This window comes from Pseudomonas sp. (genome assembly GCF_049301935.1).
Classification (GTDB): domain Bacteria; phylum Pseudomonadota; class Gammaproteobacteria; order Pseudomonadales; family Pseudomonadaceae; genus Aquipseudomonas.
In genome coordinates this window covers 55,356-108,967 of record NZ_JBAQLP010000057.1, presented here as the reverse complement: position 1 = coordinate 108,967, position 53,612 = coordinate 55,356, and the positions used below count along the sequence as shown (strand labels likewise).

Sequence of the window (53,612 nt, the reverse complement as noted above, 5' to 3'; positions counted from 1 at the left end):
GCCTCGCGCCCGCTGATCGATGATGTACTGGCCATCAGCACGCGCCCGCTGCTGGTGTCCCACACAGGCGTCGAAGGCACCTGCACAGGCACGCGCAACCTCAGCGACCAACACCTGCAAGGCATCGCCGCCACAGGCGGGGTCATCGGTATCGGCTATTGGGAAACAGCGGTGTGCGCCACTTCGGTGGCGGCCATCGTCCAAGCGATTCGCTATACCGCCGATAAAGTCGGTGTGCAGCACGTGGCGCTGGGCTCGGATTTCAACGGCACCGTCCATACGCCATTTGACGTGACTGGCTTGCCGCAGCTGACCGAAGGCCTGCTCAAGGCCGGCTTCAGCCGCACTGACATTGCCGCCATCATGGGCGGTAACGTGCAACGCCTACTGCTTGCCAACCTGCCCGAAAAGTGAGTAAAAAACAGCCAATCGCCGCCATCGGGCGCGGCACTTCGCCGCGCCGGCTTCTTGCTTTACACTGGCGGCCGTTCACTCCTTAACCAATTGATGAGATGACCGTGCTCAAAGCACTCAAGAAACTATTCGGCAAAGCCGAGGGCGAGCAGCCCAGCCCAGCAACTACGTCCCTTGTAACGCCCAACGCACCACGCGTCCAGCCTGACGCCAGCGCTGACAAATCCAGCCGCAGCGCCTCACCGCGCACCACTGAAGCCGCTGAAAAACCGTTACAGAGCAAGGAAAAACCGGCCAAACCGCGGCGCGAGCGCCCTGCCAAACCCGTCGACACCTGGAAACTGGAAGACTTCGCCGTAGCACCGGCCGAGGGCAAGACCCGCTTTCATGACTTCAAGCTCTCTCCCGAGCTGATGCACGCTATCCATGACCTCGGTTTCCCCTACTGCACGCCGATCCAGGCGCAGGTGCTGGGTTACACCCTCAGTGGCCGCGACGCCATCGGCCGCGCCCAGACCGGCACGGGCAAAACTGCCGCCTTCCTGATTTCGATCATCACCCAGCTGCTGCAAACCCCACCGCCGAAAGAGCGCTATATGGGCGAGCCGCGCGCGCTGATCATCGCGCCAACCCGCGAGCTGGTGGTGCAGATCGCCAAGGACGCCGCCGACCTGACCAAATACACCGGTCTCAATGTGATGAGTTTTGTCGGTGGCATGGACTTCGATAAACAGCTCAAGCTGCTTGAATCGCGCTTCTGCGACATTCTGGTGGCCACCCCGGGCCGTTTGCTCGACTTCAACCAGCGCGGCGAAGTGCACCTGGACATGGTCGAAGTGATGGTGCTCGACGAAGCCGACCGTATGCTCGACATGGGCTTTATCCCCCAGGTACGGCAGATCATCCGCCAGACCCCGATGAAGGGCGAACGGCAGACCCTGCTGTTCTCCGCGACCTTCACCGAAGACGTGATGAACCTGGCCAAGCAGTGGACCACCGAGCCGGCGATCGTCGAGATCGAGCCGGAAAACGTCGCCAGCGATACCGTCGAGCAGCACGTCTATGCCGTAGCCGGCAGCGACAAGTACAAGCTGTTGTACAACCTGATCACCCAGAACGACTGGATCCGCGTGATGGTCTTCGCCAACCGCAAGGATGAAGTGCGGCGCATCGAAGAACGCCTGACCCGCGACGGCATCAGCGCCGTACAGATGTCTGGCGACGTGCCGCAGCACAAGCGTATCCGCGCCCTGGAAGGCTTCCGCGAGGGCAAGATCCGCGTGATGGTCGCTACCGACGTGGCCGGCCGCGGCATCCACGTCGACGCCATCAGCCATGTGATCAACTTCACCCTGCCGGAAACTCCGGACGACTACGTGCACCGCATCGGTCGTACCGGCCGCGCTGGCAGCAGCGGCACCTCGATCAGTTTTGCCGGCGAAGATGACGCCTACGCCCTGCCCGCTATCGAAGCCCTGCTGGGCCGCAAGATCGCCTGCGAAATGCCGCCGGACGAGCTGCTCAAGCCGGTACCGCGCAAGCACTGATCTGCACGCAACTAAAAAAGGCGAAGCCCTGTGGCTTCGCCTTTTTAGTTGCGGCGCTGTACACCCTCTGTGAGGACAGGCTGATTACAGCCGCACAGAGTCAGCCACGCGCCCTTTTGCGTCGAAGTCTTTCAGCCACTGCTTAAGCTCGGCGATCGGTTTGGGCTTGCACAGCCAAAAACCCTGCAACAAATCGCAGCCACCGGCCTTCAGGCGGCCCGCTATCTCGGCGGTCTCGATGCCTTCACCCACCACTCGGTAACCGAGACTGCGCGCCATCTGAATGGCGGTAGAGACAATCACGTCGGCGCTTTCACTGACGCAGATATCGTGAATCAGCGATCGATCCAGCTTCAACTCTGAGGCCGGCAACTGCTTGAGATAGGACAAAGAGGAATAGCCGCTACCAAAATCATCGATGGATATGTGGTGCCCTAGATCGGCCAAAACATTCAGCGCCTGCAAGCTGCGGACAGGGTCGAGCATGGCTGCCGTTTCGGTGATTTCGAGGGTTACGGAGCTGGCCTGGAGCCCATTCTGCTGAAGTGCCGAGGCCAATATGCCCTTGAGCTCAGCGGACTCTAAGTCGCGCGCAGAAACATTAATGGCGACGGTCAACTTCCGGTTGTACTTGTGCAAGTCCGCCAAATCTTTCGTGGCCTGCACGATGACCCAACGGGTCAGCTGGGTAATGACGCCCGTTTCTTCCGCCAGGGGAATGAAATCTGCCGGGTTTACCCAACCGCGCTCCTCATGGTGCCAACGAATCAAGGCCTCAACACCGACAATTTGCCCGGTCTGGATATCTTGTTTGGGTTGGTAGTAGAGCAAGGTCTGGTTCTGTTGCAAAGCCTTGCGCAGATCCGCCATCAACGTCAGCCGGCTCTCGCTGTAAATATCGTACTTGGGCGAATAAATGCCGGTTTCGTCGCGGCCGCGGGGGGTGATTTCCATGCCGACATGGGCGTTGCGAATCAGCTCGGCGGCAGATCGACCGTGCTCAGGGTAACTGGCTGCACCGAAGCGAGGTTGTAGTTCAATCGCTAGGTGGTCCAGCCTTATCGGTTCAGCCAACTGCCGTAGCGCAGTATTGAGCGTTGAGAAATCGTTTCTCGCTTTGTCCACATCAACCAGTAAGCAGAAGCAATCGCCCGACAGGTGATAAACCCGCTCTTCACGACCTTGATCGTCCCGAATGGCTTGGATAAAGGGTAGACCGGCCGCCAGTTCTACCATTTGCTCGGCCACGCGCTTGATGATCCATTCACTCCTGGCCAGGCCAAGCGTGCGGTTGATTTCATCCAGGCGCGTAATTCGGGCCAACCCCACCATATAACGGCGCTGAGGGGCTTGTTGCAGTTGCTGATCCACCATCCGCTCAAAACGGTTGCGATTGGGAAGCCCGCTAACAGGGTCGTGCGCCAGGGCTTCGGTGAGCAGTTTCTGCGCGATATTGCGTGACTGAGCCTCCTCCAGGCTAGCTTCCTGGGCGATGATTTTGTCCTCTCGCTCACGGTAGAGGCGGTCCGCAAGCGCCAGTGTCAGGATAAAGGCTTCGAGCCCAGAACCGATCTGCATGGCGTGCTCGGTAAAGAAATTCTCAGGAAAGACCCCGAGCGCCCTGCCGGCCGTTGCCAGTACCCCGACCGTCAGAGGCGTCCAGGCCAGGGTGAAGAATGCCCCTGCCCGCACACCGTCCATCCAGACCACGGGACCGGCAACCAGCAGTAGCGAAAAAAACAACAGCGCGGAAAACGATGCCAGCTGAATGCCCCTGTGATAATCGAGCAGGGGCGCCGAAAAGAGGAATAACAACTCGAAGACCATCATCCCGATCAGCACTTTATCCAGCCGCGGGCTGTTAATTCGGGTGTTTAGAAACTCCCGACAGAAAAGCAGTGAAAACAGCGCCAGGGCGGGTATCGAGACGAGCAGCGCCTTGGCATGCAGTAGCGGCGCATAGGGGTAGAGGTGTTGGAAACTAAAGCCCTTGATGGAGGCGAAAAACAACAGATAGCCGAACAATGCCAAGGCGTAGTAGAGATATAGCTTCTCGCGCAGGCTCAGGTATACGGCGAGATTGATCAGGATGATGACAAAAATGCAGCCATAGTAGAAAAAATGCAGCTTCAGCTCATAGGCAGCGGTTTCAAAAAATGCCTGCTCGCGCCAGATACGCAGCGGCACGACCATGGAACCGGCCGTCGCGACGCGAACATAGACGGTCTGCATTTCGTCAGGCGCCAGGGACACGCGCAACAACATGCTCGGGTGATCCACGTCACGTGGATAAAAATTCCGGCTGTCGCCCGTTTTCAGCTCTTTTATCCGGCGCCCCCCCGCATACAGGTAGAAGACCACGTCGTCCAACTGGGAATAGCCCAGTTCGGCAATCAGGTTCAGGTTCAGCTGCGTCTGATTTCTGATGGCAAAGCGTAGCCAGTGGGCAGACTGCGTGAGGCCGAAGGTGGCACTGCCATTGGGTACAGCCTTCCAGTGCTGATCGGGCAGGCTCACCACTTGATCAAGCAAGGCTTCGCCTGTGGCGTCTTCCCAGAACTGGAAATGGGCCTGGATGTTTGATGCTGAAGTGATCTCAATCGGCTCTGGTTGCGCCAAAGCCCTGAGACTCAGACAGGCAACTAAAACAGCGACCAGGATGCTTAACGCCCGGTTCAGAAGCACGGAATGATGTCTCCACTAGCGGCCAGTGGGATGGCACATTATTTTTTGTTATGCCTTGCAGTGTAGTCGCTGGGAGACTTAAGGAAAGCCATACAGACGGGCAGCTGTGTAGCGATTTGTATTGCGTTGAGCTCGCCGGATGGGACAAGGCGCGCAGCGCTCCTAGGACGAAACCACGGCGGAACCGCCCGCTTACAACTTGCGCGCGCTAATCCCGGCCGCCATAAACAGCGCGGCCAGTACTGCGAGCATCGGCAGCCAGCCGGCATGCTCCCAGATATACCCGGCGGCGTAGCCGATCACGCTGGAGCCCAGGTAATAGGCGCACAGGTACAACGCCGAAGCCTGCGCCTTGGCGCCATTCGCACGCTGCCCCACCTGGCCGCTGGCCACCGCATGGGCGGCAAAGAAGCCCAGGGTAAACAAGGCCAGGCCCGCCACTGCGGCGCTCAGCCAGGGCGTGGCACACAGCGCCACACCCAGCAGCATGATGGCGATACCGCCCAGCATCACCTGGCGCGCCCCCAGGCGTGGCACCAGGCGCCCGGCCCAGCCGGCGCTGACGATACCCAGCAGATACACGCTAAACAGCAGGCCGATCAGGCTGGACGACAGGTTGAACGGCGCCGCTGCCAGACGAAAGCCGACATAGTTGAACAAGGCGACGAAGCCGCCCATCAGTAGAAACGCCAGCAGAAACAGGCGGCGCAATGGGCCATTGCCCAGGTGCGCGGCAAAGTTGCGCAGCAGCCCGCGTAGCGACAACGACTGCGCGGTGAAATGCCGCGATGGCGGCAGCAGCCAGATAAACAGTCCCAGCGCCAGCAAGCCCATGCCGGCAATCCCGGCCAAGGCCAGCGGCCAACCACCGAGATCACTGAGCAAGCCAGCCAGCAGCCGCCCGAGCAGGCCGCCCAGCGCGGTGCCGCCGATATACAGGCCCATCGCCGCCGGCAGCGCCTCGGGGTCGAACTCTTCGCCGACATAGGCCATGGCCAACGCCGGCAATCCGCTGAGGGCCAGGCCGAGCAAGGCACGCAGCCAGAGCAGATGATCCCAGCTATCGACCAGCGCGCAGACGATCCCCAGCAGCGAGGCCAGCCCAAGGGCTGCGACCATCACCGGTTTACGCCCCCAGCTCTCGGCCAGCGCACCGGAGATCAGCAGGCAGACGGCCAGGCTTAGGGTGGTCAGCGATAACGCCAGGCTGCTGCCCGCCGCCGACACGGAAAAGTGCGCAGCCAGCAGCGGCAACAGTGGCTGCACGCAGTAGAGCAAGGCAAAGGTGGCAAACCCGGCACAGAACAGCGCCAGGGTCGCACGCCGGTAGGCGGCAGTGCCGCGCATCAGGTGCGCAGAGGAATCGGCAGCAGGCATCGGCAGGCTCACAAAAGGCTCTAAATCGGCCTTCCTAGCAGATTAGCACGCAGCCCGCCGACCCGGTTTTGCGCCTGGGGCATAGCCGTTGTGCTGAATGCGAACAAGACAAGTCTTGTGCCAATTGGCGAGTGCAGCGCAAAAAAAACGGGAGCCCAAACGGGCTCCCGTACTCATTCGCAGAGAAATGCCGGAACAAACCTCACGCCTGGGCCGGCTACAACCTCACCTGCGTCCCCGAAGAAACGCATGCCGCAGTCTCGCAAAAAAAACCGCGTAACTCCGTTTAGCTTTGTTGCCGCTTTGCAAAGAAATGTAAACACCTGCGCCGGCTGGCCGTTAAATCCGCCGCGCGGCAGAATAGGCCGATGAATACAGCCTACCTACCGCCCTGCTGCAGCCCGCTAAAAAACCACTGGCCACTGCCGCACCGGCTGCCGGCCGTGCAGTTGATCAGCACCACCTTTAAACCCGAGCTACTCGATGCTGCGGATTTTGGCCGCTGCGCCATCGAGCCGGTGCGCGGCGTGGCCAAACGCCAGGCCGAATACCTGGCCGGGCGCCTGTGTGCGCGTGAAGCCTTGAGGCGCGTGACCGGTACGGCGGCGGTTCCGGCCTGTGCTGAAGACCGCGCGCCGCAGTGGCCGTTAGGCACGCTCGGCTCGATCACCCACGGCAGCGGCTGGGCGGGCGCCGTGGTGGGCAACAGCGCCGATTGGCGCGGCCTGGGTCTGGATATCGAGCAGATCATGCCGGCCAGCCGCGCCGAACGCCTGGCCGGGGAAATTCTTACTCCTGCCGAGTTGTTGCGCCTGAAAAGCCTGCCGGCCGAACAACGTGCGCAGCGCATCAGCCTGACCTTCTCGCTCAAGGAAAGCCTGTTCAAGGCGCTCTACCCGCAGGTATTGCAGCACTTCTATTTTCAGGATGCCGAGCTGCTCAGCGTCGAAGCCGATAATAAAGTGCGCATGCGCCTGCTGATTGACCTGCATGCTGACTGGCCCGCCGGCAGCGAGCTGGAAGGTCAGTTCACCGAGTTCGACGGTTATCTGCTGAGTCTGATCAGCATCGCGCGCTGATCTGTCGAGCGCGGCTGCCCAAAGCGCGAGGCAAATCCGCTAAACTCGGCCGATTGCCGTCTGGAGTGCCCTATGCGCGAAGATTTGAATCAAGGCCTGATCGAGTTTCTCAAGGCCTCGCCCACCCCGTTCCACGCCACCGCCAGCCTGGCTCAGCGCCTTGAAGCGGCCGGTTTTCTGCATTTGGACGAGCGCGCCAGTTGGCACACCGAGGCCGGCGGCCGCTATTACGTCACCCGTAACGATTCCTCGATCATCGCCTTCAAACTGGGCAAGCGCGCGCCGCTGGAAGGCGGTATCCGCCTGGTGGGCGCGCACACCGACAGCCCATGCCTGCGCGTCAAACCGCAGCCGGAACTGCAGCAACAGGGCTTTTTCCAGCTCGGCGTGGAGGTGTACGGCGGTGCATTGCTGGCGCCCTGGTTCGACCGCGACCTGTCGCTGGCCGGCCGCGTCACCTACCGCCGCGATGGCAAGGTGGAAAGCCAGCTGATCGACTTTCAATGCCCGATTGCCGTGATTCCCAATCTGGCCATTCACCTCAACCGTGAAGCCAACCAGGGCTGGGCAATCAACCAGCAGCTCGAGCTGCCGCCGATCCTCGCGCAGCTATCGGGCGATGAACCGGCCGATTTCCGCGCCCTGATCACCGATCAACTGGCCCGTGAACATGACTTCAGCGCCGATGCGGTGCTCGATTACGAACTGAGCTTCTACGACACCCAGAGCGCTGCGGTGATTGGCCTGAATGGCGACTTTATCGCCGGTGCGCGGTTGGACAACCTGCTGTCGTGCTACGCCGGGTTGCAGGCGCTGCTGGCGGCACCGGATGAAGAAAGCTGTGTGCTGGTGTGCACCGACCACGAGGAGGTCGGCTCCTGCTCGGCCTGCGGCGCCGACGGCCCGATGCTCGAACAGGTGCTGCGCCGCGTGCTGCCGGACGGCGATGCGTTTGTGCGCACCATCCAACGTTCCTTGCTGGTCTCGGCCGACAACGCCCACGGCGTGCACCCCAACTACGCCGACAAGCATGACCAGAACCACGGCCCCAAGCTAAATGCCGGCCCGGTGATCAAGATCAACAGCAACCAGCGCTACGCCACCAACAGCGAAACCGCCGGGTTCTTCCGTCATCTATGCCTGGAAAACGAAGTGCCGGTGCAGAGCTTTGTCACCCGCAGCGACATGGGTTGCGGCTCGACCATCGGCCCGATTACCGCCAGCCAGCTGGGCGTGCGCACCGTGGACATTGGCCTGCCGACCTTCGCCATGCACTCGATCCGCGAATTGGCCGGCAGCCATGACCTGGCGCATCTGGTGAAGGTGCTGACGGCGTTTTACGCCAGCGCCGAGTTGCCGTGAGCTCATTAACCGGATAGCCCGGGACACTCCGTGGGCGGCGTGTGCAACGCCAACCCACTGAGCTTCATCGGGCTACCGCAGTTTCACTGAGGCACCTCAACACGCGGGCCTGTTGCCGTTTCGGCACGTGCCGTGTTGCCACGCAAAGTCGCGCCAGGCCAGGCGGAGGACGCAGGTAACGAAACAGCAGCTCAGGGTGACCATTTCGGCGCTTGGCCGCCCAATACTGCGCGACCGCCAGCAGCCCGTGCGCCACCGTTCAAGCCACACCCGCAGTCTCTAGGGCGTTCAAAAATCAACTTTACCCCTGCCCGCCTTGACCGCCCCACGTTTGCTCTTGCCCTCCAGGCGACGCTTTTTCGAACCCAGGGTCGGCTTGGTCGGACGGCGGTTTTTTTCAGTCTTACCCGCACTGCGAATCAGCTCGGCCAGCCGCTCCAGTGCGTCGCTGCGGTTCTGCTCCTGGGTGCGGTATTGCTGGGCCTTGATAATCACCACACCTTCGGCGGTTATGCGGCTGTCGCGTAACGTCAGCAGGCGCTCCTTATAGAACGACGGCAAGCTGGAAGCCTGACTGTCGAAGCGCAGATGCACAGCACTGGAGACTTTATTGACGTTCTGTCCACCCGCGCCCTGAGCTCGGATGGCTGTCAGCTCAACTTCATCGTCGGGCAGATGAACGCTGTTGGAAATAACCAGCATGGTCGGATTTCAGTACTAAAAAAGATCCTCAGGATAACGTGATCCTGAGCCTGCCGCCCGCTCGCATGGTTCGCAGCACGGCAGGTTTAACTGCAGGCGCGATATATCGGCTGTTTTCGCACACAGGCACGCTGAGCGGGATAAAAGATGGAGGTCCGCAGCGCCCAGGCGTCCAAGGCCAGCAGACAAGCCAGCAGCACACTTAGCCGTACACGCATAGAAGCTCGCCTTTGGCGCAGTAGGGTGTACATGGCGAAGCCTTGTACACCGCTTACGATCGGCTTGGCGGACAAGCCTTCGACATCTCCGCCCTACCGTCGCGCCCGGTATTACGGGCTACTTGCCCACGGGATAGAGCAGCTCTTCCTTATAACCAGCCCACACCCGTACTGCATCGGGAAAGGCATCGTCCAGCGCAACATCGCCGCTGTCGACCAGCAACGGCCTGCCTTCCAGCGTGCCGAGCTTGCGCTTGGTGGCGACCACCCGCAGGTGCTCAAGGCCGATGGCGCGCAGCACCCGCGGACTGATCTGCTGATTGCCACGGCCGATGATATGACCCTGGCCACCAATGGCGGTGACCAGCAAGCGCGCTGGGTGCCCGTCTACCAGCTCGAACAGCTGCGCCTCGCTGACATCGCTGGCCAGCAGCTGAGCGTTTTCGATCACATCGACGCCGAGCAAGGTGGTCTGCAAGCCGAGGTTCTGCGCCAAGCCATGCAGGGTCGAACCGGGGCCGAACACATAGCGCACATCGGCCTCCCAGCTGTCCTGCAGCCAGTCGGCCAGATCACTCAGCACCAGTTCTTCAGACTCCACCCCGCCCTGCTTGACCTGCTGCACATAGCCGCCTTCCTGCGGCACCGTCAGCTCGCCGTACCAGCGCGCGGTCACGCGGCCTTCGCGCAGGGCGCTTTCGTCGATATCGCGGACCTCGCCACTGCTCAGACGCACCAGGCCGCCTTCGATCAGCCGCGCAGTCAGCGCACCCGCCGCGCGTGGACTGATGGCGTAGACCCCGGACTGGATCTTGACCCCGGCCGGAATCCCCAGCACCGGCTGGCCTTCGCGCACCGCCGCGCAGATATCGCGCGCCGTACCATCGCCGCCGGCGAACAGAATCAGCGCCACGCCAGCATCCTGCAGCAACTCAACCGCCTGGCGGGTATCGGCGGCGCTGCTCGGGCCGGCACCCAGTTCACCAACCACGCGATGGGCAAAGCCCATCTCGCTCAGCAGATCAGCGCCCATCGCGCCAGGAAAAGTGACAAATTGCAGGCGCTCGCGCAGCGGCAATAGCACCTCAAGGGCAGTTTGCGTACGCCGCGCCGACTTGGCCTCAACACCTAAGGCCAAGGCCTGCTCGGCCATGCCGTCACTGCCCTTGAACCCCGCCGGGCCGCCCAGCCCGGCCAATGGGTTGATGATCAAACCAATATGGAAAAGCCCCATAACACCCTCTATTTCAATACCTGCCTGCTCAATACCTGCCGGCTCCTGGCACAGTGCCTGCAACAGCTGCCTTGCCCTGTGTCTTGCGACGGGTTTCTGCCGTCGCAGTTGTCATAGCGCCTTCATCTAACACTCATAAAATCGCGCTAACCGATGAGGAGACACGCCATGCACAGCCAACAACAGAATTCGCAAACCCACACGACAATGCCGGTAGGCGGCTTTGTCATCGATGCCCAGGGCCGCGAAATCCCGATCACCGAAGAGATGATCCAGCAGGCCTGCAATGCATTGGAAAAGGCTCAGCAAAAAGCCGCTCAAGCCAAGTAAACAGGCAATTTTGTTGGGTGGATGACGGTTTTTCATCCACCCTAAGACCGCAGACGGTGGATGGGTAAAGCGCCATCCCCTACTCCTTCAGCTTCGCACCCAATGCCTGCACCAGGCTGACCAACGCCGGCGCATTGTCCTTCACACGAACTTCCAGCCCGTCGATTTCCCGACGCATCGGGTAGTGTTTGCGCAGCCCATCAAACGCCGCTCGCCGCGTTAGGCCATCGCCCTGCAGGCTACGGCGAAAGTCCGCATCATCGCGGCGCGGGTCATACACGGCGCGGCAGATACTGGCCAAGGCCCAGGCCGGATCGGCGCTGGCATCGATAGTCAGATTATTCAGCCAGGCGGCTGGCATCAGTTGCGCCAGCTCGACACTGGGCACAACGCCCAGGTGCTGACACAACGCCTGATAGATCTGCGCGGTGCCGCGCAGCTTGCCGTCCAGGCTGTAACCGGCGATATGCGGCGTGGCGATGCGGCACAATGCAGCCAGTTCGACATCCACCTGCGGCTCGCCTTCCCAGACATCCAGCACCACCTGCAAATCACTGCGTTGCGCCAGCAACTCGCGCAGCGCCTGGTTATCCACCACCGCGCCGCGGCTGGCGTTGATCAACCAGCTGCCAGGTTTCAATACAGCCAGGCGCGCCGCATCGAACAGATGTTCAGTCGGATGCTCGCCCAGACACTCGAGCGGCGTGTGCAGGCTGATCACATCACACTGATCCAGCACCTGCTGCAGGCTGACGAAATCGCCACCCTCGGCGGCCTGACGCGGCGGATCGCAGACCAGCACACGCCAGCCCAGACCACGCAGCACCTTGAGCAGACGGCTGCCCACCTGGCCCGCGCCGACCACCCCATAAGTGCGGCTAGCCAGCTCGACACCCTGCTGCTCGGCCAATACCAGCAGGCTGCCCAGCACATAGTCGACCACGCCACGGGCGTTACAGCCCGGCGCGCTGGCCCAGCGGATACCCGCCTGCTGGAAATAGTCGAGGTCCAGATGATCGGTGCCGATGGTGCAGGTGCCGACAAACTTCACTGCCGAGCCTTCGAGCAGCGCGCGGTTAACCTGGGTCACCGAGCGCACCAATAGCACGTCGGCATCGGCGACGGCAGCGGCATCAATGCCACGGCCTGGCAAGCGGCGAATCGTGCCGAAGCCAGCAAAGAACTCATCAAGCAGGGGGATATTTTCGTCGGCGATTATGCGCATGGCAGGCTTCCTAAATCAGGCGGGCATTCTAACCTGACAAGCGTGGTTGGCTAGGACGCTACACCACCGCTAGCCGATTGCTTAAAGATGTCGCCTTTAGGATTCCTGACCACCCTGTCAAGGCGTAGACTCCGCGGTTTCCTGAACCCCCGCCGGATACTACTTTTCATGCTTGCCCAAACCCGCCTGCAACGCACCCGCACTGAACTGTGCAGCCTGCTGAAACTGGCAACGCCGATCATCATTGCCCAGCTGGCCAACACCGCCATGGGCTTCGTCGACACCGTGATGGCCGGCCGGGTCAGCCCGCAGGATCTGGCCGCCGTGGCGCTGGGCAACTCGATCTGGGTGCCGGTATTTCTGCTGATGACTGGCATTCTGCTGGCCACCACGCCCAAAGTCGCGCAGCGCTTCGGTGCCGGCGCGCATAGCGAGATCGGCCCGCTGGTGCGTCAGGCGCTGTGGCTGGCCCTGGCGGTGGGCATCGCGGCGGCGGTGATTCTGTGGAACGCGCAAATCGTCCTCAGCCTGATGAACGTCGACCCGGCGCTGATCGAACCGGCGATGGGTTACCTGCGTGCCGTGGCCTGCGGCTTTCCGGCTGTGGCGCTGTACCACGTACTGCGCTGCTTCAGCGACGGCCTAGGGCATACCCGGCCGAGCATGGTCCTCGGCCTGTGCGGCCTGGCGCTGAACATTCCACTCAATTACATCTTTATCTACGGCAAGCTCGGGCTGCCGGCCATGGGCGGCGTCGGTTGCGGCTGGGCCACCGGCCTGGTGATGGGCTTTATGTTTCTGAGCATGCTCTGGTGGGTGAAATGGGCGCCGTTCTATCAGCCGAGCAAGATCTTCAGCCACTTCGAATGGCCTCAGTGGCCGGTGCTCAAGCGCCTGCTGTCGGTTGGCCTGCCGATTGGCATTGCGGTGTTTGCCGAGTCGAGCATTTTTGCCGTGATCGCCCTGCTGATCGGCGGCCTGGGCGCCACCGTGGTGGCCGGACACCAGATCGCCCTGAATTTCAGTTCCATGGTGTTTATGATCCCCTACTCCCTGGGCATGGCCGCTACCGTGCGCGTCGGTCAGGCGCTGGGCCGTGGCGAGCCGCGTGACGCGCGCTTTGCTGCCGGGGTGAGCATGGCGGCGGCGCTGGGCTACGCCTGCCTGTCGGCCAGCCTGATGCTGCTGTTGCGCGAAGAGATTGCGCAGATCTATACCCCGGACGGGGCGGTGATTGCGGTAGCCACCACCCTGCTGGTGTATTCGGCGCTGTTCCAGTTCTCCGACGCCATTCAGGTCACCGCTGCCGGCGCGTTGCGCGGTTATCAGGACACCCGCGTAACCATGCTCCTGACCCTGTTCGCCTATTGGGGCATCGGCCTGCCGGTAGGCTATGCGCTCGGCCTGACCGACTGGCTCGCTGAGCCCAGCGGCCCCAGCGGGCTCTGGCAGGGTCTGGTGGTCGGCCTGACTTGCGCTGGCGGCATGCTCGCCGTACGCCTGGCCGGCAGCGCGCGCAAACGTATCCGAGCCGCTAAGATGGCCTGATGAACGCCCACCTGTTACTTCTACTCACTGCACTTTGCCTGTGCGCCTGCACGCCCGCCGATGACGGCCTGGCGCTGCAGGAGGACTATTTGCAGCGCCTGAGCAACGCCCTGGATGTCGAACCGGCAACGGCTTTCGACTCCAGCGAACTGACCCGCTATCGCCTGCCGGCCCGCCGCGAACGGTTGCTAGAAATTGCCGAACTGCGCATCAGCCTGCTCGAGCTGCTGGTCGATGTGCGCCGTTGTCCGGCCCTGCAACAGCAGATCAGCCTGCGCAACAACAGTCTCGGCAAACAGCTGACGCCGAGCAGCCGCCTGGCTTACGAAGGCGATCTGCTGCGCGCCCTGGATGCCTGCAGCGCACAGCTGCGCAATCAGGATCAACGGCCACTGCGCAATACGCTTGAACAACTGGCGCAGGAAAAACGCGCACAACTGCCCGGCGTATTCTGGAATGCCCTGAATGCCAGCCCGGAGGTCGAGCGCTACCTGCGCTTTGCCGAGCAGACCCTGCCACCGCATGCAGGCGAAGATAATGCCGCGCTGGATGCCCTGGCGCAGCTGGCCGCCATCGGCACTGCCCTGCCTGATGCGTTGCCGCCGAGCACCGAGCAGCTGGATCCGCTGTTCTTCGCCCTGCACGCCAGCGACCAGGGCGGCCAGTTGATCAGCAGCCTGGCCAGCCTGACTCACACCCTCAACCAAGGCAGCGAGATGCTGCACAGCCGTCAACAGAGCCGGCCACTCTGCCCTACAGGCAAGGCCACAGAGCGTGGGCGCATTGTGCAGAACATCTTCGTCAAGTATTACGCCGGTAGCCTGCAGCCCTATCTGGCACAGGTGGATCAACGCGGCCAGGCCTGGAGCAGCAGCCTGCGCAGCCTCAGCAGCGTGGCGCAGATACCGCTCGCCACCCGGCAGTATTTGCACAGCCTGAGCGGTCACGAAGCTTCGTTATGGACAGCCTTTCAACAAGCCACCGCGCGCCATGTGCGCAGCTGGCAGGAGCTGCTGAACAGCTGCGGCCTGGCGCCCGGTCAGTCGGGATGGACCGGCCACGCCGCCAGCGTCGACCAGTAAACCTCGGACAGCAACTCGCGCCCTGCCAGCAGATGGGCCAGGTAGTCGGCACTGGGCAGCAGCCCCTCTGCGCGGAAAGTCGGGTTGGCGATATACACCCAGGCTGGCTGCACGCCATGGGCCGCGACAATCGGCAGGCACTCACGGCTGTAGTAGATCGGCGTGCCTTCGAAGTGATCCAGTTTGGCGATCTCGCCAGCGTCCTGCAGGCGATAGAGCACACCCTCCACCACTGCATCACGCTGATGGCGGATATTGGCGTAGGCCCGCCCCGGCGCACGATCCGCCGCACGCTTGTTAAAGCACAAACTGTATCCCGGCAGCTGCCCAGGCAATGCTTCCAGCGCCGTCAGGCCACGGGCCTGCATGCGCGCAGGGTTCATATTCGAGCCGTAGGCGAAGTACCAATTCATTAGTCAGCTTTCTTGCGAATCAGGTACAGATAGGTCGCGCCCTCTTCGGCCTGCTCCACCAGTTCATGACCAAGAAACACGCAGAACTTGGGGATATCGCGACGGGTCGAGGGGTCGGTGGCAATCACCTTGAGCAGGCCGCCGGCCTGCAGGTCGCGCACATTGTTGTGCAGCATCATCACCGGCTCGGGGCAGTTCAGCCCGGTGGCGTCGAGGGTGTCATCGGGAATGGCTGGGGTTTGCAAAGACATCAGTGGGCTCCAGTAGCAGGCCGCTATTCTCGCGCAAAGCTGACCTCAAGGTCATCTAGCAAACCGTTGAAAACGGCTGCGCGCCGGATGCAATCCGATAACAGGTCAGCACAACCTTGGATAGGCAGCCGCAGGCGGCCCGATCAGGCAGGCTGCGCAGCGCCCATCATTCCAATAAGAGCCATCTATGCGCCTTGCCCTGCTACTTGCCGCCCTGCTGCTCAGCGGCTGCGCCGCCCGCGATCACTTGCCGGACTTCAGTGCCAGCGCCGGGCAAGACCTGCCCGCCAGTTACTTCGATGCGGTGATCTATGCCCGCGACGGCACGCGGCTGTCGGCCACCGTATTCCAACCCGCGCTCAAGGTCGGCGAACAGGCGCCGGTAATCGTGCACACCCACGGTTGGGGCGGCTGGCGGGTCACCCGACCGAAGGGCTTCTATGGCACCCAGATGATGTCCGGCCGCGCTGCGATAAAAGCCTGGCAGGCCGGTTACTGGGTGATCAGCTACGACCAGCGCGGCTGGGGCGGCAGCGAGGGCGACATCGAAATGATGAACCCCGAGTACGAGGTGCAGGATGCCCTGGCGGTAATCGACTGGGCCGCCGCCAATCTGCCGCGCCTGAGCATGGACGCACCGAACGACCCAAAAGTCGGCATGCTCGGCGAAAGCTACGGCGGCGCCGTGCAACTGCTGGCCTCGGCGACCGATCCGCGCATCGACGCCATTGTGCCGATTGCCACCTGGTACGACCTCAGCGAAGCCCTGGCCCCGGACAGCCATCTGAAAGTCGGCTGGACCGGCGTGCTGCTCAGCCTGGGCCTGTCCACCGGTTATGACCTGGGCAAGTTCGTCCAGGCGCCCTACCTGAAAAGCGCCGACGGCCGTATGCGCGAGCCGGTGCGCGCCGAGCTCAAGGCCCACAGCCTGAGCAGCTACTGCGCGCGCGGCCAGCGCCCACAGGCCGATGCGCTGCTGATCCAGGGCATGCGCGACACCCTGTTCCCGCTCAACCAGGGCCTGGCAATTCGTGATTGCCTGCAACAGGGCGAACGCGACGTGCGCCTGCTCGGCATGCAGGGCGGGCATATTCTGCCGCCACCGATGCAACGCTGGAGCGGCCTGCCGCCATTCAATAATGAGGCCGTGCTGCACTGCGATGGCCGGGCGATCAACCTCTACCAGAGCATTATCAGCTGGTATGAAGACAAGCTGCGCGGACGCCAGGGCGTGGCGGCGAGCATTCCCAACTTCTGCGTCAGTCTCGATCTGGATCAGGGCTTGACCTTGCAGCAACTGCCGGCCAGTCAACATATCGCGCTGCCGGCCACGCCGATTCGGCCGCTTAGCAGCGGGCTGCTGCAACCCTCAGGCTTTATTGCCCTGCAACAGGTTCAGCAGCCCAGCGCCCTGATTGGCGTAACGCGCGTACATCTGGAAAACGCCGCGCAGTTGCCGACGCTGTTTGCCGCCCTGGTGGTTCGCCGCGCAGATGGCAGCAGTGAAGTACTGAGCGAACAAGTCACCCCACTCAATGGCCAGGCCAGTACCGAACTGGCGGCCGTCAGCACACAGCTGCTACCGGGCGACACCTTGGGTTTGCGCATCAGCGGCTTTAGCGGCCAGTACCTGTTTAATGCTTCCTGGCAGCTCTCCAGCAGCACGCTGCAAGGAAGCGTCGAGTGGCCACAGTTGCTGCCGCTGAAGCGACAGCTGGCAGCACAGCACTAGCGCCTCATCAATAACGCTGAAATATCGGCTCCTACCGGAAAGCGCAGCCCTACTTGCTTAAGCGGCGCAGGTGACAGGTCACTTCCTCGCGGTCGTGATAGAGCTGTTTGCAGGCGATCGAGACCTTGATCTTGCGCTCGGCAAAGCCGTCTTCCAGGCGTTGCAACAGGCGGCGCACTTCGGCGTAGCGCTGCTTCATCGGCAACTTGAGGTTGACCACCGCCTCACGGCAATGGCCTTCGCCGATCCAGGTTTCCAGCAGCGCGGCGCTGCGAGCGGGCTTTTCGACGATATCGCAGACCATCCAGTCCACCGCCTGCTTGGGCTTCCAGGTGAAACCGTCGACCATCAGATGGGTCACCAGACCGGTGTCCATCAGGCTTTCAGCCATCGGCCCGTTGTCGATGGCGGTGACCAGCATGCCGCGCTTGACCAATTGATAGGTCCAGCCGCCCGGCGCGGCGCCCAGATCGACCCCGGTCATCTCATCGGACAGGCGCTCATCCCACTGTTCGCGGGGGATAAAGGTGTGCCAGGCCTCTTCCAGCTTAAGGGTCGAACGGCTCGGCGCTTCGCGGGGAAACTTCAGCCGTGGAATGCCCATCGGCCAGAGCGCCGAGTTATTCGCCTCGGCCATGCCGACAAACACCTCGCGGCCGCTTTTAAAGGTCAGCAGCAGGCGTGGCTTGTGTGCATCCTCGACCAGCTTGCCGGCCTTGCTCAGGGCATTGCGCAGCGGCGCCTCGAACTTCTTGCAGAAATTCGACAGCTCCTTGCCATCGTTGGTGTCCAGCACTTCCAGCCACAAGCTGCCGAATACCGGCAAATCCGCCAGATGGCCGAGCAGTACGCTGATGCGGTCCAGTTCCGGCAGGTTGATAAACACCCCGCGCGCCCACTGCCGTGGAAAGATCAGTTGATTGAAGCGCACCCCGCGCATCAGGCGCTCGGCACCCTCGTCCTCGGTGCAGATAAACTCCGCGCAGGCGGTACTCGGCTTGGCCTTGGCATAACCGGCAACATCCAGACGCGCGGCATGTTCGGCGATTTCCGCGCACACCTCGTTTTCAAAACCCGGACGGCAGTGCAACAACAACGTATTCATCAGCGACTCTCCTCGAGGCGCGCATCATAGCCGAGTCACCCGCCTATGCTTGCTGCGCATCGGCTTTTTATCGCCTGCAGGTTAGACTGACATCACTGCGCCAGGCGCTAGAGCCTGCCGACCGATCCTCAGCCGCCCCTGCAATACAGCGCGGTATACAGCCACAACCTGCCCCTTATCGGTTACGCCTGGATTCACGGGCTAAACTTCCGCCAGCAGCGGCCGAAGTACCGATAACGTTTAAAGGAATAAATAACGCCATGCGCAATAACCAACCTATTACCCAGCGTGAGCGCACCTTCCCGGCGCAACAACGGCTGATTTCCACCACTGACCTCAAGGGTCAAATTTCCTACTGCAATGACGCCTTTGTCGAGATCAGCGGCTTCACCCGCGAGGAACTGATTCGTGCACCGCACAACCTGGTGCGCCATCCCGATGTGCCTCCGGCCGTGTTCCAGCATATGTGGGACACCCTGAAGAAAGGCCGGCCGTGGATGGGCATTGTCAAGAACCGCTGCAAGAACGGCGACCATTACTGGGTGAATGCCTACGTCACACCGGTGACAGAAAACAACCAAGTGGTGGGTTACGAGTCGGTGCGGGTCAAGCCGACTGCCGAGCAAATCCGCCGCGCCGAGGCGCTCTACCAGCGCATCAACAGTGGTAAATCGGCGATTCCCAGCAGTGATCGCTGGCTGCCAATCGTGCAGGACTGGTTGCCATTTATCCTTATCAGCCAGATCGGCTTTTTGCTCGGCGCCTGGCTCGACTCCAGCTGGGGTTTTGCCCTCGCCGCTGGCCTGTCGGTACCGCTAGGGTTGGCCGGGCTGAACTGGCAACAGCGCGGCCTCAAGCGCCTGCTGCGCCTGGCCGAGCAGACCACCTCCGACCCACTGATCGCGCAGATGTACACCGACAGCCGCGGCGCGCAGGGCCGTCTGGAAATGTCCGCCCTGAGCCAGGAAGCCCGTCTGAAAACCTGCCTGACCCGTCTGCAGGACACCGCCGAGCAGCTGACCCAGCAAGCCCAGCAGGCCGACACCCTGGCGCACAACAGCTCTGCCGGACTTGAGCGTCAGCGCAGCGAGACCGATCAGGTGGCTACCGCGATCAATCAAATGGCCGCTACCACCCTGGAAGTGGCGAGCAACGTGGCGCGCACCGCCATCGCCACCCAGGACGCCAACCGCCTGACCAGCGCCGGCCGCAGCATTGCCGCAGAAACCCGCCAAGCCATTCAGCGCCTGTCGCAATCGGTGGGTGATACCGGTGACACGGTGACCCGCCTGGCGCAGGCCAGTCAGGAAATCGGCGGCGTGGTCGATGTGATCAAAGGCATCGCCGACCAGACCAACCTGCTCGCCCTCAACGCCGCCATCGAGGCCGCGCGCGCCGGGGAAATGGGCCGTGGCTTTGCCGTGGTGGCCGATGAAGTGCGCTCACTGGCGCAACGCACCGCCGAATCCACCGGGCAGATTCACCAGTTGATCGCCAAGCTGCAGCGCACCGCCGAAGAAGCGGTACTGACCATGGAAATCGGCCGCAAACAGGCCGACGAAGGGGTTGAACGCGTGCAGCAGGCCGATGAAGCGCTGGCCGGCATCAGCGATGCGGTGGCCAATATCACCGATATGGCCAACCAGATTGCCGCCGCAGCCGAGGAGCAGAGCGCGGTGGCCGACGAGGTCAACCGCAGCATCACCACCATCGCCCAACTGGCCGACAAGACTGCTGGCGAAGCGCATGACACGGCCCTGCTCAGCGCAGCCCTGACCGCCACCGCTCAGGGTCAATACGCCCTGGTGGAGCGTTTTAACCGCTAACCTGAGCGCCAGGCAGCAGCCGCTCCTGGCGGCTTGCTGCTTTTCCTCCATCCTTGGAGGTCACAAGCTCGCTCCTACAGATTCTCGTAGCGATTCATATCCAGCACGCCGGCCTCTAACGGCTCGGTTTGCTGGATATACGCCGACATATCGTGGAAGTAGCGCCAGAACTCGGGATGCGTGCGGCGAATGCCCCAGCGCTCGACGACTTTCTCCAAGGCCGCTGCGTCGCGCGCCTGCTCCAGGGCCGTGACAAACGCCGCCGCCTGCTCAGCCTGGACATTGAAGATAAAGTTCGGGTAGCTGCTGAGCACGCCCGGATACACCGTCAGGGTATCCAGCGCCGGCTGATAACGCAGTTCCTCACCCAGCATAAAGGCCACGTTACTGTGTGCGCGGTTGCGCAGCAGGCTGTACACCTCACGCCGGCCATCGGCCATCTGCACCCGCAGCAAGCTTGCCTCCGGCAGTTGCTCGATCACCTTGAGCGTACCCGCCGGTTTCGCCGCCAGGCGGCTCAGGGACTGTTCGGCACGCTGCAACTCGGCGTCCAGGCCTGGGCGATGGCAATGCGCGCCCGTGCAGCGGTTGATCGGGTCCGGCCGCGCATTCAGGCTGCCGTAGCGTTCCAGCAGGGTTTCGACAAAGCTGCGTTTGGGGTCATTGCCGGGCAGCTGCAAGGCGCTCGGGGTATCGGTGTCAATGGCCTGGTAATCCAGCCAGATCTTCAGTTTGCCGCTGCTCTGGTACCAGTCGCTGAGATAGCCCTGGCGCGACTCGGCCGGCATCAGACGGAGGAAGTTGACCTCGGCACCGTTGCGGATCAAATCGAAGTACAGCCGCGTTTGCGCCTGGTGCGACACGTTGCCAAACACGTCGAAATTCACCACCAGCTGGTAATAGGTGCGCTCCAGCAACGGAAAGTCCAGCCACCAGAGGGTTTGCGGCACCTCACCGATCAGGCCTTTGCGCACCGAGGCGCTGTCATGCTGACGGAAGATCGACAGCAATGCGTTGTCGTTACCCGCCCAGATATGCGACCAGCTCGGCGCAGGCGCATCGGCATAGCGCTGCATGCGCAGCGCTTCGTATTGATTGCGCTTGTCGCGATAGGTGCGCCACAGGCCGAGAAAGTCACCAATGCTGTCGAGCTGTCCGGGCATTGCCAGCAGCTCCTTGGCCTGCTCGCGGTACTCCGGATCGGTGAGATACAGGTCGTGCTGCGGGTCCTGAAACAGCGTCCAGAAATTATCGCGAATCACATCCGTGGCAATCTGCCCACGGCACACCGGGCCGCGAATAAAAGTGCGCACGAAGTATTCGGCGTTATCCAGCATAAATTGGTAACGCGCCTGCGGCGGAATCGCGGCAAAGGTCTCGAATGGATTGGCGCGGCGCTGCAGGCCATAGCCCGGCAGCGCATCGACCTGCCAATCACTGGCGAAAAACAGCTCTTTGACCCGCGCCAGCTTCGTCGCACTCAGGCCATAGGTGATATGCGTCTTGTGCACGATTACGCCCTGCACCGGCGTCAGCCGGTAATAGAATTCGCTGCCGGGGTCTTCGTTGGGCTGGCGCGTGGCGATGATGTCCACCGGCTCACCGCTGGGCGTGCGCGAACGCACCACCTGAAAGAAATGCCCCGGCTCACCGCCGGCGAAATGCAGGTGGGCGAGAAACAGGTGCTCGTACAGCCAGCGTGAAACCAGGGCCTCGCGGGCGCCGGGGGCATTCATAAAGGTCTCCCAACTGGCGATCTGCTGCGCCTCGGCCGCGCTGGCCTGCAGTGCCTGCTGATCGACCGGTGCGCCCTGCGCCAGCCAGCTCTGCAGCATCTGGTAGTCGGCCTCGCTCAAACCGGTCACCGCGAACGGCATGCCGGCTTGTGGATTCTTCCGAGCAAAGTCATCGAACTCCTGCGGCAGCGGGCACTGGTTGACCCGTTTGATGCTGATATCCAGCTGCGCTGGCAGCTTGCTATTGGCGACCAACGGCCGCTGGTGGCCCAGCTCCAGCATGCGCGCCAGCAATGCGGCCTGGCTGCCCTGAGGATCCAGCACGGAGCTAAAGCCCTTGCGCTGCCAGGCCGCAGCGCCATGGGCATCGACAAACAGGCGCGTGGGTTCCTGCGCCTGAGTGCGCCTGCCGTTGTAAACCGCCGCCTTGCTGGCGCCGCGCTGCACACCGTCAGCACTGCCCAGGTTGAGCTGGCAGGCGGCGTCGTAACAGGCATGGCAGGCCACGCAGTGCTGGGTAAAGATCGGTTGAATATCGCGGCTGTAGGCGATGGGTTCGGCCGCCTGTAATGAGCCGATGAACAACAAACACACGCCGAGCAGTAAGCGGCAGACCATGAAAACATCTCTAAAATGGCTTAAGCGCCGATTCTAGCGGGTGCCGGCCTGGCAAAGCCAACCCACCAACATGAGCAAGATTCATGTAAAAGCACAGACCACTGCAAAAGCGTGCAGCTTTGTTATCATCGCGCATCCTTTTTTCACGCGTCCCAGGTAGTTCTCTCCATGTCTCTGTCCGATCGCAGCGCCCGCCTTAACGCACTTCAGCAAGCCCTGAAGGAACGCATCCTGATCCTCGACGGCGGCATGGGCACCATGATCCAGAGCTACAAGCTGGAAGAGGAAGACTACCGTGGCACGCGCTTCGCCGACTGGCCAAGCGACGTCAAGGGCAACAACGATCTGCTGATTCTTAGCCGCCCGGACGTGATCGGCGCCATCGAGAAGGCCTATCTGGATGCCGGCGCGGACATCCTGGAAACCAACACCTTCAACGCCACCCAGGTGTCCCAGGCGGACTACGGCATGCAGGCGCTGGCCTATGAGCTGAACGTCGAAGGCGCACGCCTGGCCCGTAAAGTGGCCGATGCCAAGACCCTGGAAACCCCGGATCGCCAGCGTTTCGTTGCCGGCGTGCTGGGCCCAACCAGCCGTACCTGCTCGATCTCCCCGGACGTCAACAACCCCGGCTACCGCAACGTCACCTTCGACGAGCTGGTGGAAAACTATGTGGAAGCCACCCGCGGCCTGATCGAAGGCGGCGCGGACATGATCCTGATCGAGACCATCTTCGACACCCTCAATGCCAAGGCGGCGATCTTCGCCGTGCAGCAGGTGTTCGAGGATGACGGCGTCGAACTGCCGATTATGATTTCCGGCACCATCACCGACGCATCCGGCCGCACCTTGTCCGGGCAGACCACCGAGGCCTTCTGGAACTCGGTGCGCCACGCGGGGCCGATCTCCGTGGGTCTGAACTGCGCCCTGGGGGCCAAGGACCTGCGCCCGTACCTGGAAGAGCTGGCGGCCAAGGCGGAAACCCATGTGTCCGCCCACCCCAACGCCGGCCTGCCGAATGCCTTCGGTGAATACGACGAAACGCCCGCGGAAACCGCCGCAGTGATCGAGGAATTCGCTCAAAGCGGCTTTCTCAACATAGTCGGCGGCTGCTGCGGCACCACGCCGGCGCATATCCAGGCGATTGCCGAAGCGGTGAGCAAATACCCGCCACGCGTGATTCCGGATATTCCCAAGGCCTGCCGTCTGTCGGGCCTGGAGCCCTTTACCATCGACCGCAACTCGCTGTTTATCAACGTCGGCGAGCGCACCAATATCACCGGCTCGGCCAAATTCGCCCGGCTGATCCGCGAGGACAACTACACCGAGGCCCTGGAAGTCGCCCTGCAGCAGGTGGAAGCCGGCGCCCAGGTGATCGACATCAACATGGACGAGGGCATGCTCGATTCACAGAAGGCCATGGTCACCTTCTTGAATCTGATCGCCGGTGAGCCGGACATCTCGCGCGTGCCGATCATGATCGACTCCTCCAAGTGGGAGGTGATCGAAGCGGGTCTGAAGTGCATCCAGGGCAAGGGCATCGTCAACTCGATCTCCATGAAGGAAGGCGTCGAGCAGTTCAAGCACCACGCCAAGCTGTGCAAACGCTACGGCGCCGCTGTGGTGGTAATGGCCTTCGACGAAGCCGGCCAGGCCGACACCGCCGCGCGCAAGAAGGAAATATGTAAGCGCAGCTATGACATTCTGGTCAATGAAGTGGGCTTCCCGCCGGAAGACATCATCTTCGACCCGAATATCTTCGCCGTGGCCACCGGCATCGAGGAACACAACAACTACGCGGTCGACTTTATCGAGGCCTGCGCCTATATCCGCGACCACCTGCCCCACGCCCTGTCGAGCGGCGGGGTGTCCAACGTGTCGTTCTCCTTCCGTGGCAACAACCCGGTGCGTGAAGCCATTCACTCGGTGTTCTTGTACTACGCGATCCAGAACGGCCTGACCATGGGCATCGTCAACGCCGGCCAGCTGGAAATCTACGACGAGATCCCCAAGCAGCTGCGCGATGCGGTGGAAGACGTGGTGCTCAACCGCACCCCGAACGGTACCGAGGCCCTGCTGGCGATTGCCGATAACTACAAGGGCGACGGCAGCGTCAAGGAAATCGAGACCGAAGAATGGCGTAGCTGGAGCGTGGTCGACCGCCTCAAGCATGCGCTGGTCAAAGGCATCACCAGCCATATCATCGAAGACACCGAGGAATGCCGCCAGCAGTGCGCGCGGCCCATCGAAGTGATCGAAGGCCCGCTGATGGCCGGGATGAACGTGGTCGGCGACCTGTTTGGCGCCGGCAAGATGTTCCTGCCCCAGGTGGTCAAATCCGCCCGAGTAATGAAACAGGCAGTCGGTCACCTGATCCCCTTTATCGAACTGGAAAAAGGCGACAAGCCGGAAGCCAAGGGCAAGATCCTTATGGCCACGGTCAAGGGCGACGTGCACGACATCGGCAAGAATATCGTCGGCGTCGTTCTAGGCTGCAACGGCTACGACATAGTCGACCTGGGCGTGATGGTACCGGCGGAGAAAATCCTGCAGACGGCTATCGCCGAGAAATGCGACATCATCGGCCTGTCCGGTCTGATCACCCCCTCGCTGGATGAGATGGTGCATGTCGCCCGCGAGATGCAGCGTCAGGGCTTTAGCCTGCCGCTGATGATCGGCGGCGCGACTACCTCGAAAGCCCACACGGCGGTGAAGATCGAGCCCAAGTACCAGAACGATGCGGTGGTCTATGTCACCGACGCCTCCCGTGCGGTCGGCGTGGCCACCCAGTTGCTGTCCAAGGAACTCAAGGCCGATTTCGTCGAGCGCACCCGCCTGGACTACATCGAAGTACGCGAGCGCACCGCCAACCGCAGCGCGCGCACCGAGCGCCTAAGCTACGCCGCTTCCGTCGCCAACAAACCCAAGTTCGACTGGGCGACTTATCAGCCCAGCGTGCCGAGCTTTACCGGGGTGAAGGTGCTGGAAAATATCGACCTGAATGTTCTGGCCGAGTTTATCGACTGGACGCCGTTCTTTATCTCCTGGGACCTGGCCGGCAAGTTCCCGCGCATCCTCACCGATGAAGTGGTCGGCGAAGCCGCCACCGCGTTGTATGCCGACGCCCAGGAAATGCTGAAGAAGCTGATCGACGAGAAACTGATCAGCGCCCGCGCCGTCTTTGGTTTCTGGCCGGCCAACCAGGTGAATGACGATGATCTGGACGTCTACGCCGACAACGGCGAGAAGCTGGCCACTCTGCACCATCTGCGCCAGCAGACCATCAAGCCGGACGGCAAGCCGAACTACTCCCTGGCCGACTTTGTTGCACCGAAAGACAGCGGTATCACCGACTATGTGGGCGGTTTTATCACCACCGCCGGCATCGGCGCCGAAGAAGTGGCCAAGGCCTATCAGGACGCCGGCGACGACTACAACTCGATCATGGTCAAAGCCCTGGCCGACCGCCTGGCCGAAGCCTGCGCCGAGTGGCTGCACAAAGAAGTGCGCACCACCTATTGGGGCTACGAGCCGGACGAGCAGCTGTCCAATGACGAGTTGATCAAGGAAGCCTACAAGGGCATCCGCCCCGCTCCCGGCTACCCAGCATGCCCGGATCACACCGAGAAGAAGACCCTGTTCACCCTGCTCGACCCCGCCGCCGAGTTCAACAAGGCCGGCGCCAGCGGCGTATTCCTCACCGAGCACTACGCCATGTTCCCGGCGGCTGCGGTGTCCGGCTGGTACTTCGCCCACCCCCAGGCGCAGTACTTCGCCGTCGGCAAGATCGACAAGGACCAGGTAGAAAGCTACACCGCGCGTAAAAAGCAGGACCTGAATGTCAGCGAGCGCTGGCTGGCACCGAACCTGGGTTACGACAACTAAACACGCGGTTGCGGGCGACAGCCTGCTTAGCCCGTACCCGCCGTGTTGACACCTTTTGCCAGCCCAATGGCACTGGGAATGGTTCCCAGTGCGCGAGCCCCCTTTTTATGCACAGCCTTGAACAACTTCGCAGTGGAGAACTGGCCGGCATTACTCGGCTAGACCTTTGCTGCAACCTGACTGACTTCCCAGAGGAGATTTTCTCTCTGGCCGACAGTCTCGAAGTGCTCAACCTCTCGGGCAATCGCCTCAGCGCACTCCCCGCTGACTTAGCGCGCCTGCATAAGCTGCGTATTGTATTTTGCTCAGACAACCTGTTCACCTCAGTGCCTGAGGTGTTGGGCAACTGCACGCAGCTGGAAATGATCGGTTTCAAGAGCAACCGCATTCAGCACCTGCCGGCGGCGGCACTGCCGCCCGCGTTGCGCTGGCTGATCCTGACCGACAATCGACTGCAGCAGCTACCGCCGGAGTTAGGCGACTGTGCACACCTACAAAAGCTGATGCTGGCGGGCAACCGGCTCCATGCACTACCCGAGAGCCTGGCCAAGCTGCAGCGTTTGGAGCTGCTGCGCATCGCGGCTAACCGCCTGGAGCATCTGCCGGCGTGGCTTAGCGGATTACCATCCTTGTGCTGGCTGGCCTTTGCCGGCAATCCATTGAGTGACGCCAGCGAAGCTGAAATTCTCCGGCAACACTCACTGCCGACCATCGCGCGTGACACGCTTGAGCTGGGTGAAATACTCGGCCAGGGCGCCTCGGGGATCATCCGCAGTGCGACCTGGCAGCGGCCAAACCAGCCGGCGCAGGCCATGGCAGTCAAAATATTCAAAGGTGACATGACCAGCGACGGGCTTGCCCACAGTGAGATGTCCGCCTGTATAGCAGCCGCTGAACACCACAACCTGATCAGCGTTGCCGGCCCACTGCAACCCGTGCAGGACGGCCCGCCCGGCCTGTTACTGGAGCGTATTGCGCCAAGCTTCCAAGCGCTGGCCGGCCCCCCCTCACTCGCCAGCTGCACGCGCGACTGTTACGCCGAGCAGCGGCGTTTCACCGTAGCAGAAGCATTACGAATTTTGCGAGGCACAGCGGCGGCCGTCGCTCATCTGCATAAACGTGGCATTCTTCATGGCGATTTGTATGCGCATAACCTGCTGGTCGACGAAGCAGGGCAAACGCTACTGGGCGATTTCGGCGCTGCTTCGTTTTTTGAACCACAGAGCAGCGATGGGATCGCCCTGCAACAGCTCGAGACCCGGGCCTTTGCCTGTTTGCTAGAAGAGTTGTTACACCGTTGTAACGAGGCGGATCAGCCCCATCAACAAACCCGCTTGTGGCAACTGCATGCGCAGTGCAGCAACCCGCAACGTGCCGAGCGTCCGTTGTTTGTCGATATTCAAGAGTGCCTGCAAGACTGCAACCTGACCTAAATACATCATCAGCGCTCAAAGAGGGCGCAGATAAATGATCTAACAGCCCGACCACTGCGAATTGATCAAAAAAATCACTGCGCCCCCCTTTTAGTTCGGCTTGACCAGCTCAAGGCAGATTGGCGACCGGCAGAGATCCGGCCAAAAGCGGACACCTGCTTGTGTATCGATTCAGCTTCTAAAGCTGACGGTTGAAACTGTCTAAGACGGCAGGGGTAATTCCGGGATCCGTATTAGGCTCACGGGCTGCTACTCAATCGCAGCCGCTAACTTAATAGCTGCCAGAGGTTGTTCGCCAGCAGCCAGCAGGATGCCATTAGAGATAACAGCAACAGCAACCGGCGTGGGCTGTGTCTGTCGATGCTGTTATCAAGGCAGCGGGCCAAGCCATAGCCGGCGAGCACCGCAGGCACCAGTTTGAAACTGGTAGTTAGAAAGTCCGGGGGCAGGCGCTCCTGATAAGAAAGAACAAGCAGCGAAACCGGGGTCGTCAGCAGAAAGAAAGTGGCTAGTTCATCGCGCGTACTAAGGCGCTCGCAGGTCTGGTATACCAGCGCCATAGGCGGGCCACCGACCGAGGTGGCGGTGCCCATCAGCCCTGAAAAGAAGCCGGCGAAAGCCAGATTACGTGGAGTGCAACGGATCTCCAGCCAGCGGTAACTGGAGACGGTGGTTAGCAGCACGCAGGCGCCGAGCAGCAATCCAAGCCAGGCGCTAGGTAGCAGGCCGAGCAACAGGCCGCCGCACCAGGCGCCGGGCAGGCGCGCGAGGATAGCAGGCATGGGCCGGCGCCAGGCCAGGGTTTGGCGATTGCCGAGAGTCATGCACGTGGCGAGGACGACCCCCAACAGCAAAACCGGGCCCGGCACATAGTCGGGATTAAGCAGGTAGAGTAAGGGCGCCCCTAGCAGTGCGAAGCCTATGCCCAGCCATGCCTGCACCAGACTGGCGCATAACACGATAAGCATCGCCAGGCAGTCGTCGGCACTATAGGCCATGGCCGTGGCCAGGGGGTCGGGCGAGAATTTCAGCGACCGCCAGCGCCGCTGCGCGACTGTTCAGAGTTCTCCACCAGCACTACCTCGGCCAGTTGGTTGAGCTGCTGCCACAGTTCGATGCCGATATCCATGCCGTTTTCCAAAGCGCCCTGACCGGCACGGGCGAACTGTTCCGGGCTGACCTGGCGATAGCCGCGGCGCTGGCTGGCGCTGCCATGCAGCTGGCCGAGCAGGTCGATGCGGGTGCTCAACAGCAGGTTCAGGGTCTGGGTATCCGGCACGCTGTCATCGCCGAGCAGGGCCTCACTGTAACTCGGATGGGTGGCGCCGGCGGCGATGCTGGCGACATGCTCGCTGATCGGCTGCTTACCGTTCTGCCAGTAGGCCAGGCCGCTGATACCCTGGCGCGCGCAGTCAACCAGCAGTTTGAGAACAAACTTGCGGTTATGGCAGTTGCGTACCTTAACGTTGACGCAGCCTTGCTCCAGAGCCTTGGTCTCGGCCAGCTCAACAATGCTCGGCAGGCAGTTCAGGGCACTGCGGCCATGGCAGTCAAACAGCAGCGCTTGGCTTTCTTCGGCAAGCAACTGCAAGGCTGGACGCTGGCTGTCGGCGACAAAGGGTAACGCACGTTGGAGTTCGCCAAAGCCCTGCTCGCCATGCACCTGCAGCCACTTCACCAGGCCGGCGGCATCTTCGTAATAGCCGACCGGGTAACCCATGCCTTCGAAAACCCGTTTGAGCAGGGAGGTCAGTTCGTTAGACGAAATCAGCATCAGCGTGCCTCCTCAGTCGGCGCCAAGGGCAGGAACCAGTCGTCCTCGAACGGCTGGCCGATATCCTCCAGCAGCGGTGCGCCCTGGAACATGGTGTTTCGCACCCACAGACGCGAGCGCGGATCGAATTTGCTCACCCCAAAGAAGGCCAATTTGCAGCGCAGTAGGTGCATCGGCAGTACCTCGCGATCGAGCAAGTTAGCCTGGATTTCACCATAGTGCGTCTGGGCCATGCTTTGCATGCGCCGGACGATGCCGCGATGCTCTGGATGACGCAGAAGGAAGCTGGCCGTGCATTGCTCGGGATTCTCGGCCAGGTAGGCCGCAAGCTGGCGATGACAGTGTTGCGCCAGATAGCCGATGCCTAGGGGCATCTGCTTGTCGCGGCCGTTTTCTAGGTTGCAATTGCCCAGGCGCGGCTCTTGCTTTTCTTCGGAGCGGTACCAGAACGTTTCTGTGGCACCCTCGGCCTCGAAGTCGATGGCCAAGGCCCAGGCGTAGCGTTGCTCGATCAGGCTCAGTAGTTCGCTGGCGAGCATCTGCGGTTGCAGTTCAAGGCCCTCGACCAGGGCGAAGCGATCCTCAAGGTTATCCACCAGCTCCGGGTACAGCTCCAACAGAATGCAATTGAGCAACTCCTGAGCCTGCAGGCTGAGCGTGCGCTCGGCCCAGCCCAGCAACGCTGCCCAACTTTGCAGCGGCTCGGTCGCGAGCCAGTCCTGCAGGGCCGCGAAGTCCTCCAGTACCTGGCGATTATTGGCGGTTTGCCAGGCGTCTTCGGTGACGGTTTGCTCGATATGTAGGACAGCGCGCTCAATCAGGCTGTGCAGGCGGGCCTGGCGCTCAAGGGTGACCTGACCGAGGCCACGCACGCGCGCCAGCGCCAACTCGCGCATCTCGATCCAGCGGCTGATCAGCTGCGGATGGTTGATCAGGTAAGGCGCCATGCCCAGCCCCGTGGAATTACCGATGCCGAAATAGCGCTTGAGTTGAGGCTGCATCGGCACAGCGGTCTGCGGCGCACGCTGGCGAGCGATGTGCTCGACCTGCTGCAGGCTGAAGTTGCGCAGCATAAAGCAGTTGAACATCTCGGCGGCGAAGGGCCGCGCAAAGTCAGGGTGCTTGCCACTGACCTTCTCCCAGTCAGCCATACCCAGCTTGCCGCTGCCATACACCGCTGTGGTGCGATAGAGATAACCAACCCGCGCAATCTGCTCCACGTCGGGCTGCTGACCGGCGCTTAGCGCCGCCACCACGCTATCAAAGTTGCGCACGCTGCGGTTGGCCCGCGACAACACCATGACCTTGGCATCCAGCCGCCCAGCTTCCTGCAACGGCACGTTGCGGCGCAGGTACTCGACGTAGTCGTCGTCCACCTCGCCTTCGCACAGCGCCATGGTCAGGTCCCACTCGCTGGCGATCACCCGGTCATTGCGCTTGTCTGGGTCGAGGTATTGGGAAAACAGCACGAAGCTGAACAGGTCGTCGCTGGTCTGAATGCGATAGATCACCGTGCCATAACCTTCGCCATCCAGTTCGAAGCGCCGCGGCTCGATCTGCCAGCCTTCACGCATGATCTTGCGCACCAGGCTGCGCATAAAGCTCAGGCGACTCTGGTGCAGGCTGCCAAGACGTTCCAGGTCCATAACCACATGCGGTGGCCGCATACGCAGGGCATGGCCCGCGCTGCTGATGGGATCGATGCTGGAAGAAGTGCTCATAGGCGTTGCCTCGACGGGTACGACGGATTGTTTTTATCGAGTGCCGATGGTGGTTTAAGCCCCGCCTCACAGCAATTCAGATCGACCTATCAGCTGATAAGTGAAACTTATTTAGAACACCTATTTAATCAAATAGAATCGTTATCAGCCCGCACTGGATTGAGTTTGGCGTCACGCAAGATGAACTCAAACAGAGCCTTGGCAGCGACCGGCAGCGAGCGGTTGGCGGCGTAGACGATACCGATATCCCGGCTGATCCGCGGGTCACTCAGGGGAATAAAGCTCAGCTGCGCATGCTCGGTCGGGAAGGCAAAACGTGGCAGCGTAGTGATGCCCATGCCCGTCTCAAGCATGGCCAGCAAGGAGATCATGTTGGACATATAAAACTGTGAGTCGGCCACCAGCTCTTCTGCCGCAGTGCCGGCCAACAGGCGCGAGGTGCCGTTGGCAATCAGCCGCTCGCCGCGCAGTTGCTGCCAGCTCAACTCGACCTCGCCGGCCAGGCGATGATCGTTACGGCACACCACGCCGATGCTGTCTGCCCAGATAGGAGTGAAGCAGATGTCGCTGTCTGCCTCCCACAGGCTGGCGATACCAAAGTCCACCTGCTGATTCTCGACCATGGCCAGCACCGCCTCGGAGCTGTCATCGAACAGACTGACGTGCAAGTCGGTGGCATCACCAATAAAGCGCGCAAGAATATCCGGCAGCAGACGGCTGGCAATCGACGGCACCGAGGCGATGCGCAGATGCCCGGACTTGTGCTGGGCGATCAGGTTCATGTCGTTGACCACGCGGTCGTGGTGGGCGATCAATTCCTTGGCATAGACCATGAACTGCGCCCCGAAAGGCGTCAGCTCCGGGCGCGCCGCCCGCGCATTGCGCTTCTCGAATAAACACTGGCCGAGCTTGCCCTCCAGATCGCGGATCGACAGGGAAATTGCCGGCTGGGTGCGGTGCGCCTTTTCCGCCGCTGCGTGGAAACCCTGCAACTCGGCGACCCAGACGAAATGCCGCAGTTGGGCGATTTTCAGCTCAGGCAGCATGGTAAGTTTTCCTTATCGAACAATATTTACTACTAATTTTAGTTTATTACGGAGCGCGCCTACCATTCAGCTACAGCTTGAGAGGAGGCGCACATGTCCACTGATATCTTCCGCAACTACATCAACGGTGAATGGGTCACCGCTAGTCGCAGCCTGACTAACATCAGCCCGGCGAACACCGCAGACATACTGGGCGAATATGCCCAGGCCGATAGCGAGCAGGTCGAGCAGGCCCTGGCTGCGGCCCACGCCGGTCAGGCGCAGTGGCAAGAGAGCGGCCTTGAGCAGCGCTATCAGGTGCTGATGGCCATCGGTGACGAACTGATCGCACGCAAAGCCGAACTGGGCGAGCAACTGGCCCGCGAAGAAGGCAAGACCCTCGCCGAGGGCATGGGTGAAGTCTACCGCTCCGGCCAGTTCTTCCATTACTACGCTGCTGAAGTATTGCGCCAAATGGGCGAGACCGCCGACTCGGTGCGCCCCGGCGTAGAAATCGAAACCCGTCGCGAACCCGTCGGTGTGGTCGCTATCATCACCCCGTGGAATTTTCCCATGGCCACCGCAGCCTGGAAGATTGCCCCGGCCCTGGCCTTTGGCAATGCCGTGGTGTTCAAGCCGGCCAACGCGGTCCCTGCCAGCGCCTGGTCGCTGACCGAAATCATTGCCCGCCAGGGCTTGCCCGCAGGCACCTTCAATCTGCTGATGGGCAGCGGTGCAACCGTTGGCGACGCACTGATCCACTCCAACAAAATCCAGGCACTGAGCTTCACCGGTTCGGTGGACACCGGACGCAAGGTGGCCAGCGCCACGGCCGCCAATTTCGTCCGTTGCCAGCTGGAGATGGGCAGCAAGAACGCCTTGATCGTGCTCGACGACGCCGACCTGGAGCAGGCAGTGGAATGCGCGTTGAACGGTGCTTTTTTCGGCACCGGGCAGAAGTGCACCGCGTCCTCACGACTGATCGTCACCGCCGGCGTGCACGACCGCTTCGTCGCCGCGCTGGTCGAGCGCATGGGCCAGCTCAAGGTCGGCTACCCGCTGCGCGAGGGCATGCAGATCGGCGCGGTGATCGATGGCCAGCAGCTGGAGCAGAACCTGCGCTACATCGAGCAAGCCAAGGCCGAAGGCGCGGTGCTGGCCTGTGGCGGCGAGCGCATCGAGGAGGAGTACGAAGGCTTCTATATGCGCCCGGCGCTGTTCGTCGACACCCGCAACGACATGCAGATCAACCGCGACGAGGTGTTCGGCCCGATCGCCTGCGTGATCAAGGTCGATGACTACGAGCAGGCCCTGGCCACCCTCAACGACACCGACTTCGGCCTCACCGCCGGGATCATGACCCAGTCGCTGAAGTACGCCAGCGACTTCAAGCGCCGCGCCAAGACCGGCTGCGTGATGGTCAACCTGCCGACCGCCGGCACCGACTACCACGTGCCGTTCGGCGGCCGCAAGAACTCCAGTTTCGGCCCGCGCGAGCAGGGTCAGTACGCCCGTGAGTTCTACACCGTGGTTAAAACCACCTACATCCGTGCCTGAGGATCGCGCCATGCATGACGACCTGATCGTGATCGACGGCCTGCAATACTCCAACTGGTCGCGAGAGATTTTCAGCCAATTGCGCGAGGGCGGCGTCAGCGCCGTTCACGCCACCTTGGTGTACCACGAGAATGCCCGCGAAACCTTGAGCCGTCTCGCTGAGTGGAACCGCCGCTTTGAGCAGCACAGCGACCTGATCATGCCGGTGGCCGGTGCCGCCGACATCCGTCGGGCGAAAGAGCTGGGCAAGGTGGGGATTTTCTTCGGCGCACAGAACTGCTCGCCGATTGAGGACGATATCGGCCTGATCGAGGTGTTCCGCCAGCTCAATCTGCTGATCATGCAACTGACTTATAACAACCAGAGCCTGCTGGCCACCGGTTGTTACGAGAGCAGCGACAGCGGCATCACCCGTTTCGGCAAGCAAGCCATCGCCGAGATGAACCGGGTCGGCATGCTCATCGACATGTCCCACAGCGCCGAGCGCAGCACCCTGGAGGCGATCGAGCTGTCGAGCCGGCCGATCATCATCTCCCACGCCAACCCGGAGTTCTTCCACGCGGCCAAGCGCAATAAGCCGGAAAACGTGCTGCGTGCTCTGGGCCAGTCCGGTGGTTTGCTCGGCTTCAGCCTGTACCCCTTCCATCTGCAGAACGGCTCCGACTGCACGCTCGCGCAGTTCTGCGACATGGTCGCGCGGACGGCCGAGCTGATCGGCATTGAGCATATCGGCATCGGCACCGACCTGTGCCAGAACCAGCCGCAGTCGGTGCTGGAATGGATGCGCAGCGGCCGCTGGTCGAAGCAAGTCGACTACGGCGAGGGCTCGGCAAACAACGCTGACTGGCCCAAGCCTCTCGGCTGGTTCGGCGACAGCCGCGACTTCCCCAATATCACCCAAGGCTTGCTGCAGCGCGGCTTTAGCGCCGACGACACCGCCAAGGTGATGGGGCTCAACTGGCTCAATACCCTGGAGCAGGGCCTTAAACCTGCGCCGTAACGTTCCTGAACAACCAACAAGTACAAAATTCTTGTCAGGAGAACACCATGAATAGCAAGACACACGTCACCCTCAAGGGTGCCGCTGAACAGAGCAACACCTCACTGCTGCACAGCGTAGATGTCCCGGTACTGGTCATGAGCGGCGGCGCTGTGGTGCTGTTCGCCATCCTCGCGTTACTGGACATCGAGATGATGACCCAGTGGGTCAACAGTGCATTTGCCTGGTCGACCAAACTGTTTGGCGCCTACTGGCAGGTACTGCTGCTGCTGACTTTCGTCATCGGTCTGCTGCTCGCCATGGGGCGCACCGGGCGGGTACGCCTGGGCGCTCAGGCCAAGCCTGAGATGCCCACCTACACCTGGGTATCGATCATCATGTGTACCCTGCTCGCCGGCGGCGGCGTGTTTTGGGCGGCGGCCGAGCCGATGGCTCACTTCCTCTCGCCTCCGCCCCTGCACGGCGGTGAGACAGGCACGCCACAGGCCGCTTTTAACGCGCTGGCGCAAAGCTTTATGCACTGGGGTTTTCTCGCCTGGGCCATCCTTGGCAGCCTCAGCGGCATTGTGCTGATGCACCTGCATTACGAAAAAGGCCTGCCGCTGAAGCCGCGTACGCTGCTTTACCCGTTACTGGGCGAGCGCGTGATGACCGGCTGGTTCGGCGCCCTGGTGGATGCCTGCTGCGTGCTGGCGGTTGTTGCGGGGACCATTGGCCCGATCGGCTTCCTCGGCCTGCAGGTCAGCTTCGGCCTGGAGAAGCTGTTCGGCATCAGCAATGATTACAGCACTCAGCTGATGATCATTGGCGCGCTGGTGGCGACCTACACCATTTCCGCCGTATCCGGAGTGACCCGGGGGATCAAGATCCTCAGCCAGTTAAATGTGGTACTGGCCGTAGCGTTGATGCTGTTTATCCTGCTGTTCGGCCCGACCGCGTTTATCTTCGATGCTTACGTGCAGTCCATGGGCATCTACCTGGACAAGTTCATCCCCATGGCGACCTTCCGCGCTGACCCGGCCTGGCTGGACTGGTGGACGGTGTTTTTCTGGGGATGGTTCCTGGGTTACGGCCCCCTGATGGCCATGTTTGTGGCGCGCATATCCCGTGGTCGTACCATCCGCGAGCTGGTCACGGTGATCTCGATCGTCGCTCCAGTGATTACCTGCTTCTGGTTCACCATCGTCGGCGGCAGCGGCCTGGCCTTCGAACTGAGCAACCCGGGTTCGGTGTCGGAAGCATTCGCCGGCTTTAACTTACCGGGTGCCCTGCTGGCGATCACCGCACAGTTGCCCCTGGGTTATCTGATCTCAGTGCTGTTCCTGATCCTCACCATCATCTTCGTCACCACCACCGGTGACTCAATGACCTACACCATCTCCATGGTGATGACCGGCACCGACCACCCACGTACCGAAATTCGCGTGTTCTGGGGCGTGATGATGGGTGTGGTGGCAGCCTTGCTGATCTCGATCGGCTCCGGCGGCATCAGCGCACTGCAGTCATTTATCGTCATTACCGCCGTGCCGGTGTCTCTGGTACTGCTGCCGGCGCTGTGGAATGCCCCCCAGATCGCCCGCCGCATGGCAGACGAGCAAGGTCTCTAACCCCCATCTTTGAGGGAGCCTGGCACTGCTGGCTCCCTCTTTTTTTACCCTCAAATATAGGAGCACGCCATGAAGCAGGCCGTGAAAACCCAATTGTTTCCATCCAAAGCCCCGTTGGAGTGGGCGGTGATCGGTAACGGCACGCTGTACACCGCACAGATCCCCATCGACGTCAGCGGCCAGGTGGTGGCGGGCGGCATCGAAGCACAGACCCGCCAGACCCTGGATAACCTCAAGCACACGTTGGAGTGCGCGGGCCTAGGCATGGACGCAGTCAACCAAGTGCTGATCTATGTCACCGACCGCAGCTACCTGGCCACGGTTAATGCGGTGTACGCCGAATACTTCAGCGCGCCTTACCCGAACCGCGCCGCCATGGTCATCTCCGGCCTGGCTCGCGAGGAAATGCTTGTCGAACTGGTGGTGTACGCTGCCGCATAATCTGCTTCTGGCTCAGAACGCTGGCTCGGCACAACCGACTGGCGTAGCGAGTGCTCTGGGCACTCGTCGGCTCGCAGCGGTCACCACACCGTACGGGTCAACCCTCTCCTTAATGCACGCCGAAGCCCCTGCGTCAAAAGCGCCGATGGCAACGCGTGCAGCTAAATGCCGGCCAATAGAGCAAATTTTGATGGTTGTGAATATCCCCGGGTTTCGTAGACATTAGATGTTAGATGACCGCTTCTGGCCGATTTCTGCCTGTTGTGGTGGGCTGGAGTCGGCCCAGAGTGTGTAAAAACGCCCCGGTAAACCCTTGCTATGATTTCCGAGAATCTCACCGCAAGGGACGCCCATGAAACGGTTTATCCAGGGTGAACACCGAGGTCAAAGCACCTTACTTCCCGAAAGCCTCGACGACTACGTCAGCGATACCAATCCGGTACGTGTGGTCGATGTCTTCGTCGACGAACTCGACCTAGCCAAGCTAGGTTTTGATGGCGTCATTCCAGCCGAAACCGGAAGACCGGCTTACCACCCTGCGATCCTGCTGAAGATCTATATCTACGGCTATCTAAACCGCATTCAATCGAGCCGACGTCTTGAGCGAGAAGCTCAACGCAACGTAGAACTCATGTGGCTAACCGGGCGCTTGATGCCCGACTTCAAGACCATCGCCAACTTCCGAAAAGACAACAGCAAAGCTATTCGCGGCGTCTGCCGTCAGTTCGTTTTGCTCTGCCAGCAGTTGGGGTTGTTTAGCGACAACCTGGTCGCTATCGACGGCAGCAAATTCAAGGCGGTGAATAACCGCGACCGCAACTTCACCAGCGCCAAACTGAAGCGGCGCATGGAAGAAATCGAGGCGAGCATCAGCCGTTATTTGGCCGCGCTTGATGCCGCTGATCGGCAGATTCCTAGCGCCTCCGCGCCAGACACTGCCAGCCTGGAAGATAAAATAGCCAAGCTCAAAGCGCAGATGAAAGAGCTTCAGGGGATCGAAACTCAGCTCAACGATTCCCCTGACAAACAGGTTTCGCTGACCGACCCGGATGCCCGTTCGATGATGACGCGCGGCAGCGGTATCGTCGGCTACAACGTGCAGACGGCTGTCGATACGCAGCACCATTTGATAGTTGCTCACGAGGTCACCAACAGCGGTTCCGACCGGGACCAACTCAGTTCAATGGCGAAGCAGGCTCGTGAAGCCATCGGCGCAGAAACGCTGTCCGTGGTGGCTGACCGAGGCTACTTCAAGGGTGAAGAGATCCTTGCCTGTCACGACGCAAACATCACGGCCTACGTGCCTAAGCCAATGACTTCAAGCGCCAAGGCTGATGGCCGATTCAACAAAGATGCCTTCGTGTATGACCCGACGAAAAACGAATACACCTGCCCTGCGGGAGAGGCACTGATCTGGCGATTCTCCAGCGTTGAGAAAGGCATGAATATGCACTGCTACTGGAGTTCAAAGTGCCAGAGTTGCACGCTGAAAACCCAGTGCACGCCAAGCACAAATCGTCGAGTAAGGCGCTGGGAGCATGAAGCTGTGCTGGAGGAAATGCAGCGTCGGTTGAACCAAACACCAGAGATGATGCGGGTTCGGAAACGGACTGTTGAGCATCCCTTCGGGACGCTCAAACAATGGATGGGGGCAACGCACTTCCTGACTCGAAAACTTAACGGGGTGAGTGCGGAGATGAGCTTGAATGTGCTCGCCTACAACTTGAAACGGGTGATGAAAATCATCGGCACCGAAGGCTTGTTGAAGGCAATGGCGGCGTAAAAACCCCAGTTTTTGCTGCTCCAGAGGTACCAACGCGCTTCATAAACGTTTTGACGCGCTACCGGCGCTAATGGCGGCAAATGCTCGGGAAATCGCCACGCCCAAGAGCGCTGGGCTGAGGCACACAGGATACGAAAGTGTTTTTACACACTCTGGGCCAGAAGCGGCCCTTCCATACCTGTTTCAGCGAGGCCGCGCTGATTTGACTCGTAGCCTTTAGCCCGCTTCATCGTCAAGTCAAAACTGCCTAAATATCGCTGCTACCAATATGCCGGCGGCAATCGCTGGCAACGGCTTCTTCAGTAACAGCATAGTGATCGCCGTGGTCAGTAAAGCCAGTCTTGCGCCGTTATCCCCCTCAAGCGCCATGGGAGCCAGAAGCGCCACCAACACGGAACCGGACATGGCACCAATAAACTGCTTTACCCGATAGCCGATGGGCACAAATGCCATCACGTAAACGCCGCCCCAACGGGTCGCCAAAGTCACCGCCGCCATGATCAGTACCAGGATCAATGCACTGGAACCTGTCGTTTCAATGTTCACTTCTTTTCTCCGGCCAGAATGTTCCGGCCACACCGCCGGCGAGTGCTCCCACCACGACGTGACTGTTATCCGGTAAGTACCAGTAGGCCAGCAGCGATGCGCAGGCCGCGACGCTCCAGATCATAAGCAGGCGCAGGTTCTTTTCCCCTCCCACCACCATGGCCAGCAGGAAGCAGCCCATCACCATATCCAGCCCAAAACTCCTGGGATCTTTAATAGCCCCGCCAAAGTAGATGCCCAGCCAGGTACCCACTACCCAAAATGACCAGAGGGCGAGGCCGCCACCCAGTAGAAGGCCGATCCCTGGCTGTCCTCGGCCCAATGCCTGCATAGACATTGCCCAGTTGGCATCGGAGGCAGTCAGCATGACGCCATAGCGTTTTGCTGGCGGCAGATAGCGCAGCCACGGGTAGAGCGTTGCCCCCATCAGCAGATGCCTAGCATTGATGGCAAACACGGTAATCATCAACGTGAAGAGCGGAACCTGAGGCCCCCACAACTCCAGTGCAGCGAATTGGGAGGCACCGGCGAAGACCAGCGCGCTCATTGCCACGATCACCGAGTCTTCCAGCCCGGCCTGCACAGCCGCCAGCCCAAAGGCTGCCCCGAACACCGTGACAAACACGGAGATGGGGATGAGTTGTCTGAAACCTGCCCAGACCATCTGACGATTGAAATCATGCAGATTCGTCTCCGCGCCGTTCATCTCATGCCTCTCTGCTTCAGAATCTCTGTCGATGTTCGCAGCCCTGATGTTGCCTGGCCGTGCGACCAGAACAGGGTTGCCGCGCGAGGTTATTGCCGCACCTTCTGGCAGCACTATGCGCTGAGATATTTATCAAGAAAATCGCATAATTCAGCTATAAGGTATTTGAATAACGAATAAGCTGGGCGGGACCATGACTTTCCAGGATATCCAGATCGACTGGTTGAAATGCTTTGTCGCCGTGGTGGATGCAGGCTCGCTGTCCGGTGCCGCTCCAGAAGTGCATCGCTCCCAATCTGCGGTCAGCATGCAGCTCAAGAAGCTTGAGACGGCGCTGGATTGCCAGTTGCTGGTGCGCGGGCCTCGGCAACACCAACTCACACCGCAAGGGCAGTTACTCCTGGGTTATGCACGGCGAATGCTCGACCTGCATGCCGAAACCCAGGCGGCCTTTCATGGCGAAGAACTGACGGGGCTTATTCGCCTGGGTGTCCCGGATGACTATGCCGCGCGCTACCTCACCCCGGCGCTAAAGCGCTTTGCTCCACAGCATGGCGCAGTGGAAATCGAACTGCACTGCGAGCAGTCGACGGCCTTGATCCCCCGTGTCGAGCGCGGCGATCTCGATCTGGCACTGGTCTCCCGGGATCATTCCCGGCACGGCACCTTGCTGTTTCATGAACCGATGGTGTGGGTCGGCGCTGCCCAGTTTCAGGTATGGCGACGCGACCCACTGCCCATCGCGGTCTATGAAAATACCAGCCTTGCCAAGCGCAGCGCGATCAACTCCCTGGCCTTGCAGGGGCGCCGCTACAAAGTGGTGTACAACAGCTCAAGCCTGGCGGGACAAATTGCCGCCGTAGAGAGCGGTCTGGCTGTGGCCGTATTGACCCAGTGCAGTGCGCCAGCCCATCTGCAAATACTGGGTGCCGAGCATGGATTGGGGCCGCTCGAACCCATGGAAGTCGCGGTTTATCGAAGCAAAGCCTCACAAGGCTCCAAGGCCGTAGACAGCTTGCATAACCTGCTGATCAAGACCCTGAGGCTTTCCGCATCGCCTTGATGCGGTCGTGATGAGGTAGACCCTGGCAGTCTTAACGGCTCCCGCAAGACCGGCCGCTTTGGGTCGATTGCCACCTATCGTCACCGATCATTAACTCTGCTGGACAATCCGCTCGAACGTGCCGAGGCCTAATCAATCAGCAGCGCTGGATCGTGAATTACCCAGTAACAGCCCGCAAAACCGCCAGAGCTTGGCGGTTTTTTTGTGGGGGCAGCCGTTTACTGCTGCAATTCCTGTTCGGTAAACATATCGCTGAACAGCATGCTCGACAGGTAACGCTCACCGGAGTCCGGCAGGATCACTACGATGGTCTTGCCCTGCATGCCGGGCTCGGTGGCGATGCGCAAGGCGGCGGCCATGGCGGCGCCGCAGGAGATGCCGCAGAGGATGCCCTCTTCACGCATCAGGCGCAGCGCCACGGCCTTGGCGTCGTCGTCAGTGACCAGCTCGACCCGGTCGACCATGGCCAGATCCAGGTTGCTTGGCACAAAACCGGCACCGATGCCCTGGATCTTGTGCGGGCTGGGTTTGACTTCATCACCGGCGATGGTCTGAGTGATGACTGGCGAGCTGATCGGCTCCACCGCCACCGAGAGGATCGGCTTGCCCTGGGTCTGTTTGATATAACGCGAGACCCCGGTGATGGTGCCACCGGTGCCGACGCCAGCCACCAGCACGTCAATCGCGCCATCGGTGTCGTTCCAGATTTCCGGACCGGTGGTCTTTTCATGGATCGCCGGGTTGGCCGGGTTGTTGAACTGCTGCGGCATAAAGTAGGTGGCCGTGTCGGAGGCAGCGATTTCTGCGGCCTTCTCGATGGCGCCCTTCATGCCTTTGGCCGGTTCGGTCAGTACCAGTTCGGCACCCAACGCTTTGAGCACTTTACGCCGCTCCAGGCTCATCGAAGCCGGCATGGTCAGCAGCAGCTTGTAGCCACGCGCTGCGGCGACAAAGGCCAGACCGATGCCGGTATTGCCCGAGGTGGGCTCGACTATAGTCATGCCTGGTTTAAGCACGCCGCGCTCTTCGGCATCCCAGACCATGCTGGCGCCGATGCGGCATTTCACCGAATAGGCCGGGTTGCGTCCTTCGATCTTGGCCAGGATGGTTACCCCGGCCGGACCCAGGCGGTTGATGCGAACCAGCGGGGTGTTGCCGATGGCTTGTGCGTTGTCTGCGAAGATGCGGCTCATGGCGAGGTCCTTTTTCCTGGGTTGCCGAGTAAGCTCTCAAGCCTAAGGCCGGTTAGGGCAGCAGTCCAGCCATGCGAACAGCTAAGCTGGAACCCATTGTTATTGGATAAGTCTGTTTCTATATGAAGAAGCGCTACCACATCCCCCTCTGGACCCTGCTGAGCCTGGCCGTCGCCCTGCTGGCCCTGCATATCGCCCTGCCCTGGCTGCTGCGCGACTACCTGAATGAGCGGCTGGCCCATATGGGCGACTACCGCGGTCAGATCAGCGACATCGACCTGGCTCTGTGGCGCGGGGCCTATCAGATCAACGGTCTGAATATCGTCAAGCTCAACGGCAAGGTGCCGGTGCCGTTGCTTAAAGCCCCGGTTATCGACCTGGCCATTAGCTGGCGGGCGCTGTGGGAAAGCCGCACGGTGGTTGCCGAAGTCGCCTTCGAGCGGCCGCAGCTGACCTTTGTCGACGGCGGCACCGCCGCCAACTCGCAAACCGGCGAAGGCGTCGATTGGCGCGCCCAGCTCAGGGGCTTGCTGCCGATTCATATCAACGAAATCCGCGTGCGCGATGGCACCCTGGCCTTTCGCAACTTCACTGCCAAGCCGCCGGTCGACCTGCAGGCCAGCGAGATCAACGGCCACATCCTTAACCTGAGCAACGTCAGCGTCGCGGACAATCCGCGCCCGGCCAGCCTGCAAGCCAGCGCCAAAGTGTTCGAGCAGGCCCCGGTGCAGCTCAGTGCCAACTTCGACCCGCTCGGCCAGCTGGATGACTTCGACCTGCGCCTGCGCATCACCGATATTCAACTCAGACAGCTCAACAGCTTTTCCCGCGCCTATGCCGGCTTCGACTTTGCCGCCGGCCATGGCGACTTCGTCATGGAGCTGGATGCCCGCCAGGGCAAGCTCAAGGGCTATGCCAAACCGCTGTTGCGCGATATGGAAGTCTTCGACTGGCAACAGGATGTCGTGGCCAAGGACAAAAACTTCTTCGCCGGGATCTGGGAAGCGCTGGTAGGCAGCAGCAGTTGGGCGCTGAAAAACCAGCGCAAGGATCAGTTCGCCACCCGCATAAATATCGAGGGTGACCTCAAGGCCTATGACGTCAGCCGCTGGCAGGCCTTTCAGGCGATTCTGCGCAACGCCTTTGTGCGTGCACTCGATAGCCGCTTTGACAGCCAGGAGCCGTGACAAGCAAGCGGTGACCCGCCATTCAGTGACTGAATGGCCCGTCTGCGTTCACAGTCACCGGCGCTGCGCGTTATAGTCCACTTTTCAAATACTGCACCCGCGGGTATGGCCCTGCGCGTTACCGTTCGAGGATTTACCGATGAAGTTCGAAGGCACCCAGTCCTATGTCGCCACCGACGACCTCAAACTCGCGGTCAATGCCGCCATCACCCTGGAGCGTCCGTTGCTGGTCAAGGGCGAGCCGGGCACCGGTAAGACCATGCTGGCCGAACAGCTGGCCGAATCCTTCGGCGCGCGCCTGATCACCTGGCACATCAAATCCACCACCAAGGCCCACCAGGGCCTCTACGAGTACGACGCGGTGAGCCGTCTGCGCGACTCGCAACTGGACAGCGACAAAGTCCACGATGTGCGCAACTACATCAAGAAAGGCAAGCTCTGGGAGGCTTTCGAGTCCGATGAGCGGGTGATTCTGCTGATCGACGAAATCGACAAGGCCGACATCGAGTTTCCCAACGACCTGCTGCAAGAACTCGACAAGATGGAGTTCTACGTTTACGAGACCAACGAGACGATCAAGGCGAAAAAACGCCCGATCATCATCATCACCTCGAACAACGAAAAAGAACTGCCGGACGCTTTCCTGCGCCGCTGCTTCTTCCACTACATCGCCTTCCCGGATCGCGCGACCCTGCAGAAGATCGTCGATGTGCACTACCCCAATATCAAGAAGGACCTGGTCGCCGAAGCGCTGGACGTGTTCTTCGATGTGCGCAAGGTGCCGGGCCTGAAGAAGAAGCCCTCGACCAGCGAACTGGTCGACTGGCTGAAGCTGCTGATGGCCGACAATATCGGCGAAGCGGTGCTGCGCGAACGCGACCCGACCAAGGCCATCCCGCCGCTGGCCGGCGCCCTGGTAAAGAACGAGCAGGATGTGCAGCTGCTCGAGCGCCTGGCGTTTATGAGCCGCCGCGCCAGTCGGTAAGCCACGCAATTGTAGGGTGGGTTAGCGAAGCGTAACCCACCAACCAGCCGCCAGGCTGGCCAAGGCGATGCCTGCGGCATCGATGGTGGGTTACGCCGCTGCGCGGCTAACCCACCCTACGGATCTCTGTGAGGTGCAGCCATGCTGCTCAACCTGTTTAACGAAATGCGCGCCGCCAAGGTACCGGTGTCGGTGCGCGAGCTGCTCGACCTGATCAACGCGTTGAAACACAACGTGGTGTTCGCCGATATGGACGAGTTCTATTTCCTCTCGCGCACCATCCTGGTCAAGGACGAGCGGCATTTCGACAAGTTTGACCGTGCGTTTAGCGCCTATTTCAAGGGCCTGGAAAACCTCAACCAGCATATCGAGGCGTTGATCCCCGATGAGTGGCTGCGCAAGGAGTTCGAACGTTCGCTGACCGACGAGGAACGCGCCAAGATCGAATCCCTCGGCGGCCTGGACAAGCTGATCGAGGAATTCAAGAAACGCCTCGAAGAACAGAAGGAACGCCACGCAGGCGGCAACAAGTGGATCGGCACCGGCGGCACCAGCCCGTTCGGCTCCGGCGGTTTCAACCCGGAAGGCATCCGCGTCGGCGACGCCGGCAAGCGTCAGGGCAAGGCGGTCAAGGTCTGGGACCAGCGCGAGTACAAGAACCTCGACGACCAGGTCGAGCTGGGTACGCGCAATATCAAGGTGGCCCTGCGCCGCCTGCGCAAGTTCGCCCGCCAGGGCGCCCAGGACGAGCTGGATCTGGACGGCACCATCGACCACACCGCCAAAGACGGCGGCCTGCTGAATATCCAGATGCGCCCGGAGCGGCGCAACGCGGTGAAATTGCTGATCCTGTTCGACATCGGCGGCTCGATGGATGCCCACGTCAAGGTTTGCGAAGAACTGTTCAGCGCCTGCAAGACCGAGTTCAAGCACATGGAGTACTTCTACTTCCATAACTGCGTGTACGAGTCGGTGTGGAAGAACAACCTGCGCCGCACCTCCGAGCGCTTCGCCACCCAGGACCTGCTGCACAAGTACGGCGCGGACTACAAGGTAGTGTTCGTCGGCGATGCGGCCATGGCGCCCTACGAGATCACCCAGGCCGGCGGCAGCGTCGAGCACTGGAACGAGGAGCCGGGTTACGTCTGGATCAAGCGCTTTATGGAGAAATACAAGAAGCTTATCTGGATCAACCCCTACCCCAAGGACAGCTGGAGTTACACCGCCTCGACCAACATCATGCGTGAACTGCTGGAAGATCAGATGTACCCGCTGACCTTGCAGGGCCTGGAAGACGGCATGAAGTTTCTATCGAAGTAAGACAAACGGGCCCAGCAGGGCTCGTTGTTTTTCAGGGCGCGTTAACTGGGATTGGTATCGCTGCCGGTAAGGCAGTCGACCAGTGCCGCAGCAAACCCTGACAACAGCTCGCGCTTGCGCACACAGACCTTCAAGTCCCGCTGCGCCCAGGGTTCTTCCAGCTCAATCACAGCCAACTGTGCGCCAGCGGTTACCGCACTGCGCGGCACCAGACCGATGCCAACGCCTGCGCTGACCATGCGGCACACCGCCTCGAAGCTGCGCACCTGAATCCGTACTTCAAGATGTCGCCCCAGGGCTGCGGCGGCATTCATGGTAAAGGTGTGAATCGCCGAGCCTGCATGCAACATTACAAAGGGGTAATCCAGCACCTGGGCAAACAGGCTGCTGGCGCTCGCCGCAAGCGGATGATCGGCCGGTGCAATCAGTACCAGCCGGTCGGCCCGGTACGGGATCAGTTCAACCTCAGCGCCTTCAATCGTCCCCGCCACCACGCCAACTTCCACCTCGCCACGCGCTACCGCCAGCAGCACCTGCGGGCTGGTGTGCTCCTCCAGGGAAATACTGACTTGCGGATGACGCTGTAGAAAGCTCGAAAGGCTGTCGGGCAGAAAGGTATGGGTGGCATGGGTGTTGGCCCACAGGCTGACATGGCCACGCACACCTTTGGCGTAGGGCGTAAGGTCGGCATGCATCTGTTCGAGCTGAGCAAACACCTGGCGCGCATGGCGCAGCAACGCCTCGCCGGCGCGGGTCAGGCTGACGCCGCGAGGTTCGCGGAGCAACAGCGGCGTGCCGATCGACTCCTCCAGCACGCGCATACGGTGACTGGCCGAAGACGCCGCCAAATGCACGCGCGCGGCCCCTCGGGTCAGATTTTTCGCTTCGGCAATCGCGACAAACAGACGCAGATCAATCAGGTCGTAGTGCATAGCGTTAGTTAAATCCGAACAATTACTTATGAAAAAGCCAATTCCATAGGGATTCTACGCTCAGCATCATTCGGCTCAGCACAACTCTTTAGGACTTTACTTACCATGCCATGGAAAACCTGGTCTGCCGAACGATTGGGCATCGCACTGGCGGTGCTCGCCGCCTTCGGTTTTTCGTTCAAGGCGATCTTCGTCAAGCTGGCCTACGCTGCTGCGCCCGTGGACGCCGTCACCCTGCTGGTGCTGCGCATGAGCTTTGCTCTGCCTATCGCGCTGTGGGCCACGCTATGGCTGTGCCGCGCCGCGCCGCCGCTTACCCGCAAAGACTGGGGCATGCTGATTGCCCTGGGGCTGCTCGGCTACTACGGCGCCAGCATTCTGGATTTTATTGGCCTGCAGTACATCTCGGCGGCGCTGGAGCGCTTGATTCTATTTATCTACCCAACGATGACCGTGCTGATCGGCGTGCTGTTTCTGGGCAAGCGCCTGGAGAAACGCCAGATTGCGGCGCTGCTGCTGACCTACGCCGGTATCGGCCTGGCATTCGCCCACGATCTGCAAGTAGCGGAGGACCTGCATACGGTACTGATCGGTGCCGCCTTCGTTTTCGGCTCCGCGCTGTGCTACGCGCTGTACAGCTCCGGGGCTGAGGTGGCGATTCACCGGCTGGGCACCATTCGCTTTGCCGCCCTGGCGATTATCGTGTCCACCTTCGCCACGCAGATTCACTTCCTCGCCACTCAACCGTTTTCCGCACTGCAGCAGCCTGTGGAGGTGTATGCATACAGCGCGGCGATGGCGATTTTCTCCACGGTGCTGCCGATATTCTGGCAATCGGCCGCACTGCGCCTGATTGGCTCGGCGCGTACCGTGCTGATTGGCACGCTGGGGCCGATCCTGACGATTGTCTTCGCCTGGATGTTGTTGTCGGAGCCGCTGTCTTTTGCCCAGCTGGCAGGTGCCGGGCTGGTTCTGGCGGGGGTGCTGCTGGTGTCGCGGCGTAAAACAGTGCCTGGTCAACCAGCACCTACCACCGAGGATATTCACGCTAGCAAGCAGGCACTCGCCACCCCGACGTCGCCCGCTCAGTAGGCTTAGAAGCGGCTTATCAGCAGAAACACCAAGGGCTCTTGCGAGCCCTTGGGTGATCCAACTTAGCGCCAGTGCCGCTGCTGCACTTTCTGGTTGCGGCCGGCACCCAACAGCATACCAATCAGCAGCGCCAGGCTTTCCAGCAGCCAGGCCAGCAGCATGGCGCAGGCAATGCCCCAGGCGATGGCCTCGGGGGCCAGCAGCACCTGGTAGCGGTAGGCCGCGAAGGTTTCTTCCAGCAACTCATGGTCTGCGGCGGTCGCCAGATGCCAGACCTGGCCGTACCAGGGTCCTTGCATGGCTTTGGACTCGCGCTCAAGGAAGGCCGAACGCTCGACCAGAGTGCCCAGGCTCTGCGCATCGCTGCGCATCACTGGGTCGGCGCTGACCTGGTAATGGCCGACCAGCGCAACCAGATCACCTTTGAAAAAGCGTTTTGCAGTCTCCCGGAAGCCTTTGAGTCCCTGTTCCGACTCGATGCGATGGGCTTCGACGCGCTTGCTGTAATCATCGATAAAACCCGGCACCTGCACCCCGACCAGCAACCCCAGGGCAAACAAGGCCAACCGCAGATAGCTTCTAATCATTCTTCCCTCCCCTAAAAATCAGCTCACCATGCCTTGCGCCACACATTCACCGCCGCGCCACAAGCGCCACTCGCCCGGCTGGTACAGCGTCCAGCGCTCGTTATCGGTCAACGGCTCTGTGGCGAGCACCGTGACCACATCATTGGGCGTGGTTTGCGCCTGGAAATCCACCTGCATATCGGCATCTTTCAAGTGCGCCGGGCCAAACGGCGCACGCCGGGTGATATGCGCCAGCTTGCTGCTGCAAAAGCTGAACAGCCAGTCGCCATCGCTGAGCAGGCAATTGAACACACCGTGCTGGCGATAACCGGCGCAGGCACTGAGCAGGGTGGGCAACAAGTGCTGCACCACCACCGGCTCAGGAAAGGCCTGGCGCAGGCGATTGAGCAGGTCACAAAAGGCCGCTTCGCTGTCGGTGTCACCAACCGGCCGGTAGTTATCCAGCTGCGGGGCAAAATCGGCCAATTGGCCATTGTGCGCAAAGCACCAGTTGCGCCCCCACATCTCGCGCACAAAGGGATGGGTGTTGGCCAGGCAGACGCGACCGACATTGGCCTGGCGGATATGACCGATCACCACTTCGCTCTTGATCGGGTAGCGCTGCACCAGCTGCGCCACCTCTGATTCGCTGCTGGCGCGCGGATCCTGAAACAGGCGCAGACCGCGCCCTTCATAAAAGCCGATGCCCCAGCCATCGCGGTGCGGGCCGGTACGCCCGCCGCGCTGCATCAGGCCAGTAAAGCTGAAGACGATATCGGTCGGCACATTGGCGCTCATGCCCAGCAATTCACACATGGCGTAACGCCTCGCGCAGCTGCTGCGCCTCAATTGCCAGACGGGCCTCGATGCGTTTGCGCGCCAACGGCAAAAACCGCGTCAGGGCGCGCCACAGTAGCTGCATGACATCGCCGCTATGCCGCGGAATCAGGTGCAGATGCAGGTGCGGCACATGCTGGTTAGAAGTCGGCCCGTCATTGACCAAAAAATTGATGCCCTGCTGGCCAAAACCGGCCGTTCGCAAAGCGGCAGCCATACGCTGCGCCAGCGGCAGTAACTGCTCACAGGCAGCAGCGGAGAGGTCTTTGAGAAAGGGCGCGTGTTCACGACTAACAATCAGCACGTGGGCCGGACGCAGGGGGAAGATATCCAGCAGGACGATAAACTGCTCATCTTCATAGATACGCTCGGCAGGCAGTTGCTCAGCGGCGATTGCACAGAACACACACGTCATAACCCCTCCTTAGTCAGTGAGAGGCCATGCTGAACGGCTGTGTGCGTTGGCGCAAGTTTGAGTTACAGACGCGGCTCGACCCGCAGCCTGCGGTCGCCACGGGCATCGTAACGGCTGTCGCCGAAATCCTGCTCATCGCGCGCCATCATCTCGCGCAGGGTCGGCTCGTCATCGGCAATCGGCGCCGGTCCCTTGCGCGCCTGCCACCAACGCTCCACGGGCCAGCGCGCGGCAACAAACAGCAGGTACAGAACAAACACGATCAACGCGTACATGCTCAAATCCGCCACCGCGCGCCAGACATTGTTCCCCACATCCAGCAACAGATCCATGGCGGTGATGGCGATCGCCGGGGCGAACTGCTCTTTACCGGGGTCGACAATGGTTGGACTGAACAGCAGCACCAGCATCAGCACGCGCAGCGGCTCGCGCAGGTAGCGCCACATCCAGCCGGTCAGGCGAAACCACACCAACAGACAACCAAAAGCCGCCAGCAGATAGGCGCCCCAGGCAAGCAGGTAGTCGTTTTCAGTCATAAACCGCAAATTCTCTGGCATTGAAGACCGGACGGCATAGGCGCTTAAACGCGCAGATTTCAGCAGCCGACGGGCGAAGTGGCGCTTATGATAACGGCTTTTGCCTGCTTCGGCGTCCCCGCTGTCGGCTGTCAGCTAACGGAGTTACCCAATGCCTCACGCCCCCATCGCCCGCGTCGACAACGCTGCCGACCCGTACCGCTGGCTGGAAAACCGCGACAGCGCTGAGGTGCTTGATTACCTCAAGGCGGAAAATACCTACCTGGAACAACAGCTCAGCGAGCAACTGCCACTGCGCGAAACCCTGTTTCAGGAGATCAAGGGACGCATCCGTGAAACCGACCTCAGCCTGCCGTCACCCTGGGGGCCCTATCTGTATTACCAGCGCACCACCGCTGGCGATGAATACCCACGGCATTATCGCTGCCGCAAACCTGCCGATGGCTCGCTGACTGTCGATGAGGCCAGTGAGCAGTTGCTGCTCGACCCCAATGCCCTGGCCGATGGCGGCTTTATCTCGCTGGGGGCCTTCAGCATCAGCCCTGACCATCAGCGCCTGGCCTATAGCCTGGACACCAGCGGCGAGGAAACCTACCAGCTATTCGTCAAGCAATTGGCCGACGACAGCCTGATCGAGCTGCCGTTCGAAGACTGCGACGGCAGCATGACCTGGGCCAATGACAGCCAGACGCTGTTCTTCGGCGAACTGGACGACACCCATCGGCCACACAAACTTTATCGCCACCGCCTCGGCACTGACGCAGCCGAACTGGTGTTCCATGAGCAGGATGGACGCTTCTTCCTCAGCTGCTACCGCAGCAGCTCCGAACGTCAGCTGATTGTACAACTGGGCAGCAAGACCACCAGTGAAGCCTGGGTACTGGATGCCGCAACGCCTGAAGGCAGCTTCAGCTGTGTAGCCCCGCGCGAAGAAGGCCATGAGTATGACCTGGACCACGGCATCCTCAATGGCCAGTGGAGCTGGCTGATCCGCAGCAACCAGCACGGCATCAACTTCGCCCTGCTCGCTGCTTGCGAAGCAACTCCAAACCGCGAGCATTGGCAATTGCTACGCGCCCATGACCCCGAAGTAATGTTGGAAGGCCTCAGCCTTAATCAGCAAGCACTGGTGCTTAGCCTGCGCGAGAACGGCCTGCCGATCATCGAGGTGCAGCCGCAGGGGCAAGCGGCCTACCGCGTGCAGCTACCGGACGCTGCCTACAGCCTGTATGTGCAGGACAGCCTGGAGTTCGACAGCCCCGTGATTCGCCTGCGCTACGAAGCACTCAATCGCCCGGCGCAGGTGCGTCAGCTGCAGCTGGCCACTGGCGAACAGGTTGTGCTCAAGCAAACCCCGGTGCTCGGTGACTTCGATGCCGACAACTATGTCAGCCAACGCCTATGGGCCACCACCGCCGATGGTACTCAGGTGCCCATCAGCCTGGTGGCTAAACGTGAGGTACTCGGCACCAGCGCCCCGCTCTACCTCTATGGCTATGGCGCTTATGGCGAAAGCCTCGACCCCTGGTTCTCCCATGCGCGGCTGTCGTTGCTTGAACGCGGTTTCGTCTTTGCCATCGCCCATGTCCGCGGTGGCGGTGAGCTGGGCGAAGCCTGGTACCGCGCCGGCAAACTAGAAAACAAGCAGAACTCGTTCGGCGACTTTATCACCTGCGCCGAGCACCTTATCGCCAGCGGCTACACCAGCGCGCAGCAGCTGGTGATCAGCGGCGGTAGCGCCGGCGGTTTGCTGATGGGCGCAGTGCTCAATCAGCGCCCCGAGCTGTTTGCCGTCGCCATCGCCGAAGTGCCCTTTGTCGATGTGCTCAACACCATGCAGAACCCCGATCTGCCGCTGACCCTGACCGAGTACGACGAATGGGGCGACCCCAGCCAGGCCGAAGTATTCGAACGGATCAAAGGCTACGCACCCTACGAAAACGTCCAGGCCCAGGCCTACCCGGCGCTGCTCGTGGTGGCCGGCTTCAACGACAGCCGCGTGCAGTACTGGGAAGCCGCCAAATGGGTGGCCAAGCTGCGTGCGCAGAAAACCGACAACAACCTGTTGCTGCTGAAAACCGAACTGGACGCCGGCCACGGCGGCATGAGCGGTCGCTACCAGGCGCTCAAGGATGCCGCCCTGGAATACGCCTTTATCCTCAAGGTATTGAGCCGTACTTAAGCCCCGCCCTCGCCCTGAGCAATAGGTTATATCCCTCTGGCATGTGGCACGGGCGATACGTCCTAGGTGGGGTTGAGAAACTGCGCGAGGAAGGCCAAGCATCCTCGACCATGCCACACGCGGCTGGACCAGAGCCGGCAATACGGGTGTCACAGCGGCACTGGCTCAGAGTATCTGGTGCCAGCCAGGAGATGTTTAGGGCAGAAAATTGCCTGCCCATGCAGATTTGACCAACCTGGCGTGAAGACTCGGCTACGCTGAAGCTCACCTTAATGGCGTACTGCCACCCTCGCTATTCTGCCCTCTACTCACCACGGAAGGCCTGTGATGAAAAACTGGAAGATCAGAACCCACCTATTCCTCCTTGCCGGCTGCCTGCTGCTTGGTTTGCTGTGTGTCGGCGGCCTTGGCCTATATGGCCTGCAGGCCACCGTCAAGGGGCTGCAAACGGTGTACCTGGACCGCGTGGTACCGCTGCGCGACCTTAAACTGATTGCCGACCTGTACGCGGTCAATATCGTCGACGCGACTCACAAGACGCGCAGTGGCGAACTCGATGAGAAAACCGCACAGCAATTGATTGAGCAAGCTCGGGGGCGCATCGAGGAAACCTGGCAGGCTTACCTGGCCACCGAACTGATCCGCGAAGAGACTCAATTGATCGAGCAGCTCAATCCACTGATGGAACAAGCTCGGCAACCACTGAATGAACTGCAAAGCCTGCTCAACCGTGGCGATAAAGCCGGCGTCGAAGCCTTTGCCAGCCAGCGGCTCTACCCACTGATCGACCCGCTGTCGGAGAAATTCGCCGAGCTGATCGACGTGCAGCTGCTCGAAGCCAAGCGCCAGTTCCAACTCGGCGAAGCCGCCTACGCGCGTAACCTTAGCCTGAGCATCGGCGTGCTGCTGATTGCCCTGCTGGTTGGCCTGGGGCAGGTGTTCTATTTCACTCGCCTGATGAACCGGCAACTGGGCGCCGAGCCCGGTGAGCTGGAAGAAATCAGCGCACATATTGCCGAAGGCCGTCTGGACGGCGGCAAAGGCCTGGGCAACCAGGTGCTGACCGGCGTGATGAAATCCGTGCAGGGCATGCGCCGTGGTCTGCAGGACATGATCGGCAATATCGGCGAAGCCTCCAAACAGATCGAATGCGCCACCCTGCAACTGGCCGCCTCCTCCGAGCAGGTGCTGACCAGCGCCAACGTACAGAGCGATACCGCCTCGGCCATGGCCGCCACCGTCGAGCAACTGGCGGTGAGCATCAACCATATCGCCGAAAACGCCCAGCAAACCTACGACATGGCGAAGAAAGCCGGCGACATGACCGATCAAGGCATTCAGG

The 53,612-nt window shown here is 61.1% G+C and carries 44 protein-coding genes and 1 pseudogene (1 of these 45 only partly in view); 24 read left to right on the top strand and 21 right to left on the bottom strand.

Going from position 1 to position 53,612, the window contains the following annotated elements; genetic code table 11:
- The coding region (locus WA145_RS08390; RefSeq protein ID WP_422581134.1) for a dipeptidase at positions 1 to 414 on the top strand (414 nt) is incomplete at its 5' end.
- A 104-nt stretch (positions 415 to 518) separates the two neighbouring features.
- The gene (rhlB, locus tag WA145_RS08385) at positions 519 to 1,961 is read left to right on the top strand and encodes an ATP-dependent RNA helicase RhlB (protein ID WP_422581133.1); all 1,443 of its coding nucleotides are present in this window, start codon (positions 519 to 521) and stop codon (positions 1,959 to 1,961) included.
- 84 nt (positions 1,962 to 2,045) lie between these two features.
- Here rhlB and WA145_RS08380 read toward each other — a convergent pair whose 3' ends face one another.
- Both WA145_RS08380 and WA145_RS08375 read right to left on the bottom strand, forming a co-directional pair.
- Entirely contained in the window at positions 2,046 to 4,646 is a 2,601-nt protein-coding gene (locus tag WA145_RS08380; RefSeq protein WP_422581132.1) for an EAL domain-containing protein, read from the bottom strand.
- A gap of 192 nt (positions 4,647 to 4,838) precedes the next feature.
- Positions 4,839 to 6,023, bottom strand: a complete 1,185-nt coding sequence (locus WA145_RS08375) for an MFS transporter (RefSeq protein ID WP_422581138.1) — start codon at positions 6,021 to 6,023, stop codon at positions 4,839 to 4,841.
- Positions 6,024 to 6,391: 368 nt separating this feature from the next.
- On the opposite strand from WA145_RS08375, the gene WA145_RS08370 reads away from it, so the two are divergent.
- Both WA145_RS08370 and WA145_RS08365 read left to right on the top strand, forming a co-directional pair.
- Complete coding sequence (locus WA145_RS08370) at positions 6,392 to 7,102, top strand: 4'-phosphopantetheinyl transferase family protein (RefSeq protein WP_422581131.1); 711 nt, start codon at positions 6,392 to 6,394, stop codon at positions 7,100 to 7,102.
- 72 nt (positions 7,103 to 7,174) lie between these two features.
- On the top strand, positions 7,175 to 8,464 hold the full coding sequence (locus tag WA145_RS08365; protein WP_422581130.1) for a M18 family aminopeptidase: 1,290 nt from the start codon (positions 7,175 to 7,177) through the stop codon (positions 8,462 to 8,464).
- A gap of 288 nt (positions 8,465 to 8,752) precedes the next feature.
- On the opposite strand, the gene arfB is transcribed toward WA145_RS08365, so the two are convergent.
- Positions 8,753 to 9,166, bottom strand: coding sequence for an alternative ribosome rescue aminoacyl-tRNA hydrolase ArfB (gene arfB, locus WA145_RS08360; RefSeq protein WP_422581129.1), 414 nt, complete (start codon positions 9,164 to 9,166; stop codon positions 8,753 to 8,755).
- Between the two features lie 336 nt (positions 9,167 to 9,502).
- Positions 9,503 to 10,618 carry an ATP-NAD kinase family protein gene (locus tag WA145_RS08355; RefSeq protein ID WP_422581128.1) on the bottom strand — a complete coding sequence of 372 codons (1,116 nt, stop codon included), beginning with the start codon at positions 10,616 to 10,618 and terminating at the stop codon, positions 9,503 to 9,505.
- Between the two features lie 153 nt (positions 10,619 to 10,771).
- Here WA145_RS08355 and WA145_RS08350 point away from each other — a divergent pair, with 153 nt between their 5' ends.
- Entirely contained in the window at positions 10,772 to 10,948 is a 177-nt protein-coding gene (locus tag WA145_RS08350; protein ID WP_422581127.1) for a PA1571 family protein, read from the top strand.
- A 79-nt stretch (positions 10,949 to 11,027) separates the two neighbouring features.
- On the opposite strand, the gene pdxB is transcribed toward WA145_RS08350, so the two are convergent.
- On the bottom strand, positions 11,028 to 12,173 hold the full coding sequence (gene pdxB / locus WA145_RS08345) for a 4-phosphoerythronate dehydrogenase PdxB (protein WP_422581126.1): 1,146 nt from the start codon (positions 12,171 to 12,173) through the stop codon (positions 11,028 to 11,030).
- A 168-nt stretch (positions 12,174 to 12,341) separates the two neighbouring features.
- On the opposite strand from pdxB, the gene WA145_RS08340 reads away from it, so the two are divergent.
- Together WA145_RS08340 and WA145_RS08335 are read left to right on the top strand one after the other, a co-directional pair.
- A complete protein-coding gene (locus WA145_RS08340; RefSeq protein ID WP_422581125.1) occupies positions 12,342 to 13,721 on the top strand; it encodes an MATE family efflux transporter in 1,380 nt (459 codons plus the stop codon).
- On the top strand, positions 13,721 to 14,803 hold the full coding sequence (locus WA145_RS08335) for a DUF3080 family protein (protein ID WP_422581124.1): 1,083 nt from the start codon (positions 13,721 to 13,723) through the stop codon (positions 14,801 to 14,803). Before WA145_RS08340 ends, WA145_RS08335 begins: the two co-directional genes overlap by 1 nt.
- Here WA145_RS08335 and WA145_RS08330 read toward each other — a convergent pair.
- Together WA145_RS08330 and tusA are read right to left on the bottom strand one after the other, a co-directional pair.
- Positions 14,761 to 15,216: a gamma-glutamylcyclotransferase family protein gene (locus WA145_RS08330; protein ID WP_422581123.1), complete on the bottom strand. Its 456-nt coding sequence runs from the start codon at positions 15,214 to 15,216 to the stop codon at positions 14,761 to 14,763. The two genes, WA145_RS08335 and WA145_RS08330, sit on opposite strands and share 43 nt — an antisense overlap.
- Positions 15,216 to 15,467 (bottom strand): sulfurtransferase TusA, encoded by a 252-nt coding sequence (tusA, locus tag WA145_RS08325; protein WP_422581122.1) that lies wholly within the window; start codon positions 15,465 to 15,467, stop codon positions 15,216 to 15,218. The genes WA145_RS08330 and tusA overlap by 1 nt, the downstream gene beginning before the upstream one ends.
- A gap of 187 nt (positions 15,468 to 15,654) precedes the next feature.
- Between tusA and WA145_RS08320 the strand changes: the two genes are divergently transcribed.
- On the top strand, positions 15,655 to 17,199 hold the full coding sequence (locus WA145_RS08320) for an alpha/beta hydrolase family protein (RefSeq protein WP_422581121.1): 1,545 nt from the start codon (positions 15,655 to 15,657) through the stop codon (positions 17,197 to 17,199).
- A 49-nt stretch (positions 17,200 to 17,248) separates the two neighbouring features.
- Here WA145_RS08320 and rlmM read toward each other — a convergent pair whose 3' ends face one another.
- Positions 17,249 to 18,304 (bottom strand): 23S rRNA (cytidine(2498)-2'-O)-methyltransferase RlmM, encoded by a 1,056-nt coding sequence (gene rlmM / locus WA145_RS08315; protein WP_422581120.1) that lies wholly within the window; start codon positions 18,302 to 18,304, stop codon positions 17,249 to 17,251.
- A gap of 260 nt (positions 18,305 to 18,564) precedes the next feature.
- On the opposite strand from rlmM, the gene WA145_RS08310 reads away from it, so the two are divergent.
- On the top strand, positions 18,565 to 20,130 hold the full coding sequence (locus WA145_RS08310; protein WP_422581119.1) for a methyl-accepting chemotaxis protein: 1,566 nt from the start codon (positions 18,565 to 18,567) through the stop codon (positions 20,128 to 20,130).
- A gap of 74 nt (positions 20,131 to 20,204) precedes the next feature.
- On the opposite strand, the gene WA145_RS08305 is transcribed toward WA145_RS08310, so the two are convergent.
- Complete coding sequence (locus WA145_RS08305) at positions 20,205 to 22,484, bottom strand: fatty acid cis/trans isomerase (RefSeq protein ID WP_422581118.1); 2,280 nt, start codon at positions 22,482 to 22,484, stop codon at positions 20,205 to 20,207.
- 168 nt (positions 22,485 to 22,652) lie between these two features.
- Here WA145_RS08305 and metH point away from each other — a divergent pair, with 168 nt between their 5' ends.
- Complete coding sequence (metH, locus tag WA145_RS08300; protein ID WP_422581117.1) at positions 22,653 to 26,369, top strand: methionine synthase; 3,717 nt, start codon at positions 22,653 to 22,655, stop codon at positions 26,367 to 26,369.
- A gap of 107 nt (positions 26,370 to 26,476) precedes the next feature.
- Entirely contained in the window at positions 26,477 to 27,802 is a 1,326-nt protein-coding gene (locus WA145_RS08295) for a protein kinase (protein ID WP_422581116.1), read from the top strand.
- A gap of 266 nt (positions 27,803 to 28,068) precedes the next feature.
- Here WA145_RS08295 and WA145_RS08290 read toward each other — a convergent pair whose 3' ends face one another.
- The 4 genes from WA145_RS08290 to WA145_RS08275 all read right to left on the bottom strand — a co-directional run bounded on the left by WA145_RS08290 (position 28,069) and on the right by WA145_RS08275 (position 32,343).
- Positions 28,069 to 28,770, bottom strand: coding sequence for a TSUP family transporter (locus WA145_RS08290; protein ID WP_422581137.1), 702 nt, complete (start codon positions 28,768 to 28,770; stop codon positions 28,069 to 28,071).
- Between the two features lie 59 nt (positions 28,771 to 28,829).
- Complete coding sequence (locus tag WA145_RS08285; RefSeq protein WP_422581115.1) at positions 28,830 to 29,576, bottom strand: DUF3726 domain-containing protein; 747 nt, start codon at positions 29,574 to 29,576, stop codon at positions 28,830 to 28,832.
- Positions 29,576 to 31,297: a hypothetical protein gene (locus WA145_RS08280; protein WP_422581114.1), complete on the bottom strand. Its 1,722-nt coding sequence runs from the start codon at positions 31,295 to 31,297 to the stop codon at positions 29,576 to 29,578. Before WA145_RS08280 ends, WA145_RS08285 begins: the two co-directional genes overlap by 1 nt.
- 128 nt (positions 31,298 to 31,425) lie before the next feature.
- Positions 31,426 to 32,343, bottom strand: a complete 918-nt coding sequence (locus WA145_RS08275; protein ID WP_422581113.1) for a LysR substrate-binding domain-containing protein — start codon at positions 32,341 to 32,343, stop codon at positions 31,426 to 31,428.
- Between the two features lie 93 nt (positions 32,344 to 32,436).
- On the opposite strand from WA145_RS08275, the gene WA145_RS08270 reads away from it, so the two are divergent.
- From WA145_RS08270 to WA145_RS08250, 5 genes are all read left to right on the top strand, one after another.
- Positions 32,437 to 33,879, top strand: a complete 1,443-nt coding sequence (locus WA145_RS08270; protein ID WP_422581112.1) for an aldehyde dehydrogenase family protein — start codon at positions 32,437 to 32,439, stop codon at positions 33,877 to 33,879.
- A 10-nt stretch (positions 33,880 to 33,889) separates the two neighbouring features.
- Complete coding sequence (locus tag WA145_RS08265; RefSeq protein ID WP_422581111.1) at positions 33,890 to 34,879, top strand: membrane dipeptidase; 990 nt, start codon at positions 33,890 to 33,892, stop codon at positions 34,877 to 34,879.
- A gap of 47 nt (positions 34,880 to 34,926) precedes the next feature.
- Positions 34,927 to 36,486 (top strand): BCCT family transporter, encoded by a 1,560-nt coding sequence (locus tag WA145_RS08260; protein ID WP_422581110.1) that lies wholly within the window; start codon positions 34,927 to 34,929, stop codon positions 36,484 to 36,486.
- A gap of 69 nt (positions 36,487 to 36,555) precedes the next feature.
- Positions 36,556 to 36,927 carry a RidA family protein gene (locus tag WA145_RS08255; protein ID WP_422581109.1) on the top strand — a complete coding sequence of 124 codons (372 nt, stop codon included), beginning with the start codon at positions 36,556 to 36,558 and terminating at the stop codon, positions 36,925 to 36,927.
- Positions 36,928 to 37,279: 352 nt separating this feature from the next.
- On the top strand, positions 37,280 to 38,710 hold the full coding sequence (locus WA145_RS08250) for an IS1182 family transposase (RefSeq protein ID WP_422581108.1): 1,431 nt from the start codon (positions 37,280 to 37,282) through the stop codon (positions 38,708 to 38,710).
- A 237-nt stretch (positions 38,711 to 38,947) separates the two neighbouring features.
- Here WA145_RS08250 and WA145_RS08245 read toward each other — a convergent pair whose 3' ends face one another.
- Both WA145_RS08245 and WA145_RS08240 read right to left on the bottom strand, forming a co-directional pair.
- The gene (locus tag WA145_RS08245) at positions 38,948 to 39,256 is read right to left on the bottom strand and encodes an AzlD family protein (protein ID WP_422581107.1); all 309 of its coding nucleotides are present in this window, start codon (positions 39,254 to 39,256) and stop codon (positions 38,948 to 38,950) included.
- Entirely contained in the window at positions 39,246 to 39,962 is a 717-nt protein-coding gene (locus tag WA145_RS08240; RefSeq protein WP_422581106.1) for an AzlC family ABC transporter permease, read from the bottom strand. Before WA145_RS08240 ends, WA145_RS08245 begins: the two co-directional genes overlap by 11 nt.
- Positions 39,963 to 40,155: 193 nt before the next feature.
- Here WA145_RS08240 and WA145_RS08235 point away from each other — a divergent pair, with 193 nt between their 5' ends.
- Positions 40,156 to 41,025 carry a LysR family transcriptional regulator gene (locus WA145_RS08235; RefSeq protein WP_422581105.1) on the top strand — a complete coding sequence of 290 codons (870 nt, stop codon included), beginning with the start codon at positions 40,156 to 40,158 and terminating at the stop codon, positions 41,023 to 41,025.
- Between the two features lie 218 nt (positions 41,026 to 41,243).
- On the opposite strand, the gene cysK is transcribed toward WA145_RS08235, so the two are convergent.
- Entirely contained in the window at positions 41,244 to 42,218 is a 975-nt protein-coding gene (cysK, locus tag WA145_RS08230; protein WP_422581104.1) for a cysteine synthase A, read from the bottom strand.
- 122 nt (positions 42,219 to 42,340) lie between these two features.
- On the opposite strand from cysK, the gene WA145_RS08225 reads away from it, so the two are divergent.
- From WA145_RS08225 to WA145_RS08215, 3 genes are all read left to right on the top strand, one after another.
- Complete coding sequence (locus tag WA145_RS08225) at positions 42,341 to 43,405, top strand: DUF748 domain-containing protein (RefSeq protein ID WP_422581103.1); 1,065 nt, start codon at positions 42,341 to 42,343, stop codon at positions 43,403 to 43,405.
- A gap of 139 nt (positions 43,406 to 43,544) precedes the next feature.
- Complete coding sequence (locus tag WA145_RS08220; RefSeq protein ID WP_422581102.1) at positions 43,545 to 44,390, top strand: AAA family ATPase; 846 nt, start codon at positions 43,545 to 43,547, stop codon at positions 44,388 to 44,390.
- 141 nt (positions 44,391 to 44,531) lie between these two features.
- The gene (locus WA145_RS08215) at positions 44,532 to 45,710 is read left to right on the top strand and encodes a vWA domain-containing protein (protein ID WP_422581101.1); all 1,179 of its coding nucleotides are present in this window, start codon (positions 44,532 to 44,534) and stop codon (positions 45,708 to 45,710) included.
- A gap of 41 nt (positions 45,711 to 45,751) precedes the next feature.
- Here the strand turns inward: WA145_RS08215 and WA145_RS08210 are convergent, their stop codons facing one another.
- The gene (locus WA145_RS08210) at positions 45,752 to 46,642 is read right to left on the bottom strand and encodes a LysR substrate-binding domain-containing protein (RefSeq protein ID WP_422581100.1); all 891 of its coding nucleotides are present in this window, start codon (positions 46,640 to 46,642) and stop codon (positions 45,752 to 45,754) included.
- Between the two features lie 105 nt (positions 46,643 to 46,747).
- Between WA145_RS08210 and WA145_RS08205 the strand changes: the two genes are divergently transcribed.
- Positions 46,748 to 47,734 carry a DMT family transporter gene (locus WA145_RS08205; protein ID WP_422581099.1) on the top strand — a complete coding sequence of 329 codons (987 nt, stop codon included), beginning with the start codon at positions 46,748 to 46,750 and terminating at the stop codon, positions 47,732 to 47,734.
- 62 nt (positions 47,735 to 47,796) lie between these two features.
- On the opposite strand, the gene WA145_RS08200 is transcribed toward WA145_RS08205, so the two are convergent.
- The 4 genes from WA145_RS08200 to WA145_RS08185 form a co-directional block, all read right to left on the bottom strand.
- On the bottom strand, positions 47,797 to 48,321 hold the full coding sequence (locus WA145_RS08200) for a DUF2937 family protein (RefSeq protein WP_422581098.1): 525 nt from the start codon (positions 48,319 to 48,321) through the stop codon (positions 47,797 to 47,799).
- Between the two features lie 18 nt (positions 48,322 to 48,339).
- The gene (locus WA145_RS08195; RefSeq protein ID WP_422581097.1) at positions 48,340 to 49,116 is read right to left on the bottom strand and encodes a class II glutamine amidotransferase; all 777 of its coding nucleotides are present in this window, start codon (positions 49,114 to 49,116) and stop codon (positions 48,340 to 48,342) included.
- On the bottom strand, positions 49,109 to 49,552 hold the full coding sequence (locus tag WA145_RS08190) for an HIT family protein (RefSeq protein ID WP_422581096.1): 444 nt from the start codon (positions 49,550 to 49,552) through the stop codon (positions 49,109 to 49,111). The genes WA145_RS08195 and WA145_RS08190 overlap by 8 nt, the downstream gene beginning before the upstream one ends.
- Before the next feature lie 62 nt (positions 49,553 to 49,614).
- Entirely contained in the window at positions 49,615 to 50,088 is a 474-nt protein-coding gene (locus tag WA145_RS08185; protein ID WP_422581095.1) for an MFS transporter, read from the bottom strand.
- Between the two features lie 151 nt (positions 50,089 to 50,239).
- Here WA145_RS08185 and WA145_RS08180 point away from each other — a divergent pair, with 151 nt between their 5' ends.
- From WA145_RS08180 to WA145_RS08170, 3 genes and pseudogenes are all read left to right on the top strand, one after another.
- Positions 50,240 to 52,270 (top strand): S9 family peptidase, encoded by a 2,031-nt coding sequence (locus WA145_RS08180; RefSeq protein WP_422581094.1) that lies wholly within the window; start codon positions 50,240 to 50,242, stop codon positions 52,268 to 52,270.
- A gap of 327 nt (positions 52,271 to 52,597) precedes the next feature.
- Positions 52,598 to 53,104, top strand: a pseudogene (locus tag WA145_RS08175) (Tar ligand binding domain-containing protein); the annotation flags it as partial.
- A 123-nt stretch (positions 53,105 to 53,227) separates the two neighbouring features.
- Positions 53,228 to 53,612: the beginning of a methyl-accepting chemotaxis protein gene (locus WA145_RS08170; RefSeq protein ID WP_422581136.1), read on the top strand. The gene runs 611 nt beyond the window's last position; 385 of the gene's 996 nt are visible here — the first part of the coding sequence; it begins with the start codon at positions 53,228 to 53,230; its stop codon lies beyond the right edge, outside the window.

What these genes read in the sequence shown, in the direction of transcription:
- WA145_RS08255 (WP_422581109.1), top strand. Translation starts at nt 36,556, where the DNA reads ATGAAGCAGGCCGTGAAAACCCAATTGTTTCCATCCAAAGCCCCGTTG.
- WA145_RS08200 (WP_422581098.1), bottom strand. Translation starts at nt 48,321, where the DNA reads ATGATTAGAAGCTATCTGCGGTTGGCCTTGTTTGCCCTGGGGTTGCTG.
- WA145_RS08220 (WP_422581102.1), top strand. Translation starts at nt 43,545, where the DNA reads ATGAAGTTCGAAGGCACCCAGTCCTATGTCGCCACCGACGACCTCAAA.
- WA145_RS08235 (WP_422581105.1), top strand. Translation starts at nt 40,156, where the DNA reads ATGACTTTCCAGGATATCCAGATCGACTGGTTGAAATGCTTTGTCGCC.
- arfB (WP_422581129.1), bottom strand. Translation starts at nt 9,166, where the DNA reads ATGCTGGTTATTTCCAACAGCGTTCATCTGCCCGACGATGAAGTTGAG.
- pdxB (WP_422581126.1), bottom strand. Translation starts at nt 12,173, where the DNA reads ATGCGCATAATCGCCGACGAAAATATCCCCCTGCTTGATGAGTTCTTT.
- WA145_RS08330 (WP_422581123.1), bottom strand. Translation starts at nt 15,216, where the DNA reads ATGAATTGGTACTTCGCCTACGGCTCGAATATGAACCCTGCGCGCATG.
- WA145_RS08190 (WP_422581096.1), bottom strand. Translation starts at nt 49,552, where the DNA reads ATGACGTGTGTGTTCTGTGCAATCGCCGCTGAGCAACTGCCTGCCGAG.
- WA145_RS08340 (WP_422581125.1), top strand. Translation starts at nt 12,342, where the DNA reads ATGCTTGCCCAAACCCGCCTGCAACGCACCCGCACTGAACTGTGCAGC.
- WA145_RS08180 (WP_422581094.1), top strand. Translation starts at nt 50,240, where the DNA reads ATGCCTCACGCCCCCATCGCCCGCGTCGACAACGCTGCCGACCCGTAC.
- rlmM (WP_422581120.1), bottom strand. Translation starts at nt 18,304, where the DNA reads ATGAATACGTTGTTGTTGCACTGCCGTCCGGGTTTTGAAAACGAGGTG.
- WA145_RS08185 (WP_422581095.1), bottom strand. Translation starts at nt 50,088, where the DNA reads ATGACTGAAAACGACTACCTGCTTGCCTGGGGCGCCTATCTGCTGGCG.
- WA145_RS08260 (WP_422581110.1), top strand. Translation starts at nt 34,927, where the DNA reads ATGAATAGCAAGACACACGTCACCCTCAAGGGTGCCGCTGAACAGAGC.
- WA145_RS08350 (WP_422581127.1), top strand. Translation starts at nt 10,772, where the DNA reads ATGAGGAGACACGCCATGCACAGCCAACAACAGAATTCGCAAACCCAC.
- WA145_RS08365 (WP_422581130.1), top strand. Translation starts at nt 7,175, where the DNA reads ATGCGCGAAGATTTGAATCAAGGCCTGATCGAGTTTCTCAAGGCCTCG.
- WA145_RS08275 (WP_422581113.1), bottom strand. Translation starts at nt 32,343, where the DNA reads ATGCTGCCTGAGCTGAAAATCGCCCAACTGCGGCATTTCGTCTGGGTC.
- WA145_RS08285 (WP_422581115.1), bottom strand. Translation starts at nt 29,576, where the DNA reads ATGCTGATTTCGTCTAACGAACTGACCTCCCTGCTCAAACGGGTTTTC.
- WA145_RS08215 (WP_422581101.1), top strand. Translation starts at nt 44,532, where the DNA reads ATGCTGCTCAACCTGTTTAACGAAATGCGCGCCGCCAAGGTACCGGTG.
- WA145_RS08335 (WP_422581124.1), top strand. Translation starts at nt 13,721, where the DNA reads ATGAACGCCCACCTGTTACTTCTACTCACTGCACTTTGCCTGTGCGCC.
- WA145_RS08280 (WP_422581114.1), bottom strand. Translation starts at nt 31,297, where the DNA reads ATGAGCACTTCTTCCAGCATCGATCCCATCAGCAGCGCGGGCCATGCC.
- tusA (WP_422581122.1), bottom strand. Translation starts at nt 15,467, where the DNA reads ATGTCTTTGCAAACCCCAGCCATTCCCGATGACACCCTCGACGCCACC.
- metH (WP_422581117.1), top strand. Translation starts at nt 22,653, where the DNA reads ATGTCTCTGTCCGATCGCAGCGCCCGCCTTAACGCACTTCAGCAAGCC.
- WA145_RS08265 (WP_422581111.1), top strand. Translation starts at nt 33,890, where the DNA reads ATGCATGACGACCTGATCGTGATCGACGGCCTGCAATACTCCAACTGG.
- WA145_RS08375 (WP_422581138.1), bottom strand. Translation starts at nt 6,023, where the DNA reads ATGCCTGCTGCCGATTCCTCTGCGCACCTGATGCGCGGCACTGCCGCC.
- WA145_RS08305 (WP_422581118.1), bottom strand. Translation starts at nt 22,484, where the DNA reads ATGGTCTGCCGCTTACTGCTCGGCGTGTGTTTGTTGTTCATCGGCTCA.
- WA145_RS08205 (WP_422581099.1), top strand. Translation starts at nt 46,748, where the DNA reads ATGCCATGGAAAACCTGGTCTGCCGAACGATTGGGCATCGCACTGGCG.
- WA145_RS08320 (WP_422581121.1), top strand. Translation starts at nt 15,655, where the DNA reads ATGCGCCTTGCCCTGCTACTTGCCGCCCTGCTGCTCAGCGGCTGCGCC.
- WA145_RS08370 (WP_422581131.1), top strand. Translation starts at nt 6,392, where the DNA reads ATGAATACAGCCTACCTACCGCCCTGCTGCAGCCCGCTAAAAAACCAC.
- WA145_RS08295 (WP_422581116.1), top strand. Translation starts at nt 26,477, where the DNA reads ATGCACAGCCTTGAACAACTTCGCAGTGGAGAACTGGCCGGCATTACT.
- WA145_RS08290 (WP_422581137.1), bottom strand. Translation starts at nt 28,770, where the DNA reads ATGCTTATCGTGTTATGCGCCAGTCTGGTGCAGGCATGGCTGGGCATA.
- WA145_RS08210 (WP_422581100.1), bottom strand. Translation starts at nt 46,642, where the DNA reads ATGCACTACGACCTGATTGATCTGCGTCTGTTTGTCGCGATTGCCGAA.
- WA145_RS08195 (WP_422581097.1), bottom strand. Translation starts at nt 49,116, where the DNA reads ATGTGTGAATTGCTGGGCATGAGCGCCAATGTGCCGACCGATATCGTC.
- WA145_RS08270 (WP_422581112.1), top strand. Translation starts at nt 32,437, where the DNA reads ATGTCCACTGATATCTTCCGCAACTACATCAACGGTGAATGGGTCACC.
- WA145_RS08310 (WP_422581119.1), top strand. Translation starts at nt 18,565, where the DNA reads ATGCGCAATAACCAACCTATTACCCAGCGTGAGCGCACCTTCCCGGCG.
- WA145_RS08240 (WP_422581106.1), bottom strand. Translation starts at nt 39,962, where the DNA reads ATGAACGGCGCGGAGACGAATCTGCATGATTTCAATCGTCAGATGGTC.
- WA145_RS08225 (WP_422581103.1), top strand. Translation starts at nt 42,341, where the DNA reads ATGAAGAAGCGCTACCACATCCCCCTCTGGACCCTGCTGAGCCTGGCC.
- cysK (WP_422581104.1), bottom strand. Translation starts at nt 42,218, where the DNA reads ATGAGCCGCATCTTCGCAGACAACGCACAAGCCATCGGCAACACCCCG.
- WA145_RS08250 (WP_422581108.1), top strand. Translation starts at nt 37,280, where the DNA reads ATGAAACGGTTTATCCAGGGTGAACACCGAGGTCAAAGCACCTTACTT.
- WA145_RS08355 (WP_422581128.1), bottom strand. Translation starts at nt 10,618, where the DNA reads ATGGGGCTTTTCCATATTGGTTTGATCATCAACCCATTGGCCGGGCTG.